This is a genomic window from Pseudoalteromonas sp. SR41-8 (assembly GCF_014163915.1).
Taxonomy (GTDB): Bacteria; Pseudomonadota; Gammaproteobacteria; order Enterobacterales; family Alteromonadaceae; genus Pseudoalteromonas; species Pseudoalteromonas rhizosphaerae.
On record NZ_JACJEE010000038.1, the window covers coordinates 1 to 44,384 of the forward strand.

The 44,384-nt window shown below is 40.0% G+C and carries 37 protein-coding genes and 1 other RNA gene; 11 read left to right on the top strand and 27 right to left on the bottom strand.

Annotated features, from left to right (window positions below; genetic code table 11):
- The first annotated feature begins 425 nt into the window (after positions 1–425).
- Positions 426–887, top strand: coding sequence for a hypothetical protein (locus tag H5162_RS18575; protein WP_182731452.1), 462 nt, complete (start codon positions 426–428; stop codon positions 885–887).
- A 100-nt stretch (positions 888–987) separates the two neighbouring features.
- On the opposite strand, the gene nagP is transcribed toward H5162_RS18575, so the two are convergent.
- The 6 genes from nagP to H5162_RS18605 all read right to left on the bottom strand — a co-directional run bounded on the left by nagP (position 988) and on the right by H5162_RS18605 (position 11,552).
- The gene (gene nagP, locus H5162_RS18580) at positions 988–2,289 is read right to left on the bottom strand and encodes an N-acetylglucosamine MFS transporter NagP (protein WP_145241873.1); all 1,302 of its coding nucleotides are present in this window, start codon (positions 2,287–2,289) and stop codon (positions 988–990) included.
- A gap of 208 nt (positions 2,290–2,497) precedes the next feature.
- Positions 2,498–5,041 carry a family 20 glycosylhydrolase gene (locus H5162_RS18585; RefSeq protein WP_182779286.1) on the bottom strand — a complete coding sequence of 848 codons (2,544 nt, stop codon included), beginning with the start codon at positions 5,039–5,041 and terminating at the stop codon, positions 2,498–2,500.
- Positions 5,034–5,912 carry an ROK family protein gene (locus H5162_RS18590; RefSeq protein ID WP_145241877.1) on the bottom strand — a complete coding sequence of 293 codons (879 nt, stop codon included), beginning with the start codon at positions 5,910–5,912 and terminating at the stop codon, positions 5,034–5,036. Before H5162_RS18590 ends, H5162_RS18585 begins: the two co-directional genes overlap by 8 nt.
- Before the next feature lie 17 nt (positions 5,913–5,929).
- Positions 5,930–7,189: an MFS transporter gene (locus H5162_RS18595; RefSeq protein ID WP_182758429.1), complete on the bottom strand. Its 1,260-nt coding sequence runs from the start codon at positions 7,187–7,189 to the stop codon at positions 5,930–5,932.
- 184 nt (positions 7,190–7,373) lie between these two features.
- On the bottom strand, positions 7,374–8,882 hold the full coding sequence (locus H5162_RS18600; RefSeq protein ID WP_182779287.1) for a tryptophan halogenase family protein: 1,509 nt from the start codon (positions 8,880–8,882) through the stop codon (positions 7,374–7,376).
- 36 nt (positions 8,883–8,918) lie between these two features.
- Positions 8,919–11,552 (bottom strand): TonB-dependent receptor, encoded by a 2,634-nt coding sequence (locus tag H5162_RS18605; RefSeq protein ID WP_220493630.1) that lies wholly within the window; start codon positions 11,550–11,552, stop codon positions 8,919–8,921.
- A 251-nt stretch (positions 11,553–11,803) separates the two neighbouring features.
- Between H5162_RS18605 and H5162_RS18610 the strand changes: the two genes are divergently transcribed.
- Positions 11,804–12,673, top strand: a complete 870-nt coding sequence (locus tag H5162_RS18610) for an AraC family transcriptional regulator (RefSeq protein ID WP_145241883.1) — start codon at positions 11,804–11,806, stop codon at positions 12,671–12,673.
- A gap of 41 nt (positions 12,674–12,714) precedes the next feature.
- Here H5162_RS18610 and H5162_RS18615 read toward each other — a convergent pair whose 3' ends face one another.
- The 5 genes from H5162_RS18615 to H5162_RS18635 form a co-directional block, all read right to left on the bottom strand.
- Positions 12,715–13,842: a polysaccharide deacetylase family protein gene (locus H5162_RS18615; RefSeq protein ID WP_259398232.1), complete on the bottom strand. Its 1,128-nt coding sequence runs from the start codon at positions 13,840–13,842 to the stop codon at positions 12,715–12,717.
- Positions 13,843–13,947: 105 nt separating this feature from the next.
- Positions 13,948–15,114: an FAD-dependent monooxygenase gene (locus tag H5162_RS18620; protein WP_182719172.1), complete on the bottom strand. Its 1,167-nt coding sequence runs from the start codon at positions 15,112–15,114 to the stop codon at positions 13,948–13,950.
- Positions 15,111–16,295: a 2-octaprenyl-6-methoxyphenyl hydroxylase gene (gene ubiH, locus H5162_RS18625; RefSeq protein WP_182734655.1), complete on the bottom strand. Its 1,185-nt coding sequence runs from the start codon at positions 16,293–16,295 to the stop codon at positions 15,111–15,113. Before ubiH ends, H5162_RS18620 begins: the two co-directional genes overlap by 4 nt.
- 9 nt (positions 16,296–16,304) lie before the next feature.
- Entirely contained in the window at positions 16,305–17,636 is a 1,332-nt protein-coding gene (gene pepP / locus H5162_RS18630) for a Xaa-Pro aminopeptidase (protein ID WP_145241892.1), read from the bottom strand.
- A 31-nt stretch (positions 17,637–17,667) separates the two neighbouring features.
- Positions 17,668–18,231, bottom strand: a complete 564-nt coding sequence (locus tag H5162_RS18635; protein ID WP_145241895.1) for a UPF0149 family protein — start codon at positions 18,229–18,231, stop codon at positions 17,668–17,670.
- 194 nt (positions 18,232–18,425) lie between these two features.
- Here H5162_RS18635 and ssrS point away from each other — a divergent pair.
- Positions 18,426–18,609, top strand: a non-coding RNA gene (gene ssrS, locus H5162_RS18640) — 6S RNA.
- A 138-nt stretch (positions 18,610–18,747) separates the two neighbouring features.
- On the opposite strand, the gene H5162_RS18645 is transcribed toward ssrS, so the two are convergent.
- The 8 genes from H5162_RS18645 to H5162_RS18680 all read right to left on the bottom strand — a co-directional run bounded on the left by H5162_RS18645 (position 18,748) and on the right by H5162_RS18680 (position 26,629).
- Entirely contained in the window at positions 18,748–18,939 is a 192-nt protein-coding gene (locus H5162_RS18645) for a DUF3185 family protein (RefSeq protein ID WP_182731459.1), read from the bottom strand.
- A 99-nt stretch (positions 18,940–19,038) separates the two neighbouring features.
- Positions 19,039–19,506, bottom strand: a complete 468-nt coding sequence (locus H5162_RS18650; protein ID WP_145241905.1) for a nuclear transport factor 2 family protein — start codon at positions 19,504–19,506, stop codon at positions 19,039–19,041.
- A 446-nt stretch (positions 19,507–19,952) separates the two neighbouring features.
- A complete protein-coding gene (gene bamE, locus H5162_RS18655) occupies positions 19,953–20,315 on the bottom strand; it encodes an outer membrane protein assembly factor BamE (protein WP_145241390.1) in 363 nt (120 codons plus the stop codon).
- 415 nt (positions 20,316–20,730) lie between these two features.
- Positions 20,731–21,144: a DUF4019 domain-containing protein gene (locus H5162_RS18660; RefSeq protein WP_145241388.1), complete on the bottom strand. Its 414-nt coding sequence runs from the start codon at positions 21,142–21,144 to the stop codon at positions 20,731–20,733.
- Positions 21,145–21,264: 120 nt separating this feature from the next.
- The gene (locus H5162_RS18665; RefSeq protein WP_182731460.1) at positions 21,265–21,609 is read right to left on the bottom strand and encodes a 5-carboxymethyl-2-hydroxymuconate Delta-isomerase; all 345 of its coding nucleotides are present in this window, start codon (positions 21,607–21,609) and stop codon (positions 21,265–21,267) included.
- A 114-nt stretch (positions 21,610–21,723) separates the two neighbouring features.
- The gene (gene hrpB, locus H5162_RS18670; RefSeq protein WP_182779288.1) at positions 21,724–24,147 is read right to left on the bottom strand and encodes an ATP-dependent helicase HrpB; all 2,424 of its coding nucleotides are present in this window, start codon (positions 24,145–24,147) and stop codon (positions 21,724–21,726) included.
- Positions 24,148–24,322: 175 nt separating this feature from the next.
- The gene (locus tag H5162_RS18675; RefSeq protein ID WP_257324018.1) at positions 24,323–24,817 is read right to left on the bottom strand and encodes a LuxR C-terminal-related transcriptional regulator; all 495 of its coding nucleotides are present in this window, start codon (positions 24,815–24,817) and stop codon (positions 24,323–24,325) included.
- A 60-nt stretch (positions 24,818–24,877) separates the two neighbouring features.
- Positions 24,878–26,629: a DUF5666 domain-containing protein gene (locus H5162_RS18680; RefSeq protein ID WP_182734659.1), complete on the bottom strand. Its 1,752-nt coding sequence runs from the start codon at positions 26,627–26,629 to the stop codon at positions 24,878–24,880.
- Between the two features lie 391 nt (positions 26,630–27,020).
- Between H5162_RS18680 and H5162_RS18685 the strand changes: the two genes are divergently transcribed.
- Entirely contained in the window at positions 27,021–27,653 is a 633-nt protein-coding gene (locus H5162_RS18685) for an RpiB/LacA/LacB family sugar-phosphate isomerase (protein WP_182731463.1), read from the top strand.
- Between the two features lie 332 nt (positions 27,654–27,985).
- Entirely contained in the window at positions 27,986–28,183 is a 198-nt protein-coding gene (locus tag H5162_RS18690; RefSeq protein ID WP_145241378.1) for a CsbD family protein, read from the top strand.
- A gap of 64 nt (positions 28,184–28,247) precedes the next feature.
- Here H5162_RS18690 and H5162_RS18695 read toward each other — a convergent pair whose 3' ends face one another.
- Entirely contained in the window at positions 28,248–31,355 is a 3,108-nt protein-coding gene (locus tag H5162_RS18695) for a VCBS repeat-containing protein (protein ID WP_182779289.1), read from the bottom strand.
- A 211-nt stretch (positions 31,356–31,566) separates the two neighbouring features.
- Between H5162_RS18695 and H5162_RS18700 the strand changes: the two genes are divergently transcribed.
- On the top strand, positions 31,567–31,734 hold the full coding sequence (locus H5162_RS18700) for a hypothetical protein (protein ID WP_310736440.1): 168 nt from the start codon (positions 31,567–31,569) through the stop codon (positions 31,732–31,734).
- A gap of 64 nt (positions 31,735–31,798) precedes the next feature.
- Here the strand turns inward: H5162_RS18700 and H5162_RS18705 are convergent, their stop codons facing one another.
- The 4 genes from H5162_RS18705 to metA all read right to left on the bottom strand — a co-directional run bounded on the left by H5162_RS18705 (position 31,799) and on the right by metA (position 37,529).
- Positions 31,799–32,557 carry a hypothetical protein gene (locus tag H5162_RS18705; protein ID WP_182759558.1) on the bottom strand — a complete coding sequence of 253 codons (759 nt, stop codon included), beginning with the start codon at positions 32,555–32,557 and terminating at the stop codon, positions 31,799–31,801.
- Between the two features lie 326 nt (positions 32,558–32,883).
- Positions 32,884–35,514, bottom strand: coding sequence for a methionine synthase (metH, locus tag H5162_RS18710; protein WP_182719161.1), 2,631 nt, complete (start codon positions 35,512–35,514; stop codon positions 32,884–32,886).
- Between the two features lie 10 nt (positions 35,515–35,524).
- On the bottom strand, positions 35,525–36,592 hold the full coding sequence (locus tag H5162_RS18715; protein WP_182734663.1) for a homocysteine S-methyltransferase family protein: 1,068 nt from the start codon (positions 36,590–36,592) through the stop codon (positions 35,525–35,527).
- A complete protein-coding gene (metA, locus tag H5162_RS18720; protein ID WP_149982020.1) occupies positions 36,582–37,529 on the bottom strand; it encodes a homoserine O-succinyltransferase in 948 nt (315 codons plus the stop codon). Before metA ends, H5162_RS18715 begins: the two co-directional genes overlap by 11 nt.
- 167 nt (positions 37,530–37,696) lie before the next feature.
- On the opposite strand from metA, the gene H5162_RS18725 reads away from it, so the two are divergent.
- The 5 genes from H5162_RS18725 to H5162_RS18745 all read left to right on the top strand — a co-directional run bounded on the left by H5162_RS18725 (position 37,697) and on the right by H5162_RS18745 (position 42,772).
- Positions 37,697–38,596 carry a DMT family transporter gene (locus H5162_RS18725; protein ID WP_182779290.1) on the top strand — a complete coding sequence of 300 codons (900 nt, stop codon included), beginning with the start codon at positions 37,697–37,699 and terminating at the stop codon, positions 38,594–38,596.
- Between the two features lie 93 nt (positions 38,597–38,689).
- Positions 38,690–40,363: an energy-dependent translational throttle protein EttA gene (ettA, locus tag H5162_RS18730; RefSeq protein ID WP_145241364.1), complete on the top strand. Its 1,674-nt coding sequence runs from the start codon at positions 38,690–38,692 to the stop codon at positions 40,361–40,363.
- 325 nt (positions 40,364–40,688) lie between these two features.
- Positions 40,689–41,051 (top strand): PilZ domain-containing protein, encoded by a 363-nt coding sequence (locus tag H5162_RS18735; protein WP_182779291.1) that lies wholly within the window; start codon positions 40,689–40,691, stop codon positions 41,049–41,051.
- Positions 41,052–41,117: 66 nt separating this feature from the next.
- Positions 41,118–42,026, top strand: coding sequence for a histone deacetylase (locus H5162_RS18740; protein WP_182779292.1), 909 nt, complete (start codon positions 41,118–41,120; stop codon positions 42,024–42,026).
- A 71-nt stretch (positions 42,027–42,097) separates the two neighbouring features.
- On the top strand, positions 42,098–42,772 hold the full coding sequence (locus tag H5162_RS18745) for a hypothetical protein (RefSeq protein WP_182734668.1): 675 nt from the start codon (positions 42,098–42,100) through the stop codon (positions 42,770–42,772).
- Here the strand turns inward: H5162_RS18745 and H5162_RS18750 are convergent, their stop codons facing one another.
- The 3 genes from H5162_RS18750 to H5162_RS18760 form a co-directional block, all read right to left on the bottom strand.
- Complete coding sequence (locus H5162_RS18750; RefSeq protein ID WP_182731471.1) at positions 42,773–42,931, bottom strand: hypothetical protein; 159 nt, start codon at positions 42,929–42,931, stop codon at positions 42,773–42,775. It lies immediately after the preceding gene.
- Between the two features lie 198 nt (positions 42,932–43,129).
- On the bottom strand, positions 43,130–43,669 hold the full coding sequence (locus H5162_RS18755; protein ID WP_182779293.1) for a hypothetical protein: 540 nt from the start codon (positions 43,667–43,669) through the stop codon (positions 43,130–43,132).
- A gap of 133 nt (positions 43,670–43,802) precedes the next feature.
- Entirely contained in the window at positions 43,803–43,964 is a 162-nt protein-coding gene (locus tag H5162_RS18760; protein ID WP_182759561.1) for a hypothetical protein, read from the bottom strand.
- Between the last annotated feature and the right edge of the window lie 420 nt (positions 43,965–44,384).

The following is a 44,384-nucleotide window of genomic DNA, read 5'->3' on the forward strand; positions in this document are numbered from 1 at the left end:
TAAAGGCTAAAATTATAAAAGTCGTGTTTGTTAAATCAAGCACGGCTTTTTGCTTTGTATTCATTACAGTTCAATTAATACTAGTATTCACACATCAATTTAATTTCAAAATCTAATAGCAAACAACTACCAACTACCAACTACCAACTACTAGAAATGGGACGATAAATGGCAGCCTGGTCGGCATGCTAAGAAAATAAAACAAATTAAAAATATTGCTAAAAACCACAGACAAGTTTATGAAAGGGCTGTAAAACACAGGGAAGTAAAAAAATAAATATCAAAACCAAAGAGAAAAAGAAAAGTCGCAATGTAAAGGTTCTGGTAGAGGAATTGCAAAAGTAATAACAGGCATCGTCTGTAGAATAAAATAACTATATTTTCATGAGCTGCATATTGCAGCTCATTTTCTAGGAGTAGATTTGATGGAAACTGAATTAGACCTTGAGGCTTTATGGGATGAATGCATCACCATGCCCGACGCTTCACCTGACGTAAAGTATGCCAAACAAGACTTTTTTAATCGTACGGAGCAACAGATATTCGTAACGTTTGATATGAGTGTTATTGAGAGCGCCAGTGAGCTAAGGAAAATCACTCCACCACTTTTTAATCTTTATTTTCCACACTTTCAAAATTATATTTTAAAATGTAAACACAATGCTATGGAGGCGAATGATATAGCAAGCTGTTACATTCGTCTTTTAGTAGAGAAGCTGCAGCAAGGAATAGTGAGTAATAAAGAGATTATTGAGAAAGCAGTGCTTGTTAATAAACACTTTAGAGAAAACCTCTGCTTTTACAACGACTGTCCAGAAGTATATGGCGACTTGAAGCTTAAATTAGATGAAGTCGATAAGTTGTTGGCTCAGTATGAAATTAAATAAACACTGATTAAAAAAGAAAAAGCGCGATGTGTTATAAATCGCGCTTTTGCTCACTTACAAACTTTCTTAACGAGCTAACTTTACTCTCGCCAACTTTAATCTACTTCCAACTTCTCATTTTATGGCCTTTAAGCGCATAGAATAAGATGAATAAGTAACTTGGGATCATCAAGGCGTAAGCACCTTGCGCACCTAAGCCTGCTACGTTACCTAAACCAATCAGTAATGGGCCTAATGCACCACCTGCAATACCCATAATAAGTAAACCGGATGCAGTGCCAGTTAAACGACCTAAGCCAGTTAATGCTAACGGCCATATTGCCGGCCACACCATGGCATTGGCAAAACCAAGTAGGGCAATACATAACAATGGATCTGGCAGCTCAGGGCCACCAAATGGTACTAATAATATGTTAGCAAGAATAAATGAGTCGTTACTTCCCATTATTACTGCAAGTACAGTTACAATACCTGCAAGCCCAGACATAACGAGCGCATTTTGCTGCGACATAAAACGGGGAATAAGTGCAATACCAATGGCATAACCAACCAACATGCACGCCATGGTGTATGAGGTCATCACTGAGTAATCGGCAATCCCAATCTGTAATGCGTAAGAGCCAATGGTATCTGCGGCAATCACTTCAACAGCAACATATAAGGCAATACCAATTACACCCAGCACTAGGTGAGGATGTTTTAGTGCTTCTTTTACTTCGCCTTTACCATTACCTTCAGACTCTTCAAAAACCAAATCAGGTAGCGATGAAAATTTAGCAAATGCTGCAAACGCAAAGATCAAACCTGCAATTGCCATATAAGGTAAAATAAGACTATTCGCCATCGCATCTTTTTGCTGTTGTGATAATTGCTCACCATCAGCGACTACACCGCTGACAACAACGGCAGCAAAAATAACAGGCACGATAACCCCAGCAAATTTATTCAGTAAGCCCATAATACATACACGAACTGCCGCTGATTTTTCAGATCCCATTTTAACAACATACGGATTTACCGCTGTTTGTAGGATTGTTTGCCCAACACCTATCATTAGCTGTGCGAATAAAAATATTTCAATCATCTGCATTTTAGCGGCAGGAATATACATCAAGGCTGACGCGGCCATTACTGCACAGCCAATTGCCATACCATTTTTGTAACCTACACGCTTAATAAGCATTGCAGATGGGATGCCAGCGACTGTTACGGCAATATAAAATGAGGAAATAATAAACGAGGCTTGCAGTGGCGATAACACCAACATTTGCTGTAAAAACGGTGTAATAGCGCCATTTAGCCAGGTTATACAACCTAGAATGAAAAACATTGATCCTGCCAATGTCATTGGCAGCCAAATACTATGTTTAGTGTTTGCTTCACACTCGACAGTTGCTTCCATAAATTTATCTCAACAGTTTATTTTAATTAATTATTTTAGCATTACGCCGTGAAAGCTCTATAAACCAAGGCGCTGCAATCCTAAAATCATTTTTATTACATTAAATTAATCATACACCAACAAAAATGACAGCGCTATCATTTTTAAAAAGCAAAAAATCGACCCTGTTTGTTATAAGGCTTTATAATAAGCAACGCTTAAAAGGCTTTTATTTCACCGCCAATGATCGCCCTTTACGGATACCTCTTTGAGAAAGCGTACGAACTTGCTTTACATTAGTGGCTTTATTTTCATCATCATAAATGAGCCAATTGCCAAGACTATTTTGATATTCGATGACAATCCCCGGATACAAAGTAAATGCATCTAAGCCTTCACTTTGTTGTTGTGCAGCTACGCTAGGTAAACGATAAAAGCGCCCTGCTTGCTCTAGCTTTGCAAATTCTTTAAAGCCAACTAACGCCGCAAAACGCTGCCAATCAGCTGCTTTTTGTTGCTTAAGCGTTGTATTAAAATGGCCTGTATTTTGATCATACTTAGCGCCTTGCCCGTTATAATCTAATTCCCATGGCGCTTTATGCCAAGCTCGCTCTGCAAGCGCTAATAACCGCGGATATAACATGTACTCAGCTTGCCTGTCACTGCGAATGAGCTCTGACCATAAATGCCCTTGCAAACCAATAAAAGGTTTTGTGCGCATCGTTTTACGATCATCAGCACTGTAATGATGATTGTTTACCGAACGCCAAATTTCAGCATGCGCAGGCAAATTATCCGGCATAAACTCAAACACTTTTTTACTGTCAATCGCGCGACTCGCCCAGTGATTCCCCGGCTCTTGCGGATGCGACTGATATGGGAAGTCAAAATAAGTTACATCCGGGCTTGATAACACCACATCCCAGCCTTGGTTAGCATGACGATGCGCAACCTCATGCCCACCATCGCTCAGCGTTGCCCACGCATTTGACTGCACATTTGCTGGCATGCTCTTTAGCGTAACGTCGTTCATACCGTCGCTCCATCCGGCCACTTTAAAGCCTTTTTTAGCGACCATGGCACTGACTTTTTCAATAAAATAGCCATTAAATGAATGCAGCGCCGGTTGTTGGTTTTGCAAACGCCGACAGCTTGGAGAGTCAACCCACGCACCAGCCGTCTCATCGGCGCCAATATGGTAAGTTTTAAGAGGCACACCGGCTTGCACATGTAATGCGTTTACTTCATCGAGCACTTTACCGATAAATTGATAAGTCGATTCTAAACAAACATTTAAGGTGTTATCTTGATAATGCTGGATTGAACTGTACTGAGTTTTATCAGCGGGTTCGACTAAACGATACTGAAGCGCCTGTTCGCTTTTTCCTTGGCCTATTAAACGGTTAAACCTTGCCTCCATTGCAACAATTGCCGCGCGCGAATGCCCTGGCATATCAAGTGATGGGATCACTTCAATAAAGTGCGCTTGAGCATATTTTAATATTTCAATATAGTCATTCTGGCTGTAGTAACCATTTACCGCTGATTGACTATCAAGTCCTGCGCCTAGCTGTGGTAACAAACAACGCTGTTCGGTTAAATCTAAGCAACGCTTGGCACCGACTTCCGTAAGCTCTGGTAAGTCGTTAATAGCCAATCGCCAGCCTTCATCATCCGCTAAATGTAAGTGTAATTTATTAAGCTTATAGGCGGCCATTTGCTCTATGGTATTTAAAATAAATGTTTTTGAACGAAAATTGCGTGCTACATCAATGTGCATGCCTCTAAATTCATAACGCGGCGCATCAGTAATATTAAGTGCTGGGATAGTTAAATTATCAAGGCTGACTAACCCTGCGATGCTCTGCAACGCATAAAATACCCCTGCAGAACTCGTTGCGCTAATCGTTATTTGCTCATGTTGAATTTTTAACGTGTAAGCCTCTGGGTTATCAGCTGCTAAATCTAAATTGAGCGTGGTTTTAATCCCTTGGCTATGCTGCTTAATACCAAAACGTGCTAAGCGTGCTATTGCCGCTGTAAGTTGTACTTGATCAATATCATTCGCTAGCTGTAGATTTAGGCCTTGGCTTAAATCTACAGCCTCACCTGATAATAAAGTTAAAGCGACCGGCTTTGGGATCAAACTCAGCGGTGGCGTATTTAATATAGGCCGAGACTCACTTTCATATAAATACTCCGCATCCATCCATGGTGTCGCATCGTCGTTACTCGTTTGTAGTTGTTCATAGGTTAAAAATGGTGCTAAATATGGTTGTAACTCTAGCTTAGTGTCAGGATCAATCGCGGTTTTAGTACTGTTAATAACCCGGCTTGTTAAACCCGCACTTGCCAATATGTAATTAGGCATAAACTCAGCGCGAGTAATTTGCGATTCTTGACTATAAAACTCTATACTTATCGGCGTATTTTGTTTAAATCCGGCAAATGCCGAGGAGGGCTTTATTTGGTGTAAATCGCCATTGATATGCGTAATGGTAAACTGCGACGAGTCAGTGCTATAAATTGGCATTAGCTGACTAAAATAAATTGACCACTGTTGACTGTTTGCATCAAAAGGTGTGCTGAACGTCAAACGCGATAAGTAACACTGCTTTTGATGAGGTGCAGGGCAAGTATCGGGCTTTGCCGAAAGTAACTCATATTTTACCAATAACTGCTGCGCGAGGGTATCTAACTCAGTCTGCGATGGTGCTTTAGCAAAAACTGCAGCCGAACATATGGCAAGCACCAATAATATAATTCTACGCATAGCTAGCTCCCAACGATTGCTCATAAGCCATGTCGTTTATAAATAACGCATGGCTGCCAAATAATGGAGCATCGTCGCCAAGCTCACTAATACGAATATCTAACGACTGCAAAATAACTGGGTTAACTAACTTAGCTAACTGAATATGCAAACTAGGTAAAAAGCACGCTGATGATTGTGCAACCGAGCCACCTAGTACAATAACGTCAGGGTCAAACGCGAGTATCACATGGTTTATTGCATGAGCGAGATGCTTGCCAAACTCATCAAATAAACGTTGTGCGTGTGCGTCATTTGCCAATGCCTCTTGGTAAGCTTGCTTGCCCGTTGTACCTTGATTAATAAAAAACTGCCCAGAGGTAAAGTGCTCAATAATCCCTTGTAAATAACTAAAACTGCCAAACTCTCCTGCGGCTGAGTGCTTACCCGTATATAATCGACCATTAAGCACCAGCCCGGCGCCAAGTCCAGTGCCTAGGCAAATGCCAATTAAATTCGTATCTGATTTAAAATTACCTTGAGTAAATTCTCCCATAGCAAAACAATTTGCATCATTATGCACCCGTACGGGCAGTTTAAAATGTGTGCTTAATAGCTGCTTTAACTGCACATTTTTCCAATTGGGGATATTAACCGTTTCGATCACTTCGCCAGTTTCCATCAGCACCATGCTAGGTACACCTACGACGATACCAATGCAAGTATTATCAACCACTTGCTTGATGATTCGACATAAAAAGTCGTTTGTTTGCTGCTTACTTGCTGAGCCGTCCACATCAAAATAGCGTTTTTCTATTACACCTGTTGCGGTTACTTTTGCGACCAGCGCTTTGGTGCCACCAAGGTCAACACATAATAAAGTTTGTGACATTACAACCTCTTTTGTCATTAGTTACTTTCAGCAAGCTTTGCTGTCTGTGGATTACTTTTAAGCGTGTGATTAGCAACCAGTGGGTTAGCCCAAATACCGACACTAAAAATATAACCAAGCGGCATTAACAGCAGTAATAGTGATATTTGTAAGCTACCTGTAAGCTCACTCACCGCACCAATAATAGGCGAGGCAAATGCACCGCCGACAATCCCTGTGCATAAAATACCAGATACAGTGCCATGCCCTTTTGCAACTGAGTTTAATGCCAACGAAAATATCACCGACCACATAATTGATAAGAAAAACCCAACCGCAGGAAACGCCCATAATGCCAGCTCAGTATGTGCAAATAATGCGGTAAATAGACTAACCGCCGCACCAACACTAAAAGTAAGTAACACATGTTTAGCATCAAAGAGTTTTAACAGCACGATGCCCAATAAGCAGCCTAATGTCAGTGATAGCCAAAACTGACTCACTATCTGTGCTCCGCCTGTATTTGGGTCAAGTTGGTGATAGGTTTGTAAAAATACTGAAATTGAATTAGCCACTCCTTGCTCAAGCGCCACATAAGCCACGATGGCAAAAAAGAACTTGATCACGGTGGGGTCTTTAAATAATTGTAAGCTTTGTTTGATACTGCCTTGTTGCGGATTTTCTGCTTGGGTGTTGTGTTTTATCGGTAACACGCTAATAACCACCAACATCACTGTGCATAACAGTGCAAATAATAAGTACATACTTAGCCAAGTCATATCGGCGGGTACTAATTGCAATAACCAGTTTTGGCTCTGTGCTTGTGAATCTGCTTTAACAAGCGCGCTATATACCAGCGGTGATAAGGTCGCTGCACCACCAAACATTAACTGGGCTGCGACCGAAAAAACCGCAAAATGTTTAGAGCCGCCACTGGCTCGAAGTAACGGATTAATTGCCACTTGCAATAGAGCCATGGCGGTACCGATCAAAAATAATGCTGACATTGCAACAGCAAAAATCGGCAAGCTAACAAATAACACACTGCCAAATAATGCCAGTGAGAATGCTATGAGCATGACCTTTTTTTCACCTAAGCTTTGCACTAACAACCCTGCGGGGATCGACATCACTCCATACGCGATAAAAAATGCAAATGGGAAAAAACCAGCAAGGGTTAAACCTATATTATAGCTTTGGATCAGAGCCGGAAATATCGGCGCTAATAAGTTCGTTATAAATGAAATAACAAAAAAGGTAACCAGTACTAGTAGCACTATCAAATAATTTCTTTTCATAATTGTTCTACCTGAAAGTCTCATTCTAAAAATAAATAGAGTGGCGATAGCCATCTGTTCGTGGGCATACAAACAAAATGATTCAAGGGAATAATTAATCACCACTCTTAATTAGCTAAGTCTGCCATCATAAAATGAGTTATGCGGCACTACTCTACGGCTTGTTGATACTTTTCAACTCACTTTATGCAGTCTTCATTGCATGTAGTTGCTCTGCATGTGGTTTACAATGCTTATTACACAGTTCATGCAAATACATTTTTGCGCCATTACAAATTGCAGCGCAAGCGGGTTCAAATGACTGCTGGCACAGCGAGCTTTGGTAGTCCATGCCACCAAGTAAGCAATACCAACTAGGTCTAAAATAAACTTGCTGTTGGGTAAGCTTTGACAAATACGCATCAAAATCATCGCCATTAAGCCATGCTTTTAGTAAAGACTTTAAAGCACTAGAGCTGTGATTCAGTTGCTTGGCTGTAAGCCAGTATTCACTGTCGGTGCGTAAGCTAGTTGCATAATGCGCAACCACATAATCTTTAATGCCATACACTAATTGATGGAGTTGTTGATTGACGTGTTCAGCTACTTTTAATGACTGCTCGTTGTTTTTTAGCTTTGTTAAGGCTTGGCTAAATAACTTAATACTATGTTGAGTAACCATCAAAGATGTCGCTTCGATGGGCTCAATAAAGCTCTGCGCCAACCCTATAGCCATGACATTGCTTTGCCATGCAGACTGCATACAGCCGACTTTCATTTTTAAATGCCGAAACGCGCTATTTTGTGGATTTATGTTTAATTGCAGGGCAAGCTCATACAGGGCTTGCTCATCAGTGATATGTTTTGAGCTATACACATAGCCGTTACCAATACGGCTAGTGAGCGGAATTTGCCAACACCAACCGGCACTTAACGCCGTAGATTGAGTGGCACATGGCATCACAGCATCGCTAGAAATTGGCGTCGCCACGGCTACAGCACGGTCGTTAAGTAGTTCATCAGCAAATGAATTAAAAGGTGTACCCAGTGTTTGCTCAATTAACAGTGCATTAAAACCACTGGCATCGATAAACATGTCGCCATTAATTTGTCGTCCATCAAACAGCGTAATATCAGCTATATTGCCATTGTCGTTTATATGCGCGTGGCTAAACTCACCATCAATGTGTTCAACCCCATTCTCTTGTGCATAGGCTTTTAGCACACCCGCTAATTTTATGGCATCAAAATGATAACCATAAGTTTGCTCTTTGAGCATAGGTGTATGCACTTTTGGACTTAAATTTTGTTTTGCGATATGGCCTGTTAAAAAATACTCATCTGGGGCTTGCCAATCGCCATTACCGCGCCTTCGGGCATTAGCGTTTACAAAATAAACTTCGGCAGTTTTTTCATCCATGTCGCTATAAAATGGATGGAAATAACAACGTTCATCGCCATTCCAATTATTAAAGTAAATGCCTGCTTTGTAGCTTGCATCGCACTTGGGCATCCATTGTTGTTCACTAATACCGAGTGAATCCATAAAGTTTTTTAAGTGTGGTGTTGAACCTTCACCAACGCCAATACTGCCAATTTTACTCGATTCAATAACACTAATAGCTAATTCAGGATGCTGCTTTGATAAATACGCAGCGCACATCCAACCCGCACTACCACCGCCTAAAATTACTAATTTATTTATGATAGCCATAACTAAAAAAGGCCGCCAAGTGGCGGCCTATCTCCATTAGAATTTATAACTTACACCAAGGTAATAACGTGAACCAAACTCGATAGTATTTTGCGTTAAAGCAAAGTTAGTATCGTACGATTGCACCACTTCGTTGGTTAAGTTAACGCCTTCAAGGCTAACATCTAAGTTTTCCATGGCATGCCAGATGATTGACGCATCAATTTGTTGATAGTTATCGTTTTTAACTGCTTGGGCTGCACCAACACCAATCCATTCACTGCGCCAGTTATATGCTAAACGAGTGCTGATAATATCGTTCTCAAAGAACACTGATGCATTAAAACTGTTTTCAGAAACACCTGGTACCATTTCTTTTGAGCCATCTGGCGTGGTTGTTTCACTGTCTACGTACGTATAGTTAGTCACCACCCCAAAACCGTTAGCAAAGCTATGCTGTAGTTGCAGTTCAATACCATTTACAGAGCCTTCGCCGTTACTACGAGGACGAGTAACACGGCATTGCTCATATAGATCTGGGCTGGCGCCACAGCCATCTACAAATTCAACCGCTTCAGTCGAAAAAACAACGTTATCAATTTGTTTGCTGAAAAATCCTGCTGATGCCATAGAAGCGCTTGTAAAGTAATACTCTATAGCAATATCGCCCTGGTTAGCTTCATAGGGTTTTAGATCAGGATTTCCCCCTGTGGCGCTACCAAAATTGGCATTAATTGCTAAGCCGGGTTTTAAATCACTGTAGTTTGCGCGAGACATAACTTGTGATGCTGCCGCGCGAATAATAATGTCATCCGATAAATCATAAGCAAAGTTTACGCTAGGGAGTAAGTTATTATAATCGACCGTCTCTTTGAAAACCGCGCCGTCGGCGTAGCCGCTCGATGTTTGCTCAGTCTCAACGTAACGTAAACCAATATTACCTCGGTAGTTTTCGCCACTAAAATCAGCCTTCGCGTAAATGGCGATCATATCTTCATCCACTGAAAAAGTATTACCTAAGTTAGCGACTTCGGTCAGTTCGCCAGCTGCATATTTACCGCTAATGAAATCCCACCATTTATCTGTATCAAGTGAGGCATATGCATCAAGCGTATGACCAGAGCTTTGTGAATGCAGCCCAGTTAATACGCCATCACTCCAATTTGATAAATTACCATCGGGAACAAAACCAAGTACTTCGTCTGGATTACGGTTAAATGCAATGCGCGAAAATTCGCTACTATTAAATTTAATGCCGGTCTTGATTGCAGTAAAGAAATTACCATCTAACTCAAATTTAACATCAGCTTGAGCATAACTCACATCATGCTCTTGCACTGTGGTATCAAAATTTGCTTCTTGCGCATGTTTAAATTGCGTTGCATCGGTAGCATCTAGCGAAGTTAGCCAAACTTGATAAGGACCAGTAGCATCATAAGTAAAACCACCATCAGTGCTGTTTTGTCCATTAGGAAATGCAGGATCACCTATTTTACCTCCTTCATCTGAGGCTGGGATCCACCATGAAGATGCGCCAAATTGCGTGCCGCCATCTGATGTTGATTTTCCAATTACACCACTGAGTTCAAAGCCATCACCTTGAAACTTACCAGTTAGGTTTAGTACATCAGCTTTCATATTAACGGCATTACGCACTACTGGATTATAAATAATAGAAGCATATGCAGGTAATGTAGTTGCTTGCTCGGTACCGCCTAATGCATTGTTGGTTACATTAGTAGAACCCGCACCACGGGCGCCAACCGTCAGAAAGTTATGGTTTACATGCGGGTTATCAAATTCAAAACGAAAATAATCAAGCACAAACTCCATATTATCGGTTGGTGCAAACTGCGCGGTTAATTGCGCGCTGGTCCGCTCACGCTCAGACTTAAATGCTTGCGAACCTAAACTCCATGCACCGACTGTCGATTCTTGTCCTGTTGCTTGGTTTTCTGCAAAGTACTCATAGTAGCCGCCAATAGACTCAAGTACATGGCGCCCTGAAGTTAATTGTTCATAAGAGTACGCAGCTAAAATACCAAATTTTTCATCTTCATTTTTCCAACTAGCAAGAATTGATGCACCAGGATCCGTCTCATCATACAATGAACTTTGTGCCAACTCTGCAGAGAGCAGTAACGTATTTGCATCTAACTCCAGAGGTTTACGAGTCGTTAAGTTAACGGTTCCTCCCAGTGCTCCTTCTTCGATATCTGCCTCCGGTGTTTTATACACTTGCACACCCGACACTTGCTCTGCTGATAACAATTCCATATTAAAAGTACGTGTCGCTGGGCCTAAATCGTACCATGAGGTGCTTGCTACTGTTTGACCATTGAGTAATATTCTTGATTGCTCTGGTGCAGTACCACGAATAGTTACGCCATTTACCTCACCATATTGGCGGTCAACCGTCACTCCTGAAATACGTTGTAGTGCATCACCAATGTTTTTATCCGGAAATTTACCAATATCTTCTGCGGTAATGGCATCTACCACTCCATCTGCAAAACGCTTAGTGTTCATTGACGCTTCTAAAGAGCGACGAATGCCACGCACTTCAATGGTTTCTATATCACTGTCAGCTTGAGTTTGAGCTGCAGCTAATGCCATTGGACTGACGTATAGTGCTGAGATACATATCGCCAATGTCGATAGTTTAAGCGATGCTTTGTTGATGTTTTTCATTCCTAGTCCCCTATTTATTGTTATTGAAAGCGTTACTAGGGTATCGCGCCGCATTCGTGTTAAGCAGTACAATTGACACTTTATCCGGTACTTTCCTATCAAAGGAATGTTAATTTTGATGGCAAAATGTTCAATGTCCTGTTAGCAAAGAATCGCGTGCAATAGATTAATACTAAAAGTGAATTGAAAAGTATTACTTAGACTGCTAAAAATTGTTCAATATAGGGACTAAAATAAATAAGGAGGTCGTCATGCGGGCAATGTGTGAAAAAGTCATTCCTAATACCAATTCATCGTGGCGCTATTGTAAATATACGCTTGATTACATTCCATTTAATTGGCATTACCATCCAGACTTTGAGATTTGCCTTACTTTAAACAGTCAAGGGGTATGCCATATTGGCGATTACATTGCTCCTTATGGCGAACTTGATCTAGTGATCCTTGGTGCTGATTTGCCCCATACTTGGCAATCGTCACCGAATATAGATAACAGTGTACAAGTTGTTCACGTTGCACAAATTCCAAAAAAATGGCTTAGTCAGCAAATTACTAGTCACCCTGAATTTGCCATACTTGAAGAGTTATTAATCGCTGCGCGACAAGGCCTTAAATTCTCGACTAAAACAGCGATGATAGCGAAATCATATTTTGAAAAAATCGAGGTCAGTAACCCTTTTGAGCAATATTTAGGTTTATTTAAATTACTGTATTTAATGAGCCAAGAAGCAGTCCCTCAGCAGCTTTCTAGCGCGAGTTTTTGCTACACTAATAAAACTGATCCCGCAAAAGATAAATTTGATAAAGTGATTGATTATATTTATCGCCATTACACTGAGGGCTTAAGCGCAGAACAATTAGCTAACATGGCGCATATGAGCACTAACCACTTTCACCGCTTTTTTAAAAAGCGCATGGAACGCACTTTAACAGAATTTATTAACCAGTTAAGAATTGGTCAAGCTTGTAAGCTATTGATCAATACTAACCGCGCTATTACGGCTATCAGCGATCAATGTGGGTTTAAAAATACCTCTAACTTTAATCGCCGCTTTTTAACACTAAAAGGGACAACACCAAGCCAATTTAGAAAGCGCTTAAAACAAAAATCATTAGTGTGAAAGAGTAAAAAGGTAGGGCTACCTACCTTTTATAAATACCGTTATTTTTCAAGTAACCACAATGCAGGCGTGTTTGAAGGCTGCCAATTACTTTGGGAATAATGTGCTTGTAACACAGAATAAATTTTATCTTGATAACTTACAAAATTAGTAGCTTCGTATTGCCTGTTTTGTTGCCATTGAGGCGCATAATTATCAAGTGTATCAAATCGATAACCTTCTGCTCTTGCGTGCTCAACAAAGCTTTTAATTTTGGGCAAGTTAATCGTCGCACCTAGCCCGCGCGGACCATCTTCAAACAAAAAGTCATGGGTGAGTATCACTACTTTATTCGCTGCTAATCCATCGCTGCAATCTAAGTTTTGCGTGCGGCTATTGACAGGGTCCATTGTTTTGCCAGGGCAAGTATTGACGATTTGATTAATGCTTTCGACCATTTGAATACCATCTGCCATTGTTTCTGCAGGGTAATCAACGCCCCAGTTCACTGGGCCCCAATCAAAATCCCAACCATAAACCTTATAGTCTTCGCTTGCTAATTTATCAGATATTTTTACTGCGACTTGTGAGCTATTGGTAGAAACCTGTGGATCACAAGAAAAAGCTGGATCCCAAGGTGGTAAATTATCAGATGTTGCGCATAAACCATCACCTTTAAAAGTTTTCGTAACACGCCACGCATTTGTATACGGCAAGCGTGCCATTGTTCTCATTTTAAAGTTTGGGAAGCTTTCTGCATTAGGTAATAACGCCAAGACCTTTTGAGTATTAAGCTCAAAGTAATCATAATCGATACTTACATCTTGGTAGGATTTAACTGGCCATAAACCAACTTCGTTACAATAAACAGCACCAGAGCGCTCTCCATCCGTGCAATTATGCAACATATGGTCATAACTATGGTTAGCTAAAAGGTGACCGCTATTTAAAAGCTTAGCTAATGCTAATTGTGAGTGTTGTTCATTTTCATCGCCTTCACCATACATGTGAAAAGCATTGATAAAAAATGTCGCTTTTATTTGTGCCTCATCTAAAGCATCAATTAGCCCTGAGGTGGCATTAATCGGGCCATCATCAAACGTTAAATAGATAACCTTGTCGTCATCTGCAAAGCTGTAAGTTGAGCATAAACTTGCACACAATAGCGTTACTGCCGTTTTATTTTTCATTTTGTTCTCCATTAATTAACACCTAATTAATATTGCATGCTATTTAGCCATCGACTGATACGAAGCAATGCAATTTAGGTATTAATCAAACAAAATGAATCTCTGCTACTTCCCTATCGCTTGCTTGGCAAACAGGTGCTTAATTGGGCCTAAGTTATCAACCAAGCTTAAACCCACACCACGTACCAGTTTTTTAAGTGGGTTAGCGCCTGCAAATAATTCTTTTAAGCCTTGCATCATGGCAATATGCTTTTGTGCATCAAGCTTGCGGGTACGCTCGTAATCACGCAATAGTCGATTACTGGCAAACTCTTTATTGTCAGCAGTTAACAGCTCAATAAGGTAAGCGGCATCTTTAAGGCCTAAGTTCATACCAAGTCCTGCTAACGGATGAATGGTATGTGCGGCATCGCCCATTAATACCACTTTACCTGTCACCCATTGCTGCGCGTAACGCATTTTCAAAGGGAACGCTGTGCGCGCACTTTGTACCTCACATAAACCGCATTGGCCATCAAGGGCTGCCATAACTGCTTTATTAAAATCGCTATCATCCATGGCTAGTAACGTTTGGCAATGCGCAGGACTGGTTGACCATACAATTGAGTGCGTATTGGCATCTGGCAGCGGTAAAAACGCCAGTGGTCCAGTAGGTAAAAATACTTGGCGCGCAGTATTATTATGTGGCTCAGTGGTTCTTACCGTCGCAACGATGGCGTTATGATCATAATCTTTAAACGTAATGGGCAAATTAAACTGTTTCCGAATCGCTGAATTTGCGCCATCGGCTGCCACTAATAACTTGGCTATAACTGGCTCACCAGAGTCTAAGGTTATAAAGACGTCATTGTCACTTTGGTGTATTTGTTGATAGCGTGTATCAAACATAAGCGTTGCTTGGCTGTATTGTTCTAATTCATTGATCAGTGCATAACGAATGATGTCGTTTTCAACAATATGACCTAAATGAGGAAGGTCCAGTTCATCGCTGTTAAAAGCAATTTTGCCAAAGCTATCTTGGTCGCGCACATCCATATGGGTATAGGCGCGTGCTCTTTGAGCAATGATCTCAGGCCACACTTGCAAAGATTCAAACAAGTGTTGGCTGGCAAGGCTCAGTGCACTTACGCGCAAAGCGTATTCATCGCCTGGCAATACTTGTTTTGCTGCAGCATCAATTACTACTACACTTATATTGGCTTTAACAAGCCCCAGCGCGAGGGTTAAGCCAACACAGCCGCCCCCCACAACACATACTTGTGTCTGTTTCATAGTCGTTTACCTTGTTTAACCTGACCCATTAATTGCTTAGCTAAAGGTGTTTTTAAAGAAGCACACAAATCCATGGAGAATAGACCACAGCTGCGACCAAATGCGAGTATTCGTGATGAGTTTGAAAATAACCGCACTAAAGAATCTGTTAACGTCATTACAGTGGTTATATCTTGGTTACGTTGTTTGGCATATTCACGGGTAAATAGGTAACTGCCAATTGCCAATTCGCTATTTACTAATTCACATAGAAGTTGCACATCGCGCAGGCCTAAATTAAAGCCCTGCCCTGCAATAGGATGAATCGCATGCCCTGCATTGCCAATTAGTACCGTACGGTGAGCACTTAATGACTCTGCACGACCATACACCAGTGGATAGTTTGCACGCATGCCGACTTTAGTAAATTGCCCGCCACGATAACCAAATGCAGTTTGCAAAGCACTTACAAAAGCGCTGTCGTCAAGCTGCATATGCGCGTCAATATCGGCTTTATCCATACACCATACTAACGAGTAACGGTTATTACTCATCGGGAGTAATGCCATTGGTCCATGCTCAGTAAAGCGCTCAAAAGCATGGTTATGATGACCACCTGCCACTTCAATATTGGCAATGATCGCCCCTTGTGAATAAGGCTCAGGAGTAAAATTGATCTTTGCCAGCTGGCGAGTAGCCGATTGCGCACCGTCGGCAATCACCACTAATTGGCCATTAAGTTGAGCACCAGACTGCAAAGTAATACTTGCAAAGTCATGATGATAGGTAATATCTGCAACACTGTCAGGGCAATACATGACCACTTGGGTAGCTGCAAGTTGTTGATGTAAAGCACGACCAAACGGATTTACCTCAACAACATAACCTAGAGCTGACTGTGAAAACTGCGCACAATCGATCTGCGTTTTACCAAAGTGACCGCGATCCGACACGGTCACTTTTTTAATTGCCGCAGCAAATGAGGCATCAATATCAAAGGCATTAATGGTCTGTAAAAATTGCACCGATTGTTGTGCTAAGGCGATACTTCGGTCGTCAAAACTAGGATGGTGTTCAGTGCTTGGTTGATTTGCTTCAACCACCGCAATCGTTAATTGTGGCGCATGTTTCGCAAGACTCAGCGCACAACTGGCACCCGCTAAGCCACCACCGATAATAACAACATCAAACTGCTCTGCCACGTTATGCTCCTAGCGGTTAATTGCTTGCTTTTGCATTAACGCTTCAATCTCGCTGATACTTTTTGGCACACTCAAGGTAAGATTTTCGTGGCCTTGCTCGGTCACTAACAGGTTATCTTCAATACGAATACCAATGCCCTTATATTGCTCAGGTGCTTGCGCATCTAGGCTAACATACAAGCCAGGTTCAATAGTGAGTACCATACCAGCTTCAAATGGGCGTTCTTTTTCGTCTTTTTTATAGTCGCCTACATCATGCACATCAAGGCCAAGCCAATGACCAAGGCCGTGCATATAAAATGCTTTACATGCTTGGTTATCAAGTAACTCTTGTAACTCACCTTGCAAAATACCTAAATCAACTAAGCCTTGGGTGAGCACTGTCATCGCTAATTTATTAGCCTTTGATAAGCTACCACCGGGCTTTACTTCAGTAAACGCTGCTGCTTGCGCCGCTAGAACAATGTTATAAAGCTCAGCTTGAGGTTGACTAAATTGCCCATTAATAGGGAAAGTACGCGTAATATCTGCCGCGTAACCTTGCAGTTCAGCGCCAGAATCAATCAGCACTAAATCACCGTCGGTCAGCACATCACTGTTAGCAGTGTAATGCAATATATTGGCGTTATCGCCACCGCCGACAATGGTGCCATAGGCGGGATGACGCGCACCATGCATAGCGTAATGATGATGAAGCTCGGCTTCTAGCTGATATTCGGTAGCGCCTGGCTTTGCAAACTGCATAGCACGAATATGTCCTTGGGCACTTATTTCACACGCTTGGCGCATAATATTCACCTCAGCAGGTGATTTAAATAAACGCATTTCGTGCACTAAACCACGAATATCTTTAATCGTATGTGGCGCTTTATAACCTTTTTTAGGCGCGCCACGCAGCGTATTTAATAACGCCCACACTTTATCGTCAAACTGTGGATAAGTACCTTGTGCATAAAATAAAATCTGCTGGCCGTTCACCAAATTCAATAATTGTTCAGTTAGTTCACTCAGTGCACATGTTTGGTCGAATAAATAATCTTTTTTAGCTTTTTCAAAACCAATACGACGACCATGCCAAATTTCCGCCAGCTTATCTTTGTTCAAACAAAACAGCGTACTCGGTGTATCGCTGCTTGGGCAAAGCACTAACACTGCATCGGGTTCATTAAAGCCAGTTAGGTAGAAGAAGTCGCTATCTTGGCGAAACGCATATTCAGTATCACGGCTGCGGGTTACTTCACTTGCCGCTGGAATGATAGCCACACTGTTTGGTTCCATCATGGCAAGTAAACGATCTCTGCGTGCTTTAAACTCTGCTTTTTCTATTTTAACTGTTGGCATTATAAACCCTGTTTATACTGTTAATTTTAACTTAGTGAAGTGTTTTTTTAGTGCTTTTTGGCGCTTGCTCTTGACCAAGTTCAGCAAAACACAACAGCGCAGAAACTCGCACATATTCAATTACTTCGTGCAATGCTTGGCTGTCTTCTTCGGTTTCATCAAACATGGTATCTAAACGCGTAATTTCACTAAAATCACTGATCACTTCTTTTACATCAGCTGATAACTTGCCATAATCTTTTTGCTTTAAGCCAAAACCAAGCATAAACCCAGCGACCCATGACACTAAACCATTCGCTTGATCTACTAAGGTTTCGTCATCACTTGGTAAAAATAAATCAAATTGAAACTCTTCGTTGTTAAAGCTTTCTACAACTTGCTTATAAATAATGGCAAAAAATTCTTTCAGATCATGGCTAAATGCTTGGCCATCATTAAACACATCGCTTAATAAGCCTAAGTATTCTTTGGCTTCAATACTCAAGCCGCAGGCTAATAATCCACTGATCACGCCGTGTGCTTCTGAAGGAGTGACAAATATTTCGTTTTTTTCCAATAGTAATTGGGCTTGTTGGTAATCTGGTAATTCGTTCATGCTGAGATCTTCGCTTGGCTAATTAAGTCAATGCTACCACTCGATAAATAGCAACTCCAATGAAAAGTATGATTGAGGTCAAAAAGCAATCCGAAAAGTAAATAGCCAGTTACCAGTGCTGGAAAATCACTCGAACAGTATAATTATTTTGAATTTGGGGTGTAAGGATTGGCTTATGTCTTATATACTGAATTTGTTCCCTAGGGTGTTGGAGCTTGGTTAAGTCCCTGAGCCGATAAATTTTATGTTAGGGTTTCTGTTCGTCTGCTATTGTGCAAGCTCGGCATGTACCGAGAAGCCTACGGCAAACCGCAGATTCCCGCCCTGAGACCTTATGGTTTCAGGACTGACACCGAGTGCCGCATACTTGGGGAACACCTTTCTTACCTTCTTTTATACTATCTGCTGTTGTGCTTTAAACCATTAATAATAATATGAGCCAAAAGTATTTAATACCATCGTAAATGTAAGTAGTTCTTCAAGTTAGATCATCTATCTTAAAAGAATCAGTTACTGTTAATTTTTAACTCTCAGCGCACCCAATACGATACAGACAACACCACCGACCATTCCAGCCCAAGCCTCAATGGGTGTATCACCACTAAAAGTTCGCGTAATTTGCGCACTTGCAGAGTCATAAACGTCATAACCCCAAAAAGCCAGTGCAACTCCAATACAGATCAACACAATACCAATTACTTTATTCATTTTAATTCCTATTAAAGCTAACAAAGGTAATCTCTAAAAGTACGCTAAGGTATTGATTAAAGCAAAACTAAAAATAACCTTCACACCGCTATTTAAAAATTACTCATGGTATTTACGGATCACCGCAATCTTACCGTTTTCAATTTCCAGAACATCCATCAACGTTTGGGTGTATTCAATCAGTTGCTTGTTTTGCGGGTGCACACCTTTCGCGTGTTGCGTGTAACGAATCGCAATCGCGGTATTATTAAATATGAAAGTATCAAGTAACTTTGCTTCATATTCAGTGTGGGCACCTAGATAAAAAGTCATACCTTTGCGCATCATGGCCTTACCGTCAGGTGAACGAGAATCATCGCTTTGATAAGGTAGGTGTTGATTAGCAACATCGTCAGTGAGTAACGCTAAAAAAGCTTCTAGTTCTTTACTGCTAGCTTTAGGCGCCTGAGTTGCCGTCATGGTGGAAAAATATTGCTGGGCGAGTCCTTCTAGTTCGTTATTTTCGTCTTTTGCATGTAAGTTAAAAGTTGCGATAACAGCTAACAATAAAAAAGTAACGTATTTCATTATGCTCTCTTGCATTGTGTTTAATTATCACTCTATCAAAACAGCAACAAACTAAAATGTATAGTCTTTTTATAATAAATCACGCTTCGCCGGATGGTTTTATAAAATACTCTTATAAAATATCATCTAAAAGGCTGGCTTGTTCTGGACAATCTCAGTAAGCATGTAGCGAATCTTCTACAACTTAAGACCCATACCTTTTTAATTAAATTATTTTAATGTTCACCGGCACTTTCAATGCATAATAAAATTAACACACTCAATAACTTATTTAAATAAAAAGTCATTAGACTAACAACCAGCCTATAATTTACTTTAAAATAAATATAAAACTTAATGACCATTTAATATAAAAAAGTGATTGATTTAGGGAGAGGATAAATAATAGGGGTATTACGACTGCTAAGCAGCCGTAATAGAAATGCGTTGAAATAGATAGTAACGAGTTATAGGTGTGAAGAACTACCTGCTGATTCATTGAATGATAAACCTGATACAATGCCTTTAGCATTAAAACGGATTGTTACATTCTTTGTCTCATTTTGAGAACCACCGACATGGCCTGCGTATGGAATAAAGCCTACACCACCGCCTTGACCTTCGCTGTAGCTGTATGTCCATACAACTTCGTCATTACCTATATCATTAACGCCCATAGGGTCGCCAATCGCTTCTTTGACTTGCTCTTGAGTTGTTTCGCCTTTTTTGAAGCCTTTTACAACTTCCATATCAAAATCACGGCCTTGTGAGGTGCTATTACATGCGGCCAAAACAAACGCCATTGCAATTGTTAATAATATCTTTTTCATGTCATTCCTTAATAATTATCTTTTAAATTCCATTTCAACGCGATTAAGCGCGTTAATTATGAACAAAAAAAATAAAATATCAACCCCAAATGGAAACATATTAAAGATAAAAAATTAATCAGTAAAAATGTATAATAAAATAAAAAACAAATACTATAATTATAAATATTTCAATCCCACTTATGATTAGATATTACTTTCCAACCCACTATAGCAACCATTTTATACCATGATTTCATTTGGATAACTTACTCACTAGTAGAGCACAACAATCCACAACTAAAGTAAATTAATGCAACATCAGCAACAATAAATGTCATTATCATTATTTTATTTTTGTAAACTCCAATTTTTAATAATTATTTTATATTTTTTATTTCGTTAAAAAATACAGCTGTAGTAATAATAGGTTAATTCACTGGATAAAATAACCAATCACTTGCCATTGCTCAGCAGATTTTTTTAATGTCACGGTTTCAATCGACTGTGCTTTATTTTCAAAATCAGTTTGAAACTCTAAAATCACATAATCACCGTCGGGCAGTTGCGGTATTGAGGTTAACACTTGACGACTGATACCTTCGCGAGATGTAACAGCACCTAGCGGCGTACGAACTTGCTCTAACTTAGATACCCAAAGCGCTTGCGGTACATTTTTTTGAAAAAACGCCCCAGCCTGCTGCCAACTGTTTGCGTATTTACCACTATCAACAACTTCTAACCAGCTAGTCGCAGGGGCGATTTCTGTTGATACATCAACAACCCTTAGCGTCTGAGACCACGTTAATGTGCTTATAAATAAACATAAAACAACAATTATATTTTTCATGGTGAGTCCTTTTTTCTATCAAGTTATTTTGCCTCAAGCACAAAATCACTGTTCAACTTTGCCATAAATGATTTTCAAAAAACAATCTGCACTGTCGAAGCATCGCTCACTATGTTCTGCTTAAAGCTGGCTTTTATTACAATATGTTGCCTTTTCAAAGTCACTGACATTCATTGCAATATTGTCGATATGTGGGAACATCTGAGTAAGTTTAGTCACTATCGCTTTTGATAATTCAGCTTTTTGCTCAGTCGTTCGCCCCTCCATTATATATCCAAAAACATGAATAAATTCGTGCTGTTTATTACCCACTAAATAACGATTATACGGGTTTACTCTGACTTTAATTTCATGCTCAGCGAACAAATCCGATGCGTTTGCAGTGTGATGAATTTGTTCATTAATGGTATCTTCATCATGATGAGTCAAGATACTCTGCGAGCAATCTATAATAAAGTGTGGCATTAAATAACTCCTTATTTATGCAGTCAATAAGTATTTAACTTACCTTTTTTTAAACTATAAAACACTGCTTAATAGTCAATTTTACTCTTGCTAACTTTGTCCTTGCTAACTCCTTCACATCTTACTTTTAACTTTACTCGTAGCCGCACTGGTGGCGGGGTTATCAGGCCAAAAGTGTTTTGGATAACGACCTTTCATTTCTTTTTGCACCTCCCGATAGCTGGTTTGCCAAAAGCCAGCAAGATCTTGTGTTAGTTGTAAAGGTCGTCTTGCTGGTGAGAGTAGTTCCATTAATAAGGGTAACTTGCCTTGCGCTAATATTGGCGTACTGGTCATGCCGTACACTTCTTGCATACGAACACTGAGTTTTGCAGGGCCGTCGAGTTGATATTCAATACGAATATTTGAGCCACTTGGAACTGACACTCTCAGCGGGAATAAATCATTTAACGCATTTTGTTGTTGCCAATTAAAACAACTTTGCAAGGCATTAAAGTAGTTAAACTTTTTCAACTGTTCGAGGGTTTTTATATCTTCCAGAAAAGCACCTAACCAAAGCTGTGCGTCATCGATTAAGCTTTGTTTAGTGATGACAGGAAATTGCTCCGGCACTAAATTACTGGCTAAACACATACGAATAAGTAACTGCTCACTGTCGCTTTGCTCATTAAATAATTCAAAGCCTTGTTTTTGAAATAAAGTTAACCACGCTTTCGCCCGCTCACTTTTATCAAGCGGATGTTTACTCGGTTGGCTAGTAACTGTAATTGCCCCTAGTTTGACTTCATCTTGATGAATAAAGCGCCCTGTTTTTTCGTCAAATTCATAGCGCGTTTGTGCAGTAAATAAATGTGTCAGTTCATCCTCAATCTCTGCAGGAGTAAACGCAACAGCTGCAAAAATACGACTGCCTTTTTGGCCTCCCATTGAAGCAATTGCAAGGTAGTCCTCGTTATGCCAATGCTCGTTGTTTAGCTCAGCACCTGCGCCATTGGCAAGCAAGTAACCATTGCCACGCTTTTTAGCTAATCGATCAGGAAAAGCAAACGCCACCAGCAAAGCCAAATAAGTGGTTTGTAGTTCGCGTACTTCAGTTAGCTTTAATCGCTTTAACCAAAATTTCAGTTGCTGTTTAAATACCGGATGTGGCCGAGCATGTTGGCTGTGTAATGCTAAGCTTAAATCTGCGGCATGGCTAATCCGACTCTCTAATAACGCAATTAAATACGCCGCTAATGTATAAATACCTGGCATCTGAGGTTCGAGTTGCTGCGCTTTAATTAGCATGTGCGCTAGGCGAATATCCGCGCCAAAACTTAGCATACGTGTACCGAGGGGGGTCAATTTATTGTTATTATCGAGCGCCTCTAACATTTGCAGTAATTTTGTTGCTTGCTGTATTTGTTGTGCTGTTGGACTATCTAACAAGCTTAGATCAGTTAACTCCGCGCCCCAGAATTTTGCCTCCAATAATAATTGGCTAATATCAGCACTTAAAATTTCTGGCGCATCATGGCTATTACGCCGCTCAAAGGTTTGTTTTGAACCAAGCCTATAAACTACACCGGGCTCAATACGCCCAGCCCGCCCAGCTCGTTGAATTGCCGATGAGCGAGAAATACTTTGTGTGGTGAGTTCAGTAACGCCAGTTTTTAAATTAAAACTAGCAGCGCGGCGCTTGCCACTATCAACCACAATACGAATACCTTCAATGGTTAAGCTAGTTTCGGCAACATTGGTGGTCAGCACCACTTTACGAGTACCTTTGGCCGCAGGGGCAATTGCAGCTTGTTGAGATGCTTTATCTTGTTCACCAAACAGAGTAACTACATGGCAATTTGCAGGCAAATCTGACAACGCTTGTTGTACGCGGTTGATCTCATATTGACCGGGCAAAAAAACTAACGCACTGCCTGTTTGTTCAACTAAAGCTTGTTTGATAATACTGGCCATAGCGTCAAGCCAGCGGCTTTCATCTTTAATGGGTATGTAAATTTCATCGATGGGAAAGCTACGCCCGTGGGAACTAATAATTGAACAATCAAAAAACTGCTGATAGCGTTCGCTATCAAGGGTTGCCGACATCAATAAAATCGTTAAATCATCACGCAGTGCAGCTTGAGATTCTAATGCAAACGCTAATGCGGTATCGGCCGCAATAGAGCGCTCATGAAATTCATCAAATATCAGTAGGTCAACGCCACTGAGCTCTGGGTCGTTTTGTAGCATACGCGTGAGCATGCCCTCAGTAACAATTTCAAGGCGGGTATTAACACTGACTTTGGTTTCCTGCCTGATACGTAAACCAACGCTTTGCCCTACGGTTTCGTTTTGGCACTGTGCTAAATAGTTGGCAATATTACGTGCAGCTAAGCGACGCGGCTCAAGCATGACAATGTGCTTAAAGTGCCCGTCGCGCATCAACTGCAATGGTAACCATGTTGACTTACCCGCACCCGGCGGCGCTTGCAGTAAGGTAATCGGATCACTTTGTAATGTAGTAACGAGTTGTTGATATATGTCTTGAACCGGCAGCACAGCTATTTATCCTAAATTGCTTTGTTAGCATTGTAACAAAAAACAATTGTGTGGCAGCGATTGATACTATTAATATTTAATACACATCGGCGTTTTGTGTTATCAAATTAAATATTATTGAAACAGTAAACCGACTGAGCGCAACTACCTTTATTTATGAAAGACTTAAAAAAACTTACAACAACATTTCAAAAAATAGAGCCGCGAGCTCATGCCTGCCAGTTACATCAGCCTTTTTATAAATAGCAGACGATTGATTACTAATGGTTTTTTCTGATTTATTTCGAATGCTAGCAATCTCTGATGTTGATAATCCCTTTACTAAAAATAGTGCAATCTCTTTTTCAGCAGCCGTTAATCCCCACTTTTGGAACTGCCCTTCAATTTCATTAAAAAATGCGACTTTAGAGTCTTCTAATTGCTGATTAAGAAGCCTTATATTTTCTTTCGAGACCTTTAACTGCGCCAAGTTTAACTTTTCATTAATAGTGCGCTTATGAATATCAATCACTAAATAAACGAACAATGCTAACGATAAAGCAATTAGCGTGATTTCTTGCCAAATATGCTTAGGTTCTATATTGCTTGAAATATCAGTTGATAAATCAATCAACTTAAAAATAACGATCATAATCAATGTGAATGAAATTAACTTATCTTTATGCATCATTTTTACCTAGCCATAAAAAAAGCCACAATAATGTGGCTTTATTTATTGTAATACGTTTCTTTACTTTAGCTCAGCTTCAGAAACAAGGATATATTTATTTTCCACCCATTGACCTTCAACTTCAATGGTACGACCCACGGCTAATGCCTCCATAAAAGTTATCAAATTTACATCTCGATCATTTAGCTCTAATTCTGCATTTTCCGATAACTGCACTTCGTAACCATTTAGCATAAAGCTCTTATTTGTTAAAAGCTGAGTAATGGTTCCTTCTAATTCAACATAGCCGACATGCTTATCATCGTTGCCATTGTCATCATCACCATCGTCACCTCGGTCTGCATCGCCTCCATCATCGTCGCTGCCATCATTATCATTGCGGCCAAGTTCAACCTTACCAAGAATAAATAAGTTATTAGTGTCGTATTGCCCTTCGACTTCAACACGATCTCCAACAATTAGTTGACTTAAAAACGTTGTAAAAGAAACTAATGCATCATCTATGATGTATTTTGCATCAGTAACTAACACTATTTCAGCACCGTTAACCGTAATTATATTGTTTGAAATTGCAGTTACTTGCCCTTTCATTTCCCATTCTTGTTGATATTCGTGTTGATCTTCTTTTTCAATTTTTAAAACACTAGGCAGTGGTGATGTTTGCAGGTAGGCAATTTCAACATAATCATTAATATTTAAAGTGGCAAAACTAAAGTACTGCTCATCATCATCTTCAAAACGGCTAAATTCATTAATTACATATACCACAGCATTAACGGTGATAGTTTTGTTTTCACGGTCTATATCTTCTATAACGCCTTTTACTTTACCGTCTGATGAATAAGAAGACTGTTTAAATTCGATAGAAGTGACTAAATTGTTATTAACATAAACCTCAACAAACATACCCACAGTTAAATCATTCAGTGCAGCCCCTTCAATCTCAACATCATTTGCATAGTCAAATATTTGCCCATTAACCCCAATAGATGTTGCGCTTACTTGGGTAATTAACCCCTCTATTTGGTAACGTAATACGCTATCATCATCAATATCAAGTGACTCTTTAACGGTTCTAGCATCAACCTTATTGGCAACCATTACCCCGTCAACTAAATTGCCTTCAACTTTAACATAGGTATTGTTTGCTAATACGCCATCAATTACAGCCGAGCTATAATCAATAACAACGCCATTAATAGTAAACTGTAATGTTGCCTCGTCTAAATTAGATACAATCCCAGCGGTATATTCATGCCCATCATTACTTTCATCGGTGTCGGCTTTAATGTATGACGCTAAAAAAGTACCGTCTGCTTGCGGGTAGCCGCTTATCTCGACCCTTTGCCCAACACCAATCAATGTCTCTGAAGTATCAATAAAGTGCGTTAAATCATTATAAAAAACAACTGTATTCGCAATCCGTATTTGACTATTGTTACGATCAATACTTTGAATTACACCTTCAACTTCAGTGTCGTATGCCACGTCTTGCGCAACCCATTCGTCTAAGTCATTTTGTTGCGCTGAAAAACTAATTTTCATACCAACACTAAGCGCGCTTAATTGAGTGTTTAAGCCATTTTTCCTAATATTACTCGTATCAGTATTATATTTAATACCATCAACATAAATACTCCCAAAGCCAGTGATCGTACCTTGTGTTACAACAAGCTTAGGAGAAATTGAAACGGGAGGGGTTATCGGATTAACAACTATAGAGTCTGGTTGTTCACTTTGATTAGAGCCACCGCAAGCGGTCAATATGGTAAGTGCGCTTAAAGTGAATATATGTTTACTCATTTTTTTCATACTAATAATCCTAGGGTTAATTGTATTTACTGAATACATACTTCAACAACACTATTGACCTAGCTATTGCTTTAGTAAATAGGTAATTTTACCTACGTTTTTAACATGCTGTTTTTTATAAAAGAAAAAGCAAGCTAGGGGTATTAGGATTAAGGTAACCACAATAATGAATAAAAACATCTGCTGTTATGTAATTAACAAAAAACTGAAAACATCGAGTTATGCATAGCCACTATTTAGAAAAAGGGAAGCAAAACTCAAAGTTCGAATAGGTTACTAATTATTCTCAGGCAACTTACATAAGTAATAATATGTAATAGACAACAACATTTGCCACCGGTAGCATTGGTATGTAGAATCAACTCAACGTTAACAAAATTGGTAGAGTCAAATGAAAATCGCATTAATGAACGAATTCAGTCAAGCGGCAAAAAACCCTACAGTACTTGAACAGCTTAACACTGTGGCTAATGCCCAAAATCACCAAGTATTTAATGTAGGTATGGATGGCGATAACGATCATCGATTAACCTATATTCACCTTGGGATCATTGCAAGCCTACTGCTCAACTCAAAAGCGGTAGACTTTGTAGTTACCGGTTGTGGTACTGGCCAAGGCGCGTTAATGGCGAGCAATGCATTTCCTGGTGTAACATGTGGCTACTGCATTGACCCATCTGATGCCTACCTGTTTGCGCAAATAAACAATGGCAATGCACTCGCTTTACCCTATGCCAAAGGCTTTGGCTGGGGCGCTGAGCTTAATATTAAATACATATTCGAAAAAGCATTTACCGGCGAAAAAGGCCAAGGGTATCCTGCAGAGCGTAAAGAATCTCAAGTAACAAATGCAGGTATTTTAAATCAACTAAAAGCAGATGTAGCTAAAGATTACTTAAGCGCACTTGAAGCCATTGATCCTGAGCTGATTAAACAAGCCATTGGCGGCCCACGTTTTCAAGAGTGTTTTTTCACACATTGCCAAGACGACGCAATTGCTGCATTTGTTAAAGCGCGTATTTAAATATATCCAGTATTCGTACTGACTCTAATTAATACGCACACGCCAATGTAATATATAAATTTCATTGGCTTTTTTATATGAAATAGTTAAAGGAAAATTCTAAAAAGTGAATTTCCCACACAAATATTAATAATCAATCCCTACTTTTCAAGGTCGTAATAATTACACACATTAACGTAATAATTAAACACACAATCTAATAGCTACCGAGAGAATAGATCGTAAAGCAATGATTTAAAATGAAATAAAATAAATATCTAGCATGGTATAGAGTTTGCTCTTTAATAACTGAACACGACAAGAAAATCACTTATCTATACAAGGAGTAAATTATGAATAGCGATCGTATTGAAGGTAATTGGAAAGAACTTAAAGGTAAAGCGCAACGTAAATGGGGCGACCTTACCAACGATGATTTAGATAAAATTGAAGGTAGTCGTAAAGAGCTTGTTGGTAAAATTCAACAAGCATACGGTAAATCGAAAGAGGAAGCTGAGCGCGAAGTTGATGAGTTTGAGAAAGGCCATTAACCTAAAGCATAGCAACTGCTTTTATGAAAAAACCGCCACTTGGCGGTTTTTTATCTATAGTAAGTTATTTTCTATAAATTTGTCGGCGTCTACCAAGAAGAGAAAACGATAGCAATGCAATTAGATAATAGATGCCACCACCTGAGCTTGAACTAGACTCAGATGAAGGCGCACCTTGCTTACCTTCAACATTCACGGTGACAGTTTGAGTCGCAGAGCTAGCAAACTTATCTTTAGCGATATAGCTAAAAGTAATCGTATGACTTTCTTCTTCAGTTGGAGTTAATTTAAACAACCCAGTATCAGCTTCAAAGCTAAAACTCCCTGAATTAGGCTCAGTTACTAGCTCATATTCAATCGTATCATCGTCATTATCTAGTGCTGAAAAACGGCCATTTACTTCGCTATTATAAGACGTTTTATAGGTTAAATTTTGAGCTTGTGGAGTCGTGTTTTTAAACTCGATAACTACATTATGTATTTGGGTTTCTATTAAAGAATCTCTGACTGTATAGCTTACTGACACTGGCTCAAGTGACTCCCCACTTGGCGAAAATGTAACACTCCCAGATGCAGCATCGATTAACTGAATCTGCCCATGCGCAGGCGTATTTTTAATATCAAATACCAGATTTTCTTCATCTTCATCTAGCCCCTCAAGGTTAAAATTAAGTGGCGTATTCCAATGTGTTTGCAGTGTCATGTTATTTGCAACCGGAGCCGTATTTGTCAAATCTAATGTTAAACTTGCTACAGCCGAACGCGCACGCCCTTTAACTGTATAGTAGTTAAGCACATCAGTACCGGTTGCAACTCCAGAAGGAACATAAGTCAACAATCCCGCTTTCCTATCACTGAACTCTACTTTGCCTAAGGTTGGTCTTTGATCCAATACAACATAATCAATATCATCAGCAACAGGTAAATCTATTTGAATACTTGATAACACGTGACCTGAATAGCTAATATTATCTGGTTTAGTTAAAGGTACAGCCGTTTGGTTAGAAAACACTTCTAATGACTTACCTGACAACAGTGTATAGTCAACATTATTGAACGTCGTACTTGCTAACCAACTAGCTTCGTTAGCTCTGTCGATCCTATATGAAATCGTATTATTATCTAAATCGTACTCACCAAATTGATCTGAACACGAATATTGCACAAATCCCGCTCTTACTGATACCAAGTTATTTAAAGTGCCTTGGCACACTTCAGCGATTAATGTTTCTTGACCGTTTAAAGCTACCTTATACAGCGACCCACTAGAGCTAGACGCTACTAAAGATTGTTCTCCGTTAGCAATAACATTAACTAAACCGTTAAAGCTTTGGCTTAGGGTAACCTTCATAATGGTATTGTTAGAATAATCATAACCAACTAGAGAACCATCCACTAAACTAACAATGTCGATATTGTCATTGTTAATAAAGCTTCCAGTTACTATTGAGCTCATTCCACGCCAAGAAAAACCCAAACTGGGCGATATTTTTAACACTTCCCCTGTTTGTCCATTTAAGACCTTGAAAAAATTCCCTTCACTGCCGGTATGTTCAGCACCATTGCCTACAATTATTTCTAGCTTGCCATCATTGTTGATATCAAACGCAGTTAACGCACTGACATAATCACCGCTACCAAGCTTTGTTTGAAATATCTCCTCACCACTATCAGGAGAAAAAACCTGAACATTTGCATCATATATTGCAGAACTACCAGAAATTATATAATTTTTACCGTCATTGAATAAATCAGCGGTAGTAATCAAAGTATTACTATCCCAGTCATTTTTCAGCTCAATATTTGTAAGAATTCTAGTTTTTGTTTTTGTATCAACAACATATAGAGAATTACTATCAGTTAGTGTGTAAAGTACATCTAAACTTCCATTATTATTGATATCAGCAAGCGCTAAAGATTTATTAGAATATTGCTTAATTTTTTTAGACCATTGCTTAGTTTTATCATCCACATTATGGATCTGAAACTCATCTTCACCTGAAGATGAATAACCCGCTCCCCAAGCAATATCCTGTTTGCCGTCACCGTTAAAATCGTCAACGACAATACCTGACACACCATGTCCAGGATTTTTTATACTCCAAAACTCAATACCAGTTGTAAGTGAAAGCGCGTACAACTGACCCCACTGGCCGTCACCGTAAACTAAATCATCGATGCCGTCTTTATTGATGTCTGCAACAATAACTTTATCAATATCTTGGCCACTCTGAGCTGTCCACAAAACTTTTTCTGTACTTGGGCTCAACATCTCTATGCTTTTCCAACTCTGCCCATTAATTACTTCGTCTAAGCCATCGTTATTTATATCCACTGCTATCAGGTGTTCGCCACTAGCATTTAAATTAAGTTGTTTATGCAGCACAAACGTATCATTTTCAAACCGAAAAACCGCACCATCACTAAATAGGATTTCTTTAACGTTAGCTTGAGTAAATGATCCCAGAACAAATTTTTGCTGTGCATTTTTAAGTGCTGCTAACTCAGACAGATCAAGAGCATTGAGCACTAACAGCTCATTGTTTCTATAAACAATAATCTCATCTTTGCCATCATTATTTATATCAAAAGCATCGACTGAATCAGCATTATAATAATCAAAAGTTAGCTCCGTGCTTAGTTCAACCTTTTGAGTGACTAAATTAACCTTTTTTAAAAATTTGCCTTCTAATACATATAAATAATAGGTATCAGTCACATTATCCTTTAACAGTGCTGTATCTTGAATACTGCTGTCAAAATCATAACGAGCTGTTACCTGATACTCATCCTTCGTATATTCAATGATATTAAAGCTGCTCTGTTGGGCAGATATAATATGCATACTATTCAACCCTGTTAGCGCTGTAACATATAAGCCTTTTTGACCCATAGAGTTGTCTAATGAGAAATCACGAAATACACTTGTAAGTTCAATATTTTGGTTGTTAGTAGCAGTTTGAAAAGATGTATTATTTTTTGAAGGTGTAGATAATTTAGCTTTTGTAGTTAAGCTATCGAAGTGTGACTTATCAAAATTTATTTTTTGACCGTTAACTAAAACAGCATCACCATAGGTATTTTCTTGAGTATTTTGTAAGTGTTCTGCATCAGTAGCATTTACTGAATAAGCACTCATCATGAGTAAAGTAAAGCAAGATAATTTAATCAATTCCCTAATCCTTTGTATTTTATTTTTAATTATAATGATCCATTAGCACCAGCATTATATAACCAAACATTTAAAAATAAAGAACCTATTAACAAAATTTAACAAAGGTTAACAAAGTTAAAGAGTGGCTAGCACCGAGTAATGCATAACCATAACTTCGCAAATTTAAAACCAAACTCAATGGCCAATAGGTAACGAACTATTCATATGTATCTTAAATCAACTAAAAGCAGATGTAGCTAAAGATTACTTAAGCGCACTTGAAGCCATTGACCCTGAGCTGATTAAACAAGCCATTGGCGGTGCTCGTTTTCAAGAGTGTTTTTTCACACATTGCCAAGACGATGCAATTGCGGCATTTGTTAAAGCGCGTATTTAATAAAATAGCGCCCTATATTTAAGGGAAGCACACTCCCCTTTTTTGCATCTAAGATAATTAACTTTTAACTTCCAGTGTTTATAATATCCTGAGACAAAATACGCTTATCGTCTTTGTATACTTCAAGCCAACCTGGTGGCGAGGTATCACAGCCGATCACTGTAACTTGTAATACATAGCTGTAACGGCCATTGTTAAATGTGTAGCTATGGTTACCACCGCTACCGTCAAACTTTATATCGCCATTAACTAAAACAATATCTGGTTTATCACTGAGTTTTTTATCAATACTCCACGATACATAGCGGAAGTTTCCATCCCCTAAGTCATCGATACGAATACGGAATTTAGCCGTTTGCCAATCTAAAATAGGCTCTGCAAAAGTATTAACACTTGGGGGCAGCGCTTGTTTATCAGCTGCTATTAAACGTTTCGCTAGCAACTGCTCTTTGGCTGTTTGGTAATTTATACCGATAATTTTACCGTTGCTATCAACCCAAACGATGCCACTATTTAGCATAATGCCGCGCCAGCCCACCTTATCCCAGTCAGTATCGATATTTGAATTAGCAATCTGTGCAGTCAGCTGCGGATCAAATACCTGCTCGAAACGTTCGACTAACTCAGCTTGATTATTAATAGCAGGCACTGGATAGCTGCGCTTTAACGGATAACTAACCAGCGCAGCAACCGCCGCTTTATCATCATCTTTAAACGCGGCAATAATAGATGAAATATTTTGATGATACTGCTGCTCAAGCGCAAACGTATTTGATGCGAAAAGTAGAGATAAGCACAGTAAAGTGAGATTTAGAAACTTCATGTGTAGCCCTTTAGTTAAAATATTGATTAATAAGGAGACGTAAAGAAACTAGGCGTTAGGTAAAAGTCAAAGACAAGAAACAATCCCCTTATACCTACAGTTATAATTACAGCTTTTAAGTCGTTGCGAATCATTATAAGTTTACGCCTAGATAAATTCATAATGCTATTTTAGTGACTTATCCCCTACCAACATGACTTAAATTGCATCATTGAATAACTCCACCAAACAAAGGTAATAAATCACCAGCTTATACAATTATTATTCATAAAAAAACGAGCCTAATTTGACTCGTTTTTACTTATCACTTACCGCTTAAAGCTGCCCTATTCCGGCTCATACCCCAAATTAGGCGACAGCCACCTTTCGGCCTCTTCCAGCGTCATGTTGGTACGTTTAGCGTAGTCTTCAACCTGATCCTTTTGTACTGCCGCTACGGCGTAGTATTTAGCCTCAGGGTGAGAGAAGTACCAGCCTGATACCGCTGCGCCGGGCCACATGGCGTATGAGCTGGTGAGCTGCATGCCAATGCGCTTTTCAGTGTCGAGTAGTTGCCAGATTTTCTTCTTCTCAGTGTGCTCTGGACACGCTGGGTAACCGGGTGCAGGGCGAATACCTTGATAGTTTTCACGAATAAGATCTTCATTCGCAAGGTTTTCGTCTGGGGCAAAACCCCAATATTCTTTACGCACTTGTTCGTGTAAGTACTCAGCAAAGGCTTCGGCGAGTCTATCTGCCACCGCTTTTACCATTATTTTGTTGTAGTCATCTTGCTGTGCATCGAACGCATCAGCTAAGTCGTCTTCTTCAAGACCGCCTGTTACAGCAAATGCACCAAAGTAATCAGGCGTGCCTTTCGGGGCGATATAATCAGCTAAGCAGTAGTTAGCAAAGTCGGTTTTTTCTGTTTGCTGACGTAAATGGCACGATGTGGTTAATAGTTCAGCGCGAGTTTCGTCTGTGTATATTTCAATATCGTCACCCACGCGATTAGCTGGGAATAAACCAATTACGCCAAGCGGTTGCAAACTGCCAGACTTTTCAAGATCGTCTAACATGTCGTTAGCGTCTTTAAATAAGCTTTGCGCCTGCTCGCCAACCACTTCATCGGTCATGATACGTGGGTATTTACCAGCGATTGACCAGGTCATAAAGTACGGCGTCCAGTCTATGTATTGTCGTAAAGTGGCTATCGAGACATTTTTAAACTCTGTCACGCCCAGCTTTTTCGGCACCGGTGGAGTGTAATTATCCCAATCAAGCTTGGCGGCGTTGTCGCGGGCACGTTGAATAGTAACCGGTTTTGAACGTGGTTTTTTGCGTGCTTGCTGCTCGCGTACTTTGACATATTCAGCGCTGGTTTTTGCTAAAAATTCAGCTTTATGCTCTTTCGACAATAAGTTAGAAACCACGCCTACAGCGCGACTGGCGTTATTTACATACACCACGCCTTTGTCATATTGTGGCTCGATTTTAACGGCAGTATGCGCTTTTGAGGTAGTCGCGCCACCAATCAATAGCGGTAGTTCAAAACCACGGCGCTTCATTTCTTTGGCAACATGCACCATTTCATCAAGCGATGGTGTAATCAGCCCTGATAAACCAATGATATCGGCTTTTTCATCAATCGCGGTTTGCAGTATTTTATCTGCAGGCACCATTACGCCTAAATCGATAACTTCATAGTTATTACATTGCAGTACTACGCCAACAATATTTTTACCAATATCATGTACGTCACCTTTAACGGTGGCCATCACGATTTTACCGTTAGTAGCCCCTTCTTCTTTTTCTGCTTCAATGTAAGGGTCTAGGTAGGCCACTGCGCGCTTCATCACTCGCGCTGATTTAACGACTTGCGGTAAGAACATTTTACCTGCGCCAAATAAATCGCCTACCACATTCATGCCGTCCATTAACGGCCCTTCAATCACATGAATAGGTTTATCGGCAGCAGCACGGCATTCTTCGGTGTCTTCATCTATAAAGGTAGTAATGCCTTTAACAAGAGCATGTTCAAGGCGCTTTTCGACCGGCCAAGTACGCCATTCTAAATCCTCTACGCGTTCGGCTTGTGCCATGCCTGAGTATTTAGGTGCCAACTCAACTAAACGTTCACCTGCACCTGGATCGGTATTTAAAATAACGTCTTCAACGGCTTTTCGCAGCTCCGCTGGAATATCATCATACACAGCGAGTTGCCCTGCATTAACAATTCCCATATCCATACCCGCTTGAATTGCGTGATATAAAAATACTGAGTGAATAGCCTCTCGCACGGGGTTATTCCCACGAAACGAGAACGATACATTCGACACCCCACCCGACACTTTACAGTGTGGCAAGTTTTGCTTAATGCGACGTGTACCTTCAATAAATTCAACTGCGTAGTTGTCGTGCTCTTCAATACCGGTTGCTACCGCAAAGATGTTGGGATCGAAAATAATATCTTCTGGCGCAAAGCCAATTTCATCCACCAAAATGCGGTAACTACGCTGACAAATTTCAAACTTGCGATCGGCTGTATCTGCTTGGCCGTCGGTATCAAACGCCATAACCACTGCAGCGGCGCCAAAACGTTTAATAATTTTAGCTTGGCGAATAAATGGCTCTTCACCTTCTTTTAGCGAGATTGAGTTTACAATTGCCTTGCCTTGAATACACTTTAAGCCCGCTTCAATGACTTCCCACTTAGAAGAGTCGACCATAATTGGCACGCGAGAAATATCAGGCTCGGAGGCAATCAAATTTAAAAATTTCACCATGGCGGCTTTTGAGTCCAGCATGGCTTCATCCATGTTGATATCAATAACCTGTGCGCCGTTTTCTACTTGCTCGCGGGCAACATTAAGCGCACTCTCGTAATCTTCTTCCATGATCAAACGTTTGAACATGGCTGAGCCGGTCACATTGGTACGTTCGCCAACGTTGGTAAATACTGCTATTTTTTGTGTCATCTCGGCTACCTTAGTTTAAATTACACGCTTCAAGGCCTGATAAGCGCATACGCACTTCAAGCTCTGGCAATAGGCGAGGTTTAACACCTTCAAGCCCTTTCGCAAATGCCCTGATGTGTGCAGGTGTGGTACCACAACAACCGCCAACAATATTGATAAAGCCAGACTTGCCCCAATCGATAATTTCTTGAGCCATTTCAGGTGCTTCTAAATCATATTCCCCAAACTCGTTCGGTAAACCAGCATTGGGGTGAACAGAGACAAAGGTTTCGCAAACACGCGATAGTTCTTCTACATATTGGCGCAATAAATCTGGACCTAGCGCGCAGTTCAAGCCAATTGAAATTGGCTTTATATGACGAATAGAATTATAAAATGCTTCGGTGGTTTGCCCTGACAGCGTACGGCCCGAGGCATCGGTTATGGTGCCAGAGATCATCACAGGCAACTTGCGCCCTGCTTGTTCAAACGCTTCTTCAACCGCGAATGAAGCCGCTTTTGCATTAAGCGTATCAAAAATTGTTTCTATCAAAATTAAATCAACACCACCTTCCATTAAAGCAAGGGTTGATTCAACATACGCGGTGACTAACTTATCAAACGTGACATTGCGATAACCGGGGTCGTTCACATCCGGTGAGATTGAACAGGTTTTTGAGGTTGGCCCTAAAACACCCGCAACATAGCGTGGTTTTGCTGGATTTTTAGCAGTAAACTCATCACAAATACTGCGTGCTAATTTAGCTGACTCTAAGTTTACTTCACGGCTGATGCTGGCCATATCGTAATCTTCCATCGAAATTGTAGTCGAATTAAAGGTGTTGGTTTCGATAATATCGGCACCTGCACTTAAAAAGCCACGATGAATATCAGCAATAATTTTTGGTTGTGTAATGCTTAATAAATCATTATTACCTTTAATTAGCACATGCCAGTCTTTAAAGCGCTCGCCACGGTAATCGTGTTCTTCTAATTTGTGTTCTTGGATCATGGTACCCATAGCACCATCAAGAATTAAAATACGCTGTTTTAACGCTTCAATTAACTCGGCGCTTTTGTTTTCTAAATTATTCGGCATAGTTGTTAGTCCTTACGGCTTGGCTAACTAAATTAATATCATAGGGTGTGGTTTGGTACACATAATAATTTAACCAATTCGAAAACAGTAAAAAGGCATGGCTTTGCCAAGTTTTCGACGGTTCGTTATCTGGGTTGTTCTCTGGAAAGTAATTTTCAGGCAATGGCGCATCAGGGCCTTTTTCTAAATCGCGCTGATATTCGCCTTTTAAAGTGTCTGCATCATACTCAGGATGCCCGGTAATATACACTTGGCTGCCGGATTTATTTTTTATTAAGTAAGCGCCTACTTGCTCTGAACCTGCCAGCACAACTAAGTCATCACAAGCGTTAATTTTTTCAATATCAATATGACCATAACGCGAGTGCGGCACTACAAAGGTATCGTCAAAACCACGCGTTAAGGCTCCATGTTCAAAGTAACACTTATGGGTAAACACGCCACAGAGCTTATTTTCTTTTAGTTCACGCTTTAGATTATAATGATGAAATAAACCCGCGTGAGCCGCCCAACACGAAAATAATGTTGAGGTTACATGCTGCTCCGCCCAATCTAAAATTACTTTTAGTTCATCCCAGTAGGCTACATCGTCATATTCTAAATGTGCCAATGGTGCGCCGGTAATGAGTAATGCATCGTAATTGTTGTCTTTTACTTCAGAGAAATAACGGTAAAAAGTGTCTAAATGCTGCTCTGAATTGCTACTGCTGCGATGAGTGTCTAAACGTAGAAGCTCTACATTCACTTGTAAGGGTGAATTAGCGAGCAAACGAATAAATTGCACCTCGGTTTCTACCTTATTAGGCATTAAGTTTAAAATCGCCAAGCGCATCGGACGGATCTCTTGGGTTTTAGCGCGGCTTTTTGGCATTACGAATACGTTTTCTTGACGTAACTTCGCAATTGCGGGCAATTCATCTTTAACGGTAATAGGCATACTCATCTCCAAGGCATAATTAACCAATGGCTAATTATGAACGGATAGCTGGAAATTTCAACCTCTAGATGTTTAGATGTCCAAATGAATTTATTTTAGCTATTCTTTTGCATTCTAAAAACCGCTCGCCATAATGCGCCTGTTGATTGTATTTTAAGGTGGTAAACGTGATTGATTGGCTAGGCTTAGGAGAACTTTTTGCTATATTAGCAGCTATTGTTTGGGCGCTTTCGACCATTTTATATAAAGGTTTTAGCCATCAATTAACGCCTATGCAGCTAAACATCAGTAAAGGCGTGTTAGCAAGTGCCATGATGTTAGCGACTATTGCTATTACTCAAGACGCTGCACTACCACATCATCTGACAAGCTGGCTTTGGCTAATTGCTGGCGGGGTGATTGGGATTGCGATTGGCGATAGCGCCTATTTTACTGCGCTGCGAAATATTGGCCCTGCTCGCACGTTAGTTATTGAGTCCCTTGCTCCAGCCCTTGTGGGGGTTTTTAATATCCTGCTATTAAATCATTATTTATCGCCATTTGCATGGTGCGGTATTGTACTTACAACCATTGGCGTAGTAATAGCAATCAAGCCTGAAAAAACATTGCCACAGGTTGATCATCAACATTATCGCAAAGGTGTTTTATGTGCCCTTGCAGCTGCTATCTGCCAAGCGCTCGGTATGGTGATGTCTAAAGGCGCACTCAATAATGAGCATATGAGTAGCTTATGGGCGGCATTAATTAGATTAGCAGCAGGTACGATGACTGTGGCCTTAGTTGTTGCAGTGTTTAAAAGCAGTGAATTTAAACAAGCACTAACTCTGAGGGGAATTAGCGGCAAACAATGGTTTTTTGCGGCTGTGTTTTTAGGCACTTTTCTTGGTTTATGGCTTCAACTTGGCGCAGTTAAATATACCGATCCAGCCATTGCACAAACGATTTTCGCAACCGCGCCATTAATTGTAATGAGCATTGGTTTTATAAAGCGCGAGCCCGTTACCAATAAAATGTTAATAGGCGGCTTGCTTGCTTTAATCGGTGTAGGAGTATTGCTCGCGAATTAGCACATTGTTATTTGGTTGATTCGTTGACTGTTTCACCTGTGAGCCACTACAATACAACATTGAAATTTTTATTATTATTTGAAGGCTCCTTCCATGGTTTTACCTGATAAGTTTATTTTCTCGATGAGTCGAGTATCTAAGGTTGTGCCACCTAAGCGCACTATCTTAAAAGATATTTCTTTGCATTTTTTCCCGGGCGCAAAAATTGGTGTACTTGGTTTAAACGGTTCTGGTAAATCAACGTTGCTACGTATTATGGCCGGCCTTGATCAAGAGTTTGAAGGTGAGGCATATCCTCAACCGGGCACTAAAATTGGTTACTTACCGCAAGAGCCTATTCTAGATGAAAGCAAAACGGTTCGTGAAACTGTGGAAGAAGCAGTCAGCGAAGTTAAAAACGCGCTTAACCGTCTTGATGAAGTATATAACGAATACGCGATGGAAGATGCTGACTTTGACGCACTAGCCAAAGAGCAAGGTGAGCTTGAAGCAATTATTCAAGCCCACGATGGTCATAACATCGACAACGTATTAGAGCGCGCCGCAGATGCCCTGCGCTTACCTGAGTGGGATGCTAAAATTGAATTCTTGTCAGGTGGTGAGCGTCGCCGAGTGGCTATCTGTCGTTTACTGCTTGAAAAACCAGATATGCTTATCCTCGATGAGCCGACTAACCACTTAGATGCAGAATCTGTAGCATGGCTTGAGCGCTTCTTGCATGATTACGAAGGCACTGTTGTGGCGGTAACCCATGACCGTTACTTCCTCGATAATGTAGCTGGCTGGATCTTAGAGCTTGACCGTGGTGAAGGTATTCCATGGGAAGGTAATTATTCTTCTTGGCTTGAGCAAAAAGATGCGCGCCTGCAGCAAGAGCAAAAGTCTGAAAAAGCCCGTCAAAAATCAATTGCACAAGAACTTGAGTGGGTACGTTCAAACCAAAAAGGTCGTCAAGCTAAGTCAAAAGCGCGTATGTCGCAATTTACTGAAATGCAGCAGTCTGATTACCAAAAACGTAATGAAACCAACGAGCTATTTATTCCACCTGGACCACGTTTAGGTGATCAAGTTATTGAAGTTAAAAACTTGAAGAAAAGCTTTGGCGATCGCGTGTTAATTGATGATCTAAGCTTTACTGTGCCTAAAGGCGCAATTGTTGGCATTATCGGTGCCAATGGCGCAGGTAAATCAACGCTGTTTAAAATGCTCAGCGGTGAAGACAAACAAGACAGCGGTGAAATTAACCTAGGTGAAACGGTTGAACTGGCAACCGTTGATCAGTTCCGTGGCAATATGGATGACAGCAATACTGTTTTCCAAGAAATTTCAAACGGCCAAGACGTACTAAAAATTGGTAACTTTGAATTCCAAAGCCGTGCCTATGTTAGTCGCTTTAACTTCAAAGGTAACGATCAGCAAAAATTTGTTAAGGACTTGTCAGGTGGTGAACGCAACCGCTTACACTTAGCTAAGTTATTAAAAGCCGGTGGCAACGTTATCCTGCTGGATGAGCCAACCAATGATTTGGACGTTGAAACATTACGTGCCCTTGAGAACGCTATTTTAGAATTCCCAGGCTGCGTTATGTGTATCTCGCATGACCGTTGGTTCTTAGACCGTATTGCAACACATATTCTTGATTACCGTGACGAAGGCCAAATTAACTTCTTCGATGGTAACTACACTGAATATGAAGAATGGCTTAAAAAGACCTTAGGCACTGCGGCTACGCAACCTAAGCGTATTAAGTACAAAAAGATAGGTTAAGTTCTAGGTTCTAAAAATATTTTAAGCCCCACATTTATGTGGGGCTTTTTTTATTAACCTGGAATATAGATCAGAGATTCACGATCCAGAGTTCAGCTTATACCAATCGTGTTAAGTTACTGACCATTTATAGCGACAGATAAATGGAGTGATAACAAGACATAAATTTTGACATGTAGTTGTTCTACATGAAAAATTTATAACGCAGTTAGCGCTTTATTTAGCTCGCTAGAATGGTTAAATATTTAAGTCGATTGGTATTAATTACACATACTGACTAAAAAATAGGCTACACTTAATCCCAATACTCCTACAAGGAATAATGATGGAAAACCGCCGACATTACACGCGCATTTTATTTTCAACTCCCGCGCATTTAACCAATAATTCCCATAGTTATCCGTGCCAGTTGCTCGATATCTCATTAAATGGCGCTCTGGTTAGTCGCAATAATGACTTTAACTTTACAAAAAACAGTAGTGCTATTCTTGCCTTTAAACTCCCGCAAAGTGAAGTAATCATCGCGATGACTGTCACTATTTGTCATATCGAACAGCAACATATAGGTTTAAAATGTACCCATATTGATATAGATAGTATTACCCATTTAAAGCGTTTAATTGAGTTAAACCTCGCTGACGATACACTACTGCACCGTGAACTTGAGAGTTTGATCCATGGTGCGTAAAGCAAGTAACTGGATTGAAATTGCCCTGTAGGTTACCCTAGAGAAAATTCGCAACGCAATCTGACTATGGCTCTTAATCAACACTTACCGCTGGTTTATCACCCTAACTATTCGTTTAACTTTGATCCTAACCATCGTTTTGTAATGAGTAAATTTGCCCATTTATACCAACAAGTAAAAGCACTTGGTTTGGCGAATAGCAACCTAATCACACCTCAACTTGGCAGCCCTGAGGCGCTTGAATTGGTACATTGTGATAATTACATTCAAGATTTATTGCATAACCGCTTAGATGATAAAGCGATGCGTCGTATTGGGCTACCTTGGTCTGAACAATTAATGGCACGAACTTTTACCGCACCTCAAGGCACGTTGCAAACTGCGCGCTTAGCTCTTGAGCACGGCATTGCATGCCATTTAGCCGGCGGTACACACCACGCTCACAGCGATTTTGGCTCTGGCTATTGTATGGTCAACGACTTAGCCTTTACTGCTCAAACGCTGATTCAATCAGCTGAAGTGACCAATGTATTGATTTTTGACTTAGATGTACACCAAGGCGATGGCACCGCAGCCATATTACAACACCAACCTTATGCATATACCTGCTCGATTCATTGTGAAAAGAATTTTCCATTTCGCAAATCCGCCAGCGATCTCGACATTGGTTTAGCTAATAATATGCAAGATGATGAATATTTAGGGGTTGTTGATGATACCTTGCGCTTTTTACTCAGAGAACTTAACCCTGATTTAGTGCTGTATGATGCCGGAGTTGATATTTGGCAACAAGATGGCTTAGGTAAGCTTGATGTTAGCTGGCAAGGCATTGAAAAACGTGATCACTTAGTGTTTAAGCGCTGTATTGAGCACAATACGCCAGTGGCAAGCGTGATTGGCGGAGGTTATGACAGAGATCACTTGCGCCTTGCAAAACGCCACGCAATTGTTATAGAGCAAGCTGCGCTATTTTAAAAGCAGAGTATAAAACTGCTAAAACAGTATTTTTGACTACACTTTAAATTCATACCTTTATTGAGATCATTATGCGACTGTTGTTTATTTTGTTACTTGCATTTATGTCGAGTATTGCTAACGCCGAAGAAGAAGCTGTAAAAGAAGAGCTTCCGCCGATTAACCCAGCTTACAATGCAGAGCATGCTATGGTGCTCGTTAATCAAGGCTCGCGTATTTTTGCAGTTAGCCTACCGACTTATAAATTACCTCACGATGTGCAAGTTGTTTATCAAATTGAAAACCCAGATGTCGCTTTTTTAAGCCTGGTACGTGATGCAGAGCTTATTACTATCAAACCACAACCATTTAATATTCAACGGCTAATGCGTGGCGAAGAACTAACAATTACGGCAGATGTGTATGCCGGACACTACCAGCGCGATGGCAGTTTGGTTTATCAACATAGACCTATTGTAATGAGTAAATTACTTTATGCGCGGGAATTAACTGATTTGAACGAATCATCGCAGTGGCAAGAATACGACATGATCACCCTCAAAAATAATGAGCGAATTTATATCCATAAAATAACCCAAGCACCGAGTTTTAATCACCTTATTTTTGCAGATTTAACTAATGCCTGTCTGCAAAAATTTCGCACATCAAAACGCGTCCCAAATGCTAGCGAATTAACCTATAAATTTGCCAACTGTGGCACCTTAAAGCCGCTCTATTTTGATGTTGAAGGTTTGCAGTCAAAGTGACTAAAAACTCAACGAGATATGTGAAATGTTGTTAATAACATTGAAAAACATGTTTGCTTGTTCATCAGGCATCACTTGCTCTCCCCAGTAGTAAACATAAGAGCGTCCATCACTGCCATGAAATTGTATCCAATGGTTATCCCGTTGAAGGTTTTGCATTATCTACTTCAACACCTTCACCACGCCAATAATCATCAGTCCATTTCATTGCTGCTGAACTAGCAGCGCTGAAAAAAAACACATAACAAGAAAATACTAATTTTAAACATATTAAACTCCCAACAACGTTATTTTAAATTTTATAATAAAGCTTTAATCGCAATAAAAGATAAAAAAAAAGGAAATATCTGTCTCTATTTATTCTTTTAGGTAACCACTACCGGTTATTAATTTTGTATTATCTTTTGATGGGTAAAAACTGTGCCAGTCATAATTTTCGAATAAAACAACTTGTCTGTTTTTTTTATCAACATAAATATAGCGAACTTTGGGTTTACTTGAAATTTCTAAAGTGACAGCTAAGTTCTGCCAGTTATCTATAAAGTCCGCACTACATATAGGTAATTTATAAAGGCCATCGATTAAATTAAGCAGCTTATTGAAGTGACTACCTTCATGTTCAACTGATGGTGTTTTATCTATACTATAACTAATATCATAACGTTCACTTCGGTAATTATGTACTTCAAAAGTACGTGCTCCAATATTAATCTTTTCCTTGCTAATAAACTCCCCTTTGGCCGTTAATATGTCACGCTCAAATAAAACTTTTGATTCCGTTTCAATCTGAAACTGTTTGAACGGTACTTTTAAACCAGTAACATAATTAAGCTCTATAAGTTTTATTGCCTCTATTGTTTTTTCACATGAAAAAGCCACTGATGAAATACTTATCATTAGTAATATCAATAATCTTACCAACATCTCATTGTATCCCCGCATTTTGATGCAACGTCCCTTATATAAGACTTTTCAATTTCATTTATTGAATGCATGAACGATTGCGATTTCTCATAATACTGATCCGCCGTTAAAGTTGCGCTCCAAACTCCCCTGCTTGGCGCGCGGAAGGCCCGACTGAGGTTGCGGTAGTACCTAATAGATCCCCAGTTAGGGTCATACCACCTTCAAATATACTCGTCGCATATGGCATAGCTTCTTCCACTGCGGCACTATTAAGGCCATCAAACATTGCTCTCCTATACAAGAACCAGCTGAGTCAGGTCTTGCATATTGCCTTTTAAAAGAAAGACCTGAACCTACTCTCCCTGCACGTTAACCGCTCATATTTTAAATGTTGGATATCCCCAATGTCTGAGCCATAAAGGGTTGGTTATGTGAAAACATAAACCACGGATTTGTTATAGCGCAGGGCATAAGCACTGCCAAAAACTGGACTGACATTGGCACTAAAAGATAACTGAGGCGAAAGCCAAGGGCCTTAATTTGTATGGCGTTCTTTATTCAAGCCACAGTGCATATTCACGCCAATCGACGTCATTACTGGATGTATAGCCATATTTAAATTGAGTTTAAAAAGTAAGAAAACTTGGTTTTTTGAATAAAAAGATCAAGAAAACACAGCTGCCTGCTTAACCGGAACTTTCTAATG

Coding starts and splice junctions, on each gene's coding strand:
- H5162_RS18675 (WP_257324018.1), bottom strand. CDS start 24,817: ATGATGCATAAAGATAAGTTAATTTCATTCACATTGATTATGATCGTT.
- ettA (WP_145241364.1), top strand. CDS start 38,690: ATGGTTTTACCTGATAAGTTTATTTTCTCGATGAGTCGAGTATCTAAG.
- H5162_RS18610 (WP_145241883.1), top strand. CDS start 11,804: ATGCGGGCAATGTGTGAAAAAGTCATTCCTAATACCAATTCATCGTGG.
- H5162_RS18595 (WP_182758429.1), bottom strand. CDS start 7,189: ATGAAAAGAAATTATTTGATAGTGCTACTAGTACTGGTTACCTTTTTT.
- H5162_RS18745 (WP_182734668.1), top strand. CDS start 42,098: ATGCGACTGTTGTTTATTTTGTTACTTGCATTTATGTCGAGTATTGCT.
- H5162_RS18585 (WP_182779286.1), bottom strand. CDS start 5,041: ATGCGTAGAATTATATTATTGGTGCTTGCCATATGTTCGGCTGCAGTT.
- metH (WP_182719161.1), bottom strand. CDS start 35,514: ATGACACAAAAAATAGCAGTATTTACCAACGTTGGCGAACGTACCAAT.
- H5162_RS18575 (WP_182731452.1), top strand. CDS start 426: ATGGAAACTGAATTAGACCTTGAGGCTTTATGGGATGAATGCATCACC.
- H5162_RS18750 (WP_182731471.1), bottom strand. CDS start 42,931: ATGCAAAACCTTCAACGGGATAACCATTGGATACAATTTCATGGCAGT.
- H5162_RS18600 (WP_182779287.1), bottom strand. CDS start 8,882: ATGGCTATCATAAATAAATTAGTAATTTTAGGCGGTGGTAGTGCGGGT.
- H5162_RS18635 (WP_145241895.1), bottom strand. CDS start 18,231: ATGAACGAATTACCAGATTACCAACAAGCCCAATTACTATTGGAAAAA.
- H5162_RS18660 (WP_145241388.1), bottom strand. CDS start 21,144: ATGAAAAATATAATTGTTGTTTTATGTTTATTTATAAGCACATTAACG.
- H5162_RS18690 (WP_145241378.1), top strand. CDS start 27,986: ATGAATAGCGATCGTATTGAAGGTAATTGGAAAGAACTTAAAGGTAAA.
- bamE (WP_145241390.1), bottom strand. CDS start 20,315: ATGAAAAAGATATTATTAACAATTGCAATGGCGTTTGTTTTGGCCGCA.
- H5162_RS18685 (WP_182731463.1), top strand. CDS start 27,021: ATGAAAATCGCATTAATGAACGAATTCAGTCAAGCGGCAAAAAACCCT.
- H5162_RS18755 (WP_182779293.1), bottom strand. CDS start 43,669: ATGATAAGTATTTCATCAGTGGCTTTTTCATGTGAAAAAACAATAGAG.
- H5162_RS18620 (WP_182719172.1), bottom strand. CDS start 15,114: ATGAAACAGACACAAGTATGTGTTGTGGGGGGCGGCTGTGTTGGCTTA.
- H5162_RS18705 (WP_182759558.1), bottom strand. CDS start 32,557: ATGAAGTTTCTAAATCTCACTTTACTGTGCTTATCTCTACTTTTCGCA.
- H5162_RS18680 (WP_182734659.1), bottom strand. CDS start 26,629: ATGAAAAAAATGAGTAAACATATATTCACTTTAAGCGCACTTACCATA.
- nagP (WP_145241873.1), bottom strand. CDS start 2,289: ATGGAAGCAACTGTCGAGTGTGAAGCAAACACTAAACATAGTATTTGG.
- metA (WP_149982020.1), bottom strand. CDS start 37,529: ATGCCTATTACCGTTAAAGATGAATTGCCCGCAATTGCGAAGTTACGT.
- H5162_RS18615 (WP_259398232.1), bottom strand. CDS start 13,842: ATGAAAAATAAAACGGCAGTAACGCTATTGTGTGCAAGTTTATGCTCA.
- H5162_RS18760 (WP_182759561.1), bottom strand. CDS start 43,964: ATGTTTGATGGCCTTAATAGTGCCGCAGTGGAAGAAGCTATGCCATAT.
- H5162_RS18605 (WP_220493630.1), bottom strand. CDS start 11,552: ATGAAAAACATCAACAAAGCATCGCTTAAACTATCGACATTGGCGATA.
- H5162_RS18715 (WP_182734663.1), bottom strand. CDS start 36,592: ATGCCGAATAATTTAGAAAACAAAAGCGCCGAGTTAATTGAAGCGTTA.
- H5162_RS18650 (WP_145241905.1), bottom strand. CDS start 19,506: ATGAAATACGTTACTTTTTTATTGTTAGCTGTTATCGCAACTTTTAAC.
- H5162_RS18735 (WP_182779291.1), top strand. CDS start 40,689: ATGGAAAACCGCCGACATTACACGCGCATTTTATTTTCAACTCCCGCG.
- H5162_RS18645 (WP_182731459.1), bottom strand. CDS start 18,939: ATGAATAAAGTAATTGGTATTGTGTTGATCTGTATTGGAGTTGCACTG.
- pepP (WP_145241892.1), bottom strand. CDS start 17,636: ATGCCAACAGTTAAAATAGAAAAAGCAGAGTTTAAAGCACGCAGAGAT.
- H5162_RS18590 (WP_145241877.1), bottom strand. CDS start 5,912: ATGTCACAAACTTTATTATGTGTTGACCTTGGTGGCACCAAAGCGCTG.
- H5162_RS18665 (WP_182731460.1), bottom strand. CDS start 21,609: ATGCCACACTTTATTATAGATTGCTCGCAGAGTATCTTGACTCATCAT.
- H5162_RS18740 (WP_182779292.1), top strand. CDS start 41,118: ATGGCTCTTAATCAACACTTACCGCTGGTTTATCACCCTAACTATTCG.